Source organism: Pantoea sp. AS142 (assembly GCF_037152305.1).
GTDB lineage: Bacteria > Pseudomonadota > Gammaproteobacteria > Enterobacterales > Enterobacteriaceae > Pantoea.
The window spans coordinates 1-57223 of the sequence record NZ_JBBCMO010000006.1; the positions used below are offsets into that span (position 1 = coordinate 1).

Here is a 57223-nt window from a genome sequence, read left to right on the forward strand (position 1 = left end):
TCAGCAAGTGGCTGATGCCGTGAAAGAACCGGTGGAGCGGTAGTTCAGTTGGTTAGAATACCTGCCTGTCACGCAGGGGGTCGCGGGTTCGAGCCCCGTCCGTTCCGCCACCCTATTAGGGGCGTAGTTCAATTGGTAGAGCACCGGTCTCCAAAACCGGGTGTTGGGGGTTCGAGTCCCTCCGCCCCTGCCAGAAAACGATCCTTTGCTTCGGCAAAGGATTTTTTTTGTCTTTAAAAAAGCAAAAAAGAAAACCAGCTAAATCTAACTGGCCTCTGATCTTCCCTGCTTACCTCTTTGCCTGCAAATTCAGCTATTTTGCCTGACCAGAATCGGGAATTTAAGCAACTGGCGAATATGTGCCTGCTGATCGCTGTTCTGCAACCAGACAGCATAGAGCGGACGAACGGCGACAGGCGTATCCGGGATCACCATTAACTCACTGTATACGCTCTGCCAGAAGTCCGGTAGAAATGCGCACGCTCCGGTCGTATGCAGCAGTTCACGGGTGACATGTGCCGACGTGGTGGTCAGTACCGGCACATCATCAGCTCCGGAGAGGTAGCTCTGATGCTGATGAAAATCTGCTCCCCATTCTAGCTTAATGTAATCGTAATTTTCCCGCTTCTCGCTCTGCCGGGCGCAGAAAAGGGCCAGTGAAATATGACCAATCTGCTGACTGGTTAACTCATCCATTTTAGGCGCTTCCGTAGTGATCAACAGATCCAGCTGGCGTTCATGGAGCTGCTTAACCAGCAGATGTCGCTGTGCTATCCGCGCTTCTAAATGTAGACTCTCCCGATTCTCATATAGCGTCTGTAGCCATGGCGTCAGATAAGCCTCCCATAGCGATGCACTGGCACCGATTGAAAGCTCATGGTGCTGCTGAGTGTGAGAGACCTCCTTCTTCGCCATCATCCAGGTGCTCATCAGGCTTTCAGCATAGGGAAGCAGCCGCTCTCCGGCGGCCGTAAGGCGTATGTTATTACGATGTCGGGTAAAAAGATTAACGCCAAGCTGATTCTCTAACTGACGGATGCGAAAACTGACAGCAGATTGCGTGAGGTAAAGTGCTTCTGCAGCACGGCCGAAATGGCGTGTTCTGCTCACTTCCAGGAAAGTTTTCAGTAATTCCGTATCCACAGCGTTCTCCCAAAAAATGTTTGTCGTATAGATTTAAATCTTTTGTTTTACACTCTGTCAAGCCTATCTAATACTCCGCGCCATTAACAGCACGGCATTAGAAAATCAGGAGCGTGTAACATGGCGGAAAGCTTCTCAACAGAGAATCGTTTCTTTGATAACAAACATTACCCGCGTGGTTTCTCACGCCACGGTGACTTTACTATTAAAGAAGCTCAGCTTCTTGAACGCCACGGTTTCGCCTTTAATGAGCTGGATTTATCAAAGCGTGAGCCTGCAACAGAAGAAGAACGTTTGTTTATTGAAGTGTGTCGTGGTGTGCGTGAGCCGCAAACAGAAGCTGAACGTGTATGGTCTAAATATATGACCCGCATTAAGCGTCCTAAACGTTTTCATACGCTGTCTGGCGGTAAACCGCAGATGGACACCGTTGAAGACTTTACCGACAGCGACGATTAACAGAGAAGGGGCGAAAGCCCCTTTTTTATTGCAGGCTGTTATGCAGATGAATCATTAATCGATCAATAGTGCGATAGCTGACTGCTTCCTGCAGATGGTGCCGTGTGATGTCTCCATCCCCAGCCAGATCGGCCACGGTACGTGCCACTTTTAAAATCCGCTGCCAGGCTCGGACAGATAGCCCCAGCTTCTCCAGCACTGATTCCAGCCACTCCGCATCCTTTTTAGCAGGCTGGCACCAGCGCATAATCTCTGCGTTGTTTAAATGCGCATTAATTTTGCCTGCGCGAGCCAGCTGAAGCTCACGCGCGGCGACCACCCGATGACGAACCTGCTCAGAAGCTTCTGCTGTGGGACGTTGACCGCTGAGCATGCCACTGGGCAATAGCGGTACCTCTAGCGAAAGATCAAAACGATCAAGAAAAGGGCCCGATAGCTTACTGAGATAACGCAGCACCTGTTGGGGCGAGCAGCGGTTATGCTGTCCCTGATAATGCCCGGTTGGACTTGGATTCATCGCAGCAATCAGCTGAAATCGTGCCGGATAGGTGACTTTTGCCCGGGCACGTGAAATGGCGATGACGCCCGACTCTAATGGCTCACGCAAAGAGTCCAGCACCTTGCGATCAAATTCCGGTAGTTCATCCAGAAAAAGCACGCCGTTATGTGCCAGGGAGATCTCTCCGGGCCGTGGCAGTGAGCCGCCACCAATCAAAGCATAGAGAGAGGCGCTGTGGTGAGGCGACCTGAAAGGCCGGGTGCGCCACTGTCGGTGCAGGGTACTGCTGTTCACCAGGCTAGCGATTGCTGCACACTCCAGTGCTTCCTGATCGCTTAAAGCAGGCATGATGCCGGGAAGTCGGGTTGCGAGCATGGTTTTACCGGTGCCAGGGGGCCCAATCAGCAGCAGGTTATGCCCGCCAGCCGCAGTGATCTCCAGTGCTCTGCGTCCCTGTTCCTGACCAATGATATCAGCGAGATCGTCAGCAGACACCTCACTCAGATGCTCAGGGTACTGGGACATCGGTAATGTGAGTTCATTGCGCAGAAAAGCGCACACTTCGCTGAGGTGAGAGGCAACCAGCGACGATCCCTGACGGATAAGTCCGGCATCACACTGATTATCAGTAGAGAGAACCAGCTGCCGTCCAGCCTGAATGGCCACCATAGCTGCTGGAATCGCGCCCTGTACACTGCATAGGGCTCCGTCGAGTGCCAGTTCACCCAGAAACTCATAGTGCATCAGCTTGTCGGCCGGAAGCTGCTCAGAGGCGACCAGGATGGCGATCGCCATGGGTAAGTCATACCGGCCGCCCTCTTTGGGTAAATCCGCCGGTGCCAGATTAATGGTAACGCGCTTTGCCGGGAAGGTAAAACCGCTGTTGATAATGGCGCTGCGTACCCGCTCACGCGCCTCTTTCACCGTAGTTTCAGGCAGACCGACTAGCGTTAATGCAGGCAGCCCGTTACTGATGTGTGCCTCGATGGTCACCAGCGGGGCTTCCACTCCCAATGCTGCCCGAGTCAGTACTTTTGACAATGACATACTCGCTCCTTGTTGCCGTCAGTCTGGTGACAGTGTTAACGGAAAGCGAGAGCATGATCGGCAACGTTCGGGTTAATGCACAACTCATCAGAAGGTTTTTCACGGCGCCTTAAAATGTTGCGAGACTGTACGCAAATTCACCAAGATATTATTACGTCACTAAAGTGATGAATAATTATCATCATGTAATTATTTCTTTTATTACAGATTGATAAGCCGTGATTAAGCGCCTCGCACTAAAAAAAACCTGCAAAAAAAGTTGTGTCATGCCCCCTGACTATGATAACTCTGTAGGCATTACTTCGAACACTACAAAGAATTGAATAACACATGAAAGCCCTTCTACAAGTGATTAGCCTGGTCGTGATTAGCGTGGTGGTGGTTATTAACCTACCGTGCGGGGCAACGCTTGGAGAAAGAAAGGCTTAAAAATCAAGCCTCGAATCCGAAAAAACCCCCGCACCGAAAGGTCCGGGGGTTTTTTTTCGACCCGAGGAAATATCAGTAAATCCACAAGGAACAAACAATGAACAGTAGCATAAAATTCTGTTGTTCCGGTCAGGACACAGGAGAATAGCGATGACAGGTGCACAGTGGGTAGTTCAGGCTTTACGCGCACAGGGTGTTGATACCGTTTTTGGTTACCCTGGTGGCGCAATCATGCCGGTATACGATGCGCTATACGATGGCGGCGTGGAACACCTGTTGTGTCGTCACGAGCAGGGCGCTGTAATGGCAGCGATTGGTTATGCACGTTCAACCGGCAAAACCGGCGTCTGTATTGCCACCTCCGGTCCTGGCGCGACAAACCTGATCACTGGCCTGGCTGATGCCATGATGGATTCGGTTCCGGTCGTTGCGGTTACCGGTCAGGTCTCCTCTGCCTTCATCGGCACCGATGCATTTCAGGAGATCGACGTACTGGGACTCTCACTAGCCTGCACCAAACACAGCTTCCTGGTGGCGTCGCTGGATGAGCTGCCCGCCATCATGGCAGAAGCCTTTGCGCTGGCGCGGTCGGGCCGCCCCGGTCCGGTACTGGTTGATATCCCGAAAGATATTCAGGTTGCACAGGGTGAACCCGCACCGCATCTGGTCACGGTGGAAGAGAGAAACGCGCTACCGCATCAGGCCATTCACGAAGCACGCGCCCTGATGGTGCAGGCCAGGAAGCCAATGCTCTACGTCGGCGGCGGTGTCGGTCTGGCACAGGCTGTTCCGGCACTGCGGGCACTGGCAAAAGAGACCGGCATCCCGGCTGTGGCTACCCTGAAGGGGCTGGGCAGTGTGGACCCCCACAATGACGTCTATCTTGGTATGCTGGGGATGCACGGTACCAAAGCCGCCAACTTTGCCGTACAGGCGTGTGACCTGCTAATTGCAGTCGGCGCCCGTTTTGACGACCGTGTGACCGGCAAATTGGACACCTTTGCACCGCACGCCAGCGTGATTCATCTCGACATCGATCCCGCCGAGTTAAACAAATTACGTCGCGCGCACGTCTCTTTACAGGGTGATCTCAACGAACTACTGCCTGCCCTGAGCCAGCCTTTGCCTATCGACGCCTGGCGTGAAGAGGTGAAAGCGCTTAAAGCCAGTCACCCATGGCGCTACGACCATCCGGGCGACGCAATCTATGCACCGCTGCTGCTTAAGCAGCTTTCCGATCGCAAACCGGCCAAGGCCGTGATAACTACCGACGTCGGTCAGCACCAGATGTGGACAGCACAACACATGGCATTCAACGCGCCGGAGAACTTCATCACCTCCAGCGGTTTAGGCACCATGGGCTTTGGTTTACCTGCCGCTATCGGTGCACAGGTTGCGCGCCCGGAAGACACGGTTATTTGTGTCTCTGGCGATGGCTCCATCATGATGAATATCCAGGAGCTGGGCACTATCAAGCGCGGCAAGCTGCCGGTCAAAATCGTGCTGCTGGATAACCAGCGTCTGGGCATGGTGCGCCAGTGGCAACAGCTCTTTTTCGACGGTCGCTTCAGTGAAACCAATCTGTCTGACAACCCCGACTTCCTCACGCTGGCCAGCGCTTTCAATATTCCCGGCCAGCGCATTACCCGTAAAGATCAGGTCGACGCCGCCCTTGATGCTCTGCTGAACAGCGAAGGTCCTTACTTCCTGCATGTTGCAATTGATGAGCATGAAAACGTCTGGCCACTGGTACCGCCGGGTGCCAGTAATGCAAACATGATGGAGAAAACCGTATGAACCAGCATCAATTGTCTATCGAAGCCCGTTTCCGCCCTGAAATATTGGAGCGCATTTTACGCGTCGTGCGTCACCGCGGTTTTCAGGTCTGTTCTATGAACATGGCCTCAGTCGCCGACGCCGAAAACATTAATATTGAATTGACCGTTGCCAGTCAGCGCCCCGTCGATTTACTGTCTTCGCAGTTAAGCAAATTGATCGACGTCGCATGCGTTCAGATTCAACAACAGACAACACAACAAATCCGCGCTTAGCCGCGAGAGGAAATAACAATGAGCACGAAGAAAGCAGACTTTATTTGGTTCAATGGCGAGATGGTTAAGTGGGAAGAGGCGAAGGTCAGCGTCATGTCCCACGCATTGCACTATGGTACGTCGGTGTTTGAAGGCGTGCGCTGCTACGACTCTCACAAAGGACCGGTTGTGTTCCGCCATCGCGAACACATGCAACGTCTGCACGACTCCGCCAAAATTTACCGCTTCCCGATTAAAAGCAGCGTTGATGAGCTGATGGAAGCGTGCCGCGAAGTCATCCGCGTGAACAAACTGAAAAGTGCTTATATCCGTCCGCTGGCCTTTGTCGGCGATGTGGGTCTGGGCGTAAATCCGCCAGACGGCTTCACCACCGACGTAATCATCGCTGCATTCCCGTGGGGCGCTTATTTGGGCGCTGAAGCCCTGGAGAATGGCATCGATGCCATGGTCTCCTCATGGAACCGCGTAGCACCGAATACCCTGCCAACAGCCGCTAAAGCGGGCGGTAACTACCTCTCCTCACTGCTGGTGGGCAGCGAAGCCCGTCGTCATGGCTATCAGGAAGGCATCGCGCTGGATACCAATGGCCTGATCTCAGAAGGTGCAGGCGAAAACCTGTTTGAAGTCAAAGATGGCGTGCTCTTTACCCCGCCATTTACCTCTTCAGCGCTGCCGGGCATCACCCGCGATGCCATCATCACGCTGGCGCGTGATATGGGCATTGACGTGCGTGAGCAGACCCTGTCGCGTGAATCGCTTTACCTGGCAGACGAAGTCTTTATGTCTGGCACCGCCGCAGAAATTACACCGGTGCGCAGCGTTGATCGCATTCAGGTTGGCGAAGGCAAACGTGGCCTGGTGACCAAACGCATCCAGGAGGCCTTCTTTGGCTTGTTCACCGGCGAAACCGAAGACAAATGGGGCTGGTTAGATCCGGTTAACCCATAATCAGATACAGCGCGGGCGTCATCTGACGTCCGCGAGCTTATTCTTACTGGAGTAAATAGAGCATGCCTAAGTACCGTTCCGCCACTACCACCCACGGCCGTAATATGGCGGGTGCCCGTGCCTTATGGCGCGCGACAGGAATGACCGACGACGATTTCGGCAAGCCGATTATCGCTGTGGTTAACTCATTCACCCAATTTGTACCGGGCCACGTTCACCTCCGCGACCTGGGTAAACTCGTTGCCGAGCAGATTGAAGCGGCAGGCGGTGTGGCTAAAGAGTTCAACACCATCGCGGTGGATGACGGTATTGCCATGGGGCATGGCGGCATGCTGTATTCACTGCCTTCGCGCGAGCTGATTGCTGACTCGGTCGAATACATGGTCAACGCGCACTGTGCCGACGCCATGGTCTGTATTTCTAACTGCGACAAAATCACTCCTGGTATGCTGATGGCGTCATTGCGCCTCAATATCCCGGTGATCTTCGTTTCAGGCGGCCCGATGGAAGCGGGTAAAACCAAGCTTTCTGATCAGATCATCAAGCTGGACCTGGTGGATGCGATGATTCAGGGTGCCAACCCGAACGTCAGCGATGCCGACAGTGAGCAGATCGAACGCTCTGCCTGTCCGACCTGCGGCTCCTGTTCCGGTATGTTCACCGCTAACTCGATGAACTGCCTGACCGAAGCACTCGGCCTGTCGCAGCCAGGCAACGGTTCACTGCTGGCCACGCACGCCGATCGCAAAGAGCTGTTCATCAATGCCGGTAAGCGCATCGTCAGTCTGACCAAGCGCTACTACGAGCAGGATGACGTCAACATGCTGCCGCGTAACATCGCGAACAAGGCCGCTTTCGAGAACGCCATGATGCTGGATATCGCCATGGGCGGCTCCACCAACACTGTGCTGCACCTGCTGGCGGCGGCACAGGAAGGCGACATCGACTTCAACATCTCCGACATCGATCGCCTGTCACGTAAAGTGCCTCAGCTTTGTAAAGTCGCGCCAAGTACCCCGAAATACCACATGGAAGACGTGCATCGCGCCGGTGGCGTTTTCGCGATTCTGGGCGAGCTGGATCGCGCAGGTCTGTTCGACAGCAGCGCGCGCAACATCCTGCAGCAGACGATGCGTGAAACGCTGGATCAGTACGACATCATGCTGACCAAAGATCAGGCAGTAAAAGATATGTTCCGCGCGGGCCCGGCGGGCATCCGTACTACCCAGGCATTCTCGCAGAACTGCCGCTGGGAAACGCTGGATGATGACCGTGCCGAGGGCTGTATTCGCACACGCGAAAACGCTTACTCACAGGATGGCGGTCTGGCCGTGCTCTACGGCAACATCGCGGAAGATGGCTGTATCGTAAAAACTGCGGGCGTAGACAAAGAGATCCTGACCTTCACCGGCCCGGCCAAAGTCTATGAAAGCCAGGATGACGCTGTTGAAGCAATTCTGGGCGGTAAAGTGGTTGCGGGAGACGTGGTGGTGATCCGCTACGAAGGACCAAAAGGCGGGCCAGGCATGCAGGAGATGCTCTATCCGACCACTTATCTGAAATCGATGGGGCTGGGCAAAAGCTGCGCACTGATCACCGACGGTCGTTTCTCGGGCGGCACATCGGGCCTCTCTATCGGTCACGCCTCGCCTGAAGCAGCCAACGGCGGCACCATTGCGCTGGTCAAAGATGGCGACACCATCGAAATCGATATCCCTAACCGCGGTATCAAACTCGCCGTGCCGGATAACGAACTGCACGCCCGTCGTGAAGAGCAGCAGGCACGTGGCGATGCGGCGTATACGCCGGTCAATCGTCAGCGTGAAGTCTCCTTTGCGCTGCGTGCCTACGCATTACTCGCGACCAGTGCTGACAAAGGTGCCGTCCGCGATAAGAGCAAGCTGGGAGGCTAACAATGGCCGAGTCTCAACCGCTACCCGAGGCGCCTTGTGGCGCCGAGTATTTGCGCGCAGTGTTGCGTTCACCGGTGTATGAAGTGGCACAGGTGACGCCGCTGCAGGTTATGGAAAAAATCTCATCGCGTCTCGGCAACACCATTCTGGTGAAGCGGGAAGATCGTCAGCCGGTGCACAGTTTCAAGCTGCGCGGTGCCTACGCGATGATTGCCGGTCTGAACGAAGAGCAGAAAGCGCGCGGCGTGGTGACGGCGTCAGCCGGTAACCATGCGCAGGGCGTGGCGCTCTCCGCCACTAAGCTGGGCATCAAATCACTGATTGTGATGCCGCTGGCGACGGCAGACATCAAGGTTGATGCGGTGCGCGCATTTGGCGGTGAGGCTTTCCTGTTTGGGGCCAACTTTGATGAGGCAAAAGCCAAAGCGATAGAACTCGCTGAACAGCGTGGCTACACCTTTGTGCCGCCATTTGACCATCCGGCCGTAATTGCCGGACAGGGCACGCTGGCGATGGAGTTGCTGCAGCAGGATGCGCATCTCGACCGGGTCTTTGTCCCGGTTGGCGGTGGCGGGCTGGCAGCCGGCGTCGCGGTGCTGATCAAGCAGCTGATGCCACAAATCAAAGTGATTGCGGTAGAGTCAGAAGATTCAGCCTGCCTGAAAGCGGCGCTGGAAGCGGGTCATCCGGTCGATTTGCTGCGTGTGGGCCTGTTTGCCGAAGGGGTGGCGGTAAAACGGATTGGCAGCGAAACCTTCCGGCTCTGTCAGGCTTACATTGATGACATCATCACCGTCGACAGCGATGCCATTTGTGCCGCGATGAAAGATCTGTTTGAAGATGTTCGCGCCGTGGCGGAGCCGTCTGGCGCGCTGGCGCTGGCGGGTATGAAAAAGTATATCCAGCAGCACGAGATCAAAGGCGAGCGGCTGGCGCATGTGTTATCCGGGGCCAACGTCAATTTCCACGGCCTGCGCTACGTCTCTGAGCGCTGTGAGCTGGGCGAACAGCGTGAAGCGCTGCTGGCCGTGACAATCCCGGAACAGCAGGGCAGCTTCTTGCGCTTCTGCCAGACGCTGGGCGGACGTTCTATCACTGAGTTCAACTACCGCTACGCCGATGCGGACAAAGCCTGCATCTTTGTTGGCGTGCGTCTGACCCGCGGCGTGGAAGAGCGCAGCGAAATCATCAGCGAGCTCACCAGCGGCGGTTATCAGGTGGTCGATCTTTCAGATGATGAGATGGCGAAACTGCACGTGCGCTATATGGTAGGCGGACGTCCCTCCAAGCCGCTGCGTGAACGACTTTTCAGCTTTGAATTCCCGGAGGCACCTGGTGCGTTGCTGAAGTTTCTGCAAACGCTGGGCACCCACTGGAATATCTCGCTGTTTCATTATCGCAGTCACGGCACCGATTATGGTCGTGTACTGGCAGCTTTTGAACTCGGCAGCGATGAGCCGCGCTTCGAAGAGCATCTCACCGATCTGGGTTATGACTTTCATGACGAAAGTCATAACCCGGCGTTTCGCTTCTTCCTGTCAGGCAACTGATTAAAGCTGGCTCCAGAAGGCACTGATCAGCGGCTCCCCGAGCCGCTTTTTTTGCACGCAGATGCCCAGTTCGAACGGCGCGACGGATTCAACATTTTCCAGCATCAGCACGCGGTTACGCACCGGTTCCGGGCTGTTTTCCAGCACCACATCCGGTAACAACGCAATTCCGCATCCCAGCGCCACCATCGAGACAATCGCCTCGTGGCCCGACACCGTGGCGTAAATCACCGGATTCGGGATGCGCTGGCGGCGGAACCAGAGATCGATACGCCGCCGTGCCGGTCCCTGCACCGGCAGGATAAACGGAATCTTTGACCAGTCGGGCTGCGGCTGTGTAGCCTGGGTGCGAACGGCACAGGGCAGTGCGGGCGCGATCAGTACCAGCGGGATCAGCCCCAGTGGCATAAAATCAATGCTGGCGGGCAGGGTTTCAGGACGTCCGGCAATCGCCAGATCGGCATCGCCAGAGTGCACTTTTTCCACCGCATCCGCTGCATCGCCGGTATCCAGTTTGATTTCCACCTGCGGATGTTCAGCGCGAAAGCGGTCGAGGATGGGTGGCAGATGGCTATAGGCCGCCGTTACCGAACAGAACAGGCGTAACTCGCCGCTGAGCGACGGACCATTAAGATCCATCACATGGCGCAGTTGCTGATACTGCAACAGCGTCTGCTGGGCAAACTGACGCAGGCGCTCGCCCGCTTCCGTCAGCGTCACGGTGCGGTTATCACGCAGAAACAGCGCATGGCCGACATCGTCTTCAAGCCGCTGGATCTGGCGTGACAGCGTGGAAGGGCTGACGTGCATCGCACGCGCGCTGCGCCCGAAGTGGCAGCTTTCAGCCAGATGAAGAAACAGTTTCAGATCCCGTAAATCCATGTGCGCGTCGCCTCTGGGTGGTGTTGCATTTATTGCAATGTGACGTTGTTAATATATCAATTTAAGCAACAGAATTCCTGTCATATGATGGGGTCATTCGCGGCGCTGCATGATACGCCGTTCCTGAACAAAAAAAGCAAACACAACCTTACCGGAGTACCCATGGCTAACTATTTCAACACATTGAACCTGCGCAACCAGCTGGCACAATTAGGCAAATGTCGTTTCATGGCGCGTGATGAATTCGCGGACGGTGCCAGCTTCCTGAAGGGCAAAAAAGTCGTTATCGTTGGCTGTGGCGCGCAGGGCCTGAATCAGGGTCTGAACATGCGTGATTCCGGTCTGGATGTCGCCTATGCACTGCGTGCCGAAGCGATTGCGGAGAAACGCCCTTCATGGCGCAAAGCGACCGATAACGGTTTCAAAGTGGGTACCTACGAAGATCTGATCCCGCAGGCGGACCTGGTCGTTAACCTGACGCCAGACAAGCAGCACTCTGCAGTGGTTCAGGCTGTTCAGCCGCTGATGAAAGATGGCGCTGCGCTGGGTTACTCGCACGGTTTCAACATCGTTGAAGTGGGCGAAAGCATCCGTAAAGACATCACCGTGGTGATGGTGGCACCGAAGTGCCCAGGTACGGAAGTGCGGGAAGAGTACAAACGTGGCTTTGGTGTCCCAACGCTGATCGCGGTTCACCCTGAAAACGATCCAAAAGGCGAAGGTATGGCGATTGCTAAAGCCTGGGCAGCAGCGACCGGCGGCGATCGTGCTGGCGTGCTGGAGTCCTCCTTCGTTGCAGAAGTGAAATCTGACCTGATGGGTGAGCAGACTATTCTGTGCGGCATGCTGCAGGCCGGTTCACTGCTCTGCTTCGATAAGCTGGTGGCTGAAGGTACCGAACCCGCTTACGCAGAAAAACTGATCCAGTTCGGCTGGGAGACCATCACCGAGTCACTGAAGTTTGGGGGTATCACCCTGATGATGGATCGCCTCTCTAACCCGGCAAAACTGCGCGCCTATGCGCTGTCAGAGCAGCTGAAAACCATCATGGCACCGCTGTTCCAGAAACATATGGATGACATCATTTCCGGCGAATTCTCTTCCGGCATGATGGCTGACTGGGCCAACGATGATAAAAACCTGCTGACCTGGCGTGAAGAGACCGGCCGGACCGCTTTCGAAACCGCCTCACAGTACGAAGGCAAAATCGAAGAGCAGGAGTACTACGACAAAGGTGTAGTGATGGTTGCGATGGTTAAAGCGGGCGTTGAGCTGGCGTTTGAAACGATGGTCGACGCCGGCATCATTGAAGAGTCTGCTTACTACGAATCACTGCATGAGCTGCCGCTGATCGCGAACACCATTGCCCGTAAGCGCCTGTATGAAATGAACGTGGTCATCTCTGATACCGCCGAATATGGTAACTACCTGTTCTCCTTCGCCGCGGTGCCGCTGCTGAAAGAGTTCATGACCACACTGCAACCGGGCGATCTGGGCAAAGCGGTTGAAGGCACGCAGGTTGACAATGCGCAGCTGCGTGATGTTAACGAAGCCGTTCGCCAGCATCCGATTGAAACTGTTGGCCGCAAACTGCGTGGCTACATGACCGATATGAAGCGTATCGCTGTCGCGGGCTAATAGTTTTCTTCACAGTTTTCAGCAAAATAAACCCCGGCTTGCCGGGGTTTATTGTTTGGGAACAATGCCTGAGAAGTTCGCTGGTGGAACGGTGCCTGCCTGCACTGCCTGCCTCGCTGTGAGAACGAGCCTGCACAGGCAACACGGTCAGATCGGAAAGGCGCTTAAGCCAATCCCTGGCCGCTCGTCCCGCGCCGTCCCTGGCGCGGGACGCTTTCCTCTTCTGCCCGTGTTGCCAGTGCCCTCTGACTTCTTAATTGCTGTAAGAATTACCCTGCCTCAGTTTTTATACATTTAAATGCGATTCAGTTTTTTAGACCAGACAACATTCTACTTAAAGCGATGGGAGCATACGCCTGTAGCAAAGCATAGCGGGCCAGGGATGGCGGGTTTTGCGTCTTTGCGAAGGGCGTATGCTCCCTGAGCCTGGCACCTGAACATAAGGCGATGCTTTGTTTAGCCCTTCAGAGCGGTTGTACTCTGTAAGCCTGCGCCATAAAAAAACCCGGCGGCTGCCGGGTTTCACTGACTTTCATCCAACAGGATTAAACATCATATAATGTCTGGTGACGCGTCTCTTTACAGGCCAGCAACGCAATCAGCGTCAGCACTGCCATCGACGCCAGATACAGCCCCACTGCCTGCAGACCATAATTGGCATTCAGCCAGGTCGCGATATAAGGCGCAACAGAGGCACCCAGAATCGAAGAGAGGTTATAGGAAAACGATGCGCCGGTATAACGCACTTCCGTCGGGAACAGCTCTGGCAGCAGCGCGCCCATCGGGCCAAACGTCAGCCCCATAATACTCAGGCCCAGCAGCAGAAACGCCATCACCAGCGCCTGTGAACCGGAACCGAGCATCGCCGGGAACAGGAACGAAAACCCGATAATCATCAATGTAATGGTAATCATTGTCTTGCGGCGACCAAAACGGTCGGCCAGCAAACCGGCAATCGGCACCATCACCCCAAAGCCAATCACCGCCAGCATCAGCATCCACAGCATACTGTTACGCGGAATGCCCAGACCCGCTGGTGCTGGCGTGGTGCCATAGCTCATCGAATAGACGGTCATGATATAGAACAGCGTATAGGTCGCCAGCATGATAAAGGTGCCGAGAATGGTGGCAGTCAGATGCTTGCCCAGCAGCGCCGCAATCGGCACGCGAACCTGCTTCTTCTCTTTCTGCACTTTGGCAAACACCGGACTCTCATGCAGCGACACGCGCACATACAGGCCAATCAGCACCAGTACAGCGGAGAGAATAAACGGCACGCGCCAGCCCCACTGCATAAACTGCTCGTCGGTCAGCAGCCAGGAGAGCAACAGAAAAGTGCCGTTAGCAAAGAAAAAGCCAATTGGCGCGCCCAGCTGAGGGAAGGAGCCGTAGAGCGCACGCTTCTTCGCCGGGGCATTTTCAGTTGCCAGCAGCGCCGCGCCGCCCCATTCACCGCCCAGTCCCAGTCCCTGACCAAAACGCGCCAGCGCCAGCAATAGCGGGGCCATCACGCCAATCGTTTCATAGCCGGGCAGCAGGCCGATCACCACGGTGGAGATACCCATGGTCAGCAACGAGGCAACCAGCGTGGCTTTACGCCCCACGCGATCACCGAAGTGACCGAATACGGCAGAGCCAATCGGACGCGCAATAAAGGCGATAGCGAAAGTGGCCAGCGACTGGAGTGTGGCAACGGTCGCATCACCCTGCGGGAAGAAAATGTGCGGGAAAACAATGACCGCGGCAGTGGCATAAATATAAAAGTCGAAGAACTCGATGGCCGTACCGACCAGTGAAGCAATCACCACTTTACTGCGTGAGTTAACCGGTGTGGGATCCTGCTGTTTGTCGAGTGTGTCTGTGAGGGAGGCTTGCATGACTGTTTCTTATTTGTAAATACAGACAAAGAATCTTACGCATCTGCCAGAGCGCATTCAATGATGAAAACCCGCGCCGCGTCTGGCTTTGGCGGGTAAAAAGAGGATAATTTCTGTGGTGCGATGAATGCCGGGTGATACCGGGGTAAACCGGACGATATCTGGCGGGATACTCTAAGAAAGGGCTAAATAAAAGTGACCCCTCAGCTATTCATCCTGTTATCTGATTAAAAAATAGCCGAGGGGAGACATTTTCCGCTGTTGTTAACGGATTACTATGATTTGTGTCGTGATGCGCTGCCCGCTTCACGCATCTGCGGATCGTCTTTATATTTGGCCGTGGCGATCCATGCCGCACAGAACAGCGTCAGACGGGCGAAGAAGTAGAAAAACGCCATCAGGCCGAGCACGGAACCAAATGCCGCACCTGAAGGTGAGGTCGCCAGCTTGGGCAGCGTCAGCGTCATTACAAACTTGATCACCTCAAAGCCAATTGCTGCCAACAGGGTACCGCGGAACAGCGCTTTCTTACGCGGTTTATGACGCGGCAGGATCCAGAAAATCCACAGGAAAAGTAGATAGTTAGCCATAACGGAAATCGAGGTGGCGATAATGGTCATGGCTGGACGTAACCACTCGATGCCATCCAGCCCCAGCGCACTCACGATAGTGGCCTGCGCAGAACCGGCCACCGACGTCAGCGAAAGCGTAATCACCAGCGCCAGCATCAAACCAGCCAGCGACAGCAGATCGCGGATATAGCGTTTCCAGATCTTTTCCTTGTCATCCGGTTTCCGTTCCCACACGTCGCGCGACTGGGCGCGAATCGCTTCACGCAGGTTACCCATCCAGTTAAGACCGGAGTAAAGCGCCAGCAGTAAACCCGTGATACCTACAGTGGCACGCTGCTGAATGGCGGTATTCACCGTATTCTTCAGCGTGGTCGCCAGGGTCGGGTCACTGATGCTGCTGACGATTTTGTTGATGATATCGGTCAACAGATCCTGATTCGATGCCAGCACAAAACCCACGGCGGCAAACGACACCATCAGAATGGGGATCAGCGATAAAAAAGAGAAATAGGTAATGGCCGCGCCAAACTGGCTGCCGAGCCGATCGTTAAAGCGGTCAAGGGCGCGAATAAAATGCGCCACCGCCGGAATAGCCTGAAACCAGGCGGCAAAACGTGACACGCGTACAATCGATTGATCAACGGTTTCGTTGCCAGTTTTAATATCGATAAGCGGCTTTTGCGGCTGCCTATCCTGCGGGTTTTCCTGCTTGTCTGTCATAGACCTTCACTGTCCTGTTTATCATTAAAATCAAAGTATAGCCGTTCAGGTGACGTACTCCTGTAACACCTGACTCAGCCACTCCATAAATACCCGCACGCGACGCGCCACATTGCGCCGGTGCGGGTAGAGCAGATGGATCGGCATCGGTCTGGCGGGAAAGCGATGCAGCACTTCCACCAGTTCACCCCTTTCCAGGAGTGTCTGAATCCCGGCGGCAGGCACCTGGATAATCCCTAATCCCGCCAGACAGGCGGCGCGATAGGTTTCGGTGCTGTTCACCGTTACTACGCCGCCGGTATGAACATAGTGGCACTGCCTGCCATCAAAATATTCAAAACCCGGTGATGCCTGACCGAGTTGCTGGCTGTAATGCACCATCGCATGCTGCGACAGCTCTTCCAGCCTTATAGGCATGCCGAACCGCGAAAGGTAGCCAGGACTGGCGCAGTTAATCAAGGTATGGGTGCCAATTTTTCGCGCAATCAGGCCAGAATCTTTGAGTTCACCGACCCGGATGACGCAGTCAAACCCTTCGCGGATCACATCTACCTGACGGTCGCTGCTGCTCAGTTCAATCTCGACGCCGGGATAGTGCTGCAAAAATTCAGGCAGCCGTGGCAGGATGAAACCGGTAGCCATCGCCACCGACATATCAACCCGCAGTTTACCGCTGAGCGAGGCGGGCTCGTGCTGGAACAGGCTATCCATATCATCAATCATCGACAATAAATCCAGACAGCGATCGTAATAGACTAATCCATCCTGGGTGAGTTGCACCCGGCGCGTGGTGCGATGCAGCAAACGTGTTGCCATTTGATTTTCAAGCGCCTGTATCTGTCGCGATACGCTGCCTTTTGGCACGCCTAAACTCTCTGCCGCGCGGGTAAAACTGCCCATTTCGGCCACCCGCACAAACACCTGCATTGCGTGAATTTTGTCCATGTTGTTCACCGATTGTTGTTTTTATTGAAACAGTGATGCGCGTTTAACACTGTTTATAGATCAATAGTTGGCGAATATCCTTAACAGGTGTTCAATTTTTCAACAGGTGCGAGCAATGAATCAGAAAGTGGCGTTAATTACCGGTGCAAACCGAGGTCTGGGCCGGAATAGCGCGTTGAAACTGGCTGCCAGAGGCACTGATATTATCCTGACTTACCGCAGCCATGCCGATGAGGCGCAGGCGGTCGTCAGGGAAATTGAGGCTCTGGGGCGACGTGCAGTAGCGCTGGCGCTGGATGTTGGCGAAACCAGTCAGTTCGATCGCTTTATCGGCCAGGTGAAAGAGGCATTGCAACAGCAGTGGCAGCGTGAGTGTTTTGACTATTTAGTGAACAATGCCGGACACGGACACTACAAGCCGTTTACCGACACCACCGAGGCGGAATTCGATGCGCTGGTGAATGTACATTTCAAAGGGCCTTACTTCCTGACCCAGAAGCTGCTGCCGCTGATCAACGACAATGGTCGCATCCTGAATATCTCCAGCGGTCTTACCCGGCTGGTCTATCCGGGATCTTCGACTTATGCATCGATGAAAGGGGCGATGGAGGTATTGACGCGCTACCAGGCGAAAGAGCTGGGCGAACGGCGCATTCGCGTCAATATCCTGGCACCCGGCGCGATAGAGACCGACTTTGGGGGTGGCCGGGTGCGCGATACCCGCGAAATTAACGATCAGATTGCCGGACTGACGGCGCTGGGCCGGGTTGGACTGCCCGATGATATCGGCGACGCTATCAGCGCGATCCTCAGTGACGAAACCGGCTGGATCACCGCGCAGCGTATCGAAGCTTCAGGCGGGCAGGGAATTTAACCGCTGGCGGCGTCGCGGCCAGCCTGTCCGCTGACGCCGCCGCCTTTCACAGCGTAATGGTACCGTCGATCACGGTGACGGTATTGCCGCCAATCCAGATGGTCTCACCGGCAAAGGTCACGTTCACCCGACCAGCACGCTGCAGGGCGGTACCCTGGCGTACGCGATAGGAGGTAGTCTGCCCCTCCATGGCAAAGTAACGTGCCAGACAGGCGTTAGCGCTGCCGGTTACCGGATCTTCTGTCAGGCTGCCATTCTCGACCAGCAGGCCACGCACTTCATACTGTTCGCTCTCACCCGAGGGTAAACGACCAAACGGCATCACACCTGTCACACCCGCGTGCTTAATCAGACGCTGCAAATCGCTGACGCTGGGCTGCAGTGCCAGTACTGCCTCGGCGTTGATCATCGGTACCAGCAGCCAGCGAATCCCCATATCCACGACCGTCGGGCTTTGCGTTAAATCGAAAGCATCGCTGTTCAGGGCGTTACCCATCAGCGCATCCTGCCATGGCATCAGGGTGGCAGCAGGCGCGGCAAATGCCAGGCCCGCCTCATTAATCTTCACCGTCACGTTACCGACGCCGCACTCCTGCACGATTTCACCCGGCGTACGCGTCGGCCAGCCCGCCTCCAGCAGCGCGTGCGCGGTGCCCAGCGTCGGATGACCGGCAAACGGCAGTTCGCCTTCCACGGTAAAAATACGCACCCGATAGTCCGCCTCTTCGTGCTGGGGGGGCAGAACAAAGGTGGTTTCTGACAGGTTAGTCCAGCGGGCAATCGCCGCCAGCTGGCTGTCGCTTAACCCCTGAGCATCCATAATCACCGCCAGCGGATTGCCATTAAAGGCTGATGAGGTAAACACATCGACTTGTTTAAACGCGACCTTCATTGTGACTCCTTGCTGATTGGGTTCAGTGTGGCCTTTTCTCTGCCGGATGATTGCTTATAACAGCTAACAGCGTTATCAATAAGTTAAAAATTTTACCGGAGACTGTGAATGCTAACGATCCTTGGACGCGCCTCCTCAATCAACGTGCGTAAAGTATTATGGCTGTGTGACGAGCTTGACCTTGATTACCAGCGCGAAGAGTGGGGCGACGGTTTCCGCTCAACGCATCTGCCCGAATTTATGGCACTTAATCCGAATGCGATGGTGCCGGTGCTGAAAGATGATGACTTTGTGATGTGGGAATCCAATGCCATCCTGCGCTATCTGGCGAGCGCCTACGGCGGCGAATGGCTCTATCCTTACCATCCGCAAACGCGTGCGTCTGTCGATCAGTGGATGGACTGGCAATCCACCGAACTCAACACCTCATGGCGCTACGCATTTATGTCGCTGGTGCGAAACTCACCGGCTCATCAGGATCCGCGTCTGCTGGCCGCGGCCAGCAAAGGCTGGGCGCATACCATGAGCATCCTTAATCAGCAGCTGGAAAAAACCGGCCGCTACGTTGCCGGACGTAATTTCACCCTGGCCGACATTCCGATAGGTCTGGCAGTCAACCGCTGGTTTGAAACCCCGCTCGATCACCCCGACTATCCGGCGGTACGCACCTATTACGAGCGCCTGACGGAACGTCACGGCTATACCGTCTGGGGCCGCAACGGCACACCCTGAGCCTCACCGCACGGCACGCCCGCTAGTTCACAGGCGATTTCGCCCGTGCGTTGAATCGCCCGGGTGTAGTGTGCATCAAACGGATAGCAGCAGGAGAGGCGCAGCGCATGGTTGTAGCGCTCGCTCAGTGAATAGAGCGCACCGGGCGTGACGCAAATCTGCTCCTGCAGCAGGCGATCAAACATTTCGGTGGTATTTACGCCGCCCGGTAACTCGACCCAGAAGACAAAGCCACCACGCGGCAGCGTGGCGCGGGTACCCCGTGGGAAGTAACGGGCAATAAGACCACGCGCCTCATCCAGATTGGCTGCATAGCGGCGGCGCAGGGTACGCAGATGATGGTCGTAACCACCGGAAGCGAGAAACTCCGCCAGCGTTTCGGACAGCAGGGCGGATTCGGCCATCGACGACACCGCTTTCAGTCGGGCAATCGCATCATGAAAACGTCCGGCGGCGGTCCAGCCAATACGAAAATCGGGTGCCACGGTTTTAGTGAAGCTGGTGCAGTAGATCACCCAGCCATCGCGATCAAAAGCTTTTACGGCGGGCGAGAGCGGCCAGTCGAACTGCAACTCGTCATACAGCCCATCTTCTATTAGCGGGACGTGGTAAGTATTCACTAACTTTGCCAGCCGCTTCTTATTCGCCAGCGACATGCCGCAGCCCAGCGGGTTCTGCGCGCTCGGCATGGCAATCAGCGCCTTAATACGCTGCTCCTGAAGCAACATCTCCAGCGCATCCAGCGACAGACCATTCTGTGGATCGGTAGGAATTTCCAGCGCTCTAAGACCCAGCGAAGCCAGCAGCGGAAAGAGGAAGAAGTAGGTCGGCGACTCCAGCCCGACACAATCGCCGGGCTGCGTCACCGCACGCAGCGCCAGCTGCAGCGCCTCCATGCAGCCATGAGTCAGGGTTATCTCATCGGCTGTGAGCGTCTGTCCGGCGTGAAGTGCCCGTCGCGCAATCTCCTCCCGTAAGCGCTCACTACCGGGCGGAAGCGCATAGCGCCCAATCATGCTGGGATAGCGGCGCAGCAGTGAGGCAGTAATTCGGGCGATGCGCGCCGCAGGAAACAGCTCGCTATCCTGTGGACAGGCCAGGGAGATATTGATGTAGTCGGGATGATTCTGCGCTGCAAATACCTTATCGATCAGGTCGAGCTTGCTGCTGCTGGGGTCGCGTACCCGGGTTTTATGCTGACCGTGACGGGTCACGGCGGGCAACACGCCGCGCACGTAATAGCCCGATTGCGGACGCGCCTCAATCAGCCCGCGATCTTCCAGCAGCTGCCAGGCATTCAGCACCGTATTGACACTGACCTGATGTGACTGGGCGACGCGGCGGATCGCTGGCAGGCGTTTACCGGGTTTCAGCGTGCCCTGATGGATTGCCTCAGCGAAGCTTTCTGCCAGCTGCTGATAGAGCGGCTGATCGGAAGTGGGAGTAAGGGACACAGTCGCCTCCGGATTAGATGGATACAATTGCTGCTAACAAAAATTGTAACCATAACAATAGTGATTTTGTGTGACTGTTACCATCTCTTTCTCCGCCGTAGCATAGAACTCTGTTCACTCTCAGGAGAGCCACGATGCTCGATCCCTCTTTCTTCAGTTATGTCACCGTGATGTCGATTACGCCTGGCCCGAACAATCTGTTGCTGGCGACCTCCGGGGTTAATTTTGGCATACGGCGGACGTTGCCGATGGTGTTCGGCATTTTAGTTGGCTGTGCGGTACAGACGGTGATTGCCGGCATGGCGCTGGAAGTGCTGCTGCACTGGATGGCGGCGATACGCCTGCCGCTGACGCTGGCAGGCTGTACGTATTTATTGTGGCTGTCCTGGAAAATTTTTCGTGCCACCGCGCCCGAAGCCCGTACCCGACCACAGCCGATGACGCTGGTGGGCGGCGCCTGCTTCCAGGCGATCAATCCTAAAGCCTGGCTGATGGCAACCAACGTTGCGCTGCTCTACAGCGGCAGCAGCGGCGTCCTGACGGTCATGGTCGGCTTTATGCTGCTCAACCTGCCCTGCATCCTGATCTGGGCTGCGCTGGGCGATCGCCTGCGCAGCCATCTGCAGGTTGCCTGGAAGCGCCAGCTGTTCAACAGCCTGATGGCGCTGTCGTTGGTGGCGACCACCGTCTGGATGCTGACCGATGCGTTGCTGGTCGCTTAATCGGGCGCACCTGGCGCGGTGGCCGACGGCCATTTCCAGTTCTGCACTTCCGGCACATCTTCGCCATGTTCACGGACATAGCGATGATGTTCAGCCAGACGCTGCTGTAAGTCCTCCAGCAACCTGGGGTGCGCATCGGCCAGCCCCGGCACGCGAAGAATCGCCTCCTGCGCCAGATGATAGCGGTCAAGCTCGTTCAGTACTGTCATATCAAATGGCGTGGTGGTGGTTCCCTCTTCGTTAAAGCCGCGCACATGGAAGTTGCGGTGATTGGTGCGTGAATAGGTCAGGCGATGCACCAGTGCCGGATAGCCGTGGAAGGCAAAAATCACCGGTTTATCCTGGGTAAACAGCGCATCAAACTCCGCATCGGATTTTCCATGCGGATGCTGATCCTGCGGTTGCAGCGCCAGCAAATCGACCACGTTCACCACGCGGATGCGCAGTTCGGGCAGCCTGTCGCGCAGCAGATCCACCGCCGCCATCGTCTCCATGGTCGGTACATCCCCGGCACAGGCCATCACCACATCCGGCTGCGTATTCTCCGGCGTGGTGCCCGCCCAGTGCCACTCGCCCATGCCCGCTTCACAATGGGCCACGGCGCTGGCTATATCCAGCCACTGCGGCGCAGGCTGCTTGCCCGCCACAATCACATTGATCCGATCCCAGGTGCGCAGGCAGTGATCACCAACCCACAACAGCGTATTGGCATCGGGCGGCAGATAAATGCGCACGATGTCCGCTTTTTTATTGGCAACGTGGTCGATAAAGCCCGGGTCCTGATGGCTGTAGCCATTGTGATCCTGTCGCCAGACATGTGAAGAGAGCAGATAGTTCAGCGACGATATCGGCTTACGCCACCCCAGTTTACGCGACACTTTCAGCCACTTAGCATGCTGGTTAAACATCGAATCGACGATGTGGATAAAGGCTTCATAGCAGTTGAACAGTCCGTGGCGGCCGGTCAGCAGATAGCCTTCAAGCCAGCCCTGACACTGATGCTCGCTGAGAATTTCCATCACCCGGCCATCCCGTGCCAGCTGCTCGTCGTAAGGCTCTGTTCTTTCCAGCCAGGTGCGGCTGGTCACGTCGAAGACCGGCGTCAGGCGGTTTGAGGCCGTTTCATCCGGGCCGAACAGACGGAAATTATCGCGGTTGCGCTGGAACAGTACGCTGAGATAGCGGCCCAGATGCTCCGTGGCCTGCGCCATCTGCGTACCTGGCTCGCTGACATCGCAGGCAAACTCCGCGAGTTCAGGCGTATCCAGCTCACGGCGCAGCAGGCCGCCATTGGCATAAGGCGATGCACCCATGCGTTTATCGCCTTCCGGTGCCAGCGCCTGCAGTTCCGGTTTTAAGCGACCCTGTTCATCAAACAGGTCATCGGGCTGGTAGCTGCGCATCCACGTCTCAAGGATCTGACGATGACCGTCATCTTCACGACAGGCCGCGACCGGCACCTGATGCGCCCGCCAGAAATCCTCCACTTTCTTGCCGTCGACCGTTTTGGGGCCGGTCCAGCCTTTGGGACTGCGCAGAATAATCATCGGCCAGCGCGGCACGTCGGTGCTGGCGGAGCCGGTACGGGCTTCTCGCTGATAAGTGGCGATTTTAGTGAAGGCACTATCCAGCGCCTCCGCCATCAGCGGATGCATTTTTTCCGGCTCATGCCCGCTGACAAACAGCGGCTCATAGCCGTAGCCGCTGAACAGCTGGTGGAGATCGTCATCGCTGCTGCGACCCAGCAGCGTCGGGTTGGCAATCTTGTAGCCGTTAAGATGCAGAATCGGCAGCACCGCACCGTCACGTTCAGGATTGAGGAATTTAATGCCATGCCAGCTGGACGCCAGCGGCCCGGTCTCCGCTTCGCCGTCGCCTATCACGCAGGGCACAACCAACTCGGGGTGATCGAAGGCCGCACCAAATGCATGAGAGAGCGAGTAGCCCAACTCCCCCCCTTCATTAATCGAGCCGGGCGTTTCCGGTGCCGCGTGGCTGGGAATGCCACCCGGAAAGGAGAACTGCTTAAACAGATGCTGCATGCCCGCTGCATTCTGAGAGATGTGCGGATAGATTTCGCTGTAGCTGCCCTCCAGCCAGGTATTCGCCACCATACCGGGGCCGCCATGCCCTGGCCCACAGATGTAGATCATATTCAGGTTTTGCTTTCGGATAACACGGTTGAGGTGGGCATAGATAAAATTCAGGCCTGGCGTGGTGCCCCAGTGGCCCAGCAGGCGGGGTTTGATGTGTTCCGGCCTGAGTGGCTCACGCAACAGCGGGTTACCCATCAGGTAAATTTGTCCGACGGAGAGGTAATTCGCTGCCCGCCAGTAGCGGTCGAGCAGCGTGAATTCCGGTGACGCAGGGGAGTAAGCCATGCCGTTTCCTCTTGAGCGTTCAGCTAAAAGATGCCTTAACCCTAATAGAGAATACGCGGCACAACCAGGTCACGGGCCAATAAAAAAGGCCCCGCCGTGCGGAGCCTCTTTATCAATGGCGCTGAATTACTTGCCGACGACGAACGCGGTTTCCCGTCCTTCATCGTTTGCCGCCATCGGTGTGACTGGCGCATAGTCGAGCTGCAAAATACGGCTGGTTTCGGCTAATACTTTCTCTGTCAGCGCTACGTCACCGTTCAGCTTGCGCCCCCATGAAGGGATCACCGCACGGATTTTGTTCTGCCATTCCGGCGAAGCCATCTGCTCAGGGCAGACCTTGTGCAGCAGCTCCAGCATAATCGGTGCCGCAGTGGACGCGCCAGGTGAGGCACCCAGCAGTGCTGAAATCGAGCCATCCTGTGAGGCGACCACTTCGGTGCCCAGACGCAACACCGCGCCCTCTTTCTCATCTTTCTTGATGATCTGTACACGCTGACCGGCAGTGACTAAGCGCCAGTCCTCCTGCCTGGCCTGCGGCACATAGGCGCGGAGTGCGTCCATCCGGTCGCTGTCGCTTTGAAGCACCTGATCCATCAGGTATTTCACCAGATCAAAACTTTTCAGCCCCACTTTGACCATCGGCAGCATATTACTGCTGTTCAGCGAGGTGAACATATCCATCAGCGACCCTTGCTTCAGGAACCTGGTCGAGAAGGTGGCGAACGGGCCAAACAGCAGCACCTGCTTGCCATCCAGCACGCGCGTGTCGACGTGCGGCACTGACATCGGCGGCGCGCCAACGCTGGCTTTGCCATAGACCTTGGCCATGTGCTGTGCGACCACTTGCGGATTTTCTGTCACCAGGAAGGAACCACCCACCGGGAAACCAGCGTAACCGTTGGCTTCCGGGATGCCGGCCTTCTGCAGCAGTGGTAACGCCGCGCCGCCTGCACCGATAAATATCCTGCCCGCCGTCAGCGTGCGACGCGTGCCGCTGTTCAGACACTGCAGCGTCACCTGCCAGCGACCATCGGCAAGCTGCTTTAGCTCACGCACTTCCTGACGCAGACGCAGCTGGAAATTCGCTTTCTTCTCTAACGAGGCGATCAGCTGACGGGTGATTTCACCGAAGTTCACATCGGTTCCCATCTCCGTCCATGTGGCCGCCACTTTCTGGCGGCGGTCACGGCCATTCATCACCAGCGGGATCCAGCGGGCGATCTGCTGTGGATCTTCGGAGTAGGCCATGCCACGGAACAGGGTGCTTTTCTGCATCGCTTTGAAGCGTTTGCGCAGGAAGTCAACATTGTCGTCACCCCAGACAAAGCTCATGTGTGGCGTACTGTGAATAAAGCTTTCGGGGTTGCGCAGATTGCCTTTCTGAACCTGATAAGCCCAGAACTGGCGGGAAATCTGGAACGATTCGTTGATCGTTACCGCTTTAGAGATGTCAATGCTGCCATCCGCCTGCTGAGGCGTATAGTTCAGCTCCGCCAGCGCCGCATGACCGGTGCCCGCGTTATTCCAGCCGTTGGACGACTCTTCGGCCACGCTATCCAGCCGCTCCACCATTTCGATCGACCAGTCCGGTTCTAAATCCTGCAGCCATGCACCGAGGGTAGCGCTCATCACACCTGCGCCAATCAGCAGCACGTCAACGTCTTTGCGCTCCTGCGCGGTAGCATTAGTGGTGTCCTTTGCCATGGCACTCATCGCGAGCGCAAGGTTTACAGCTGAATTGCACATGAGGCGACATCTCCTCTTCTGTTGACCTGAAGCCCAACAGTTTCGCAGGCGAAATAGTCACGCTTCTTACGAGCGCGTTGCGCTATTTCTCAAAGGTTAAGTCTCAGGTATAGGGTTAAAGCGGTGATAACGCGTTAACTGCACGTTATGCTTTGTCATTCGAATATAACATTCTCGCATCTGAATTAAACATTTGTTTATTTTTTAAATGCAGAAATGATTCAGCATAAGAATTAATCATCACGGGCAGTGGCGTATTAGCGATTTTTTATTTTCAACTCAGTGAGTTAACTAAAATATCATGTTGCGGAAAAGCCCTATGCTGGTGCAGCGGCGGAATGGGTGAGAAGAGTGCGGAATTATTTAATTCATTGAATTTTAGCGATTTATTATGCAGTAAGGAATAAGCGAAATCAGGGCCAGAAAAGCTGATTGGCCGCTTGTGTAAAAATAATGTTACATTTTTGTGAGTCTGAAAATGCGCGCACACCGGCGCACGCATCGGATTCACTTATGACTGATTCGCACTGGCGGGCAACTTTTTCAGACTTATCGCCATGCGGTTATAGGTGTTCATCAGGCCAATTGCGATGTTCAGATCAACAATCTCTTTTTCGCTAAACTGCGCTTTTAATGTGTTATAGCAGGCATCCGGCGCGCCCTGCTGAGCAATCAGCGTCAGGCATTCAGCCCAGTGCAGGGCCGCCTTCTCTTTATCACTGAACAGCGTGCCGGATTCGTGCCAGACCTGGGTCAATACAATCTTATCCCAGCCCATACCCGATTTATTCAGCGCTTTAGTATGTAAATCAATGCAGTAAGCGCAGCCGTTAATCTGTGATATGCGCAGGAACAGCAGTTCCAGTAAAGTGAGCGGCAGATCGGTTTGCGCCAGATAACTGTATACGCCGCCCAGCGCTTTCATGCCTGCCGGTGCCGCACTGTGAAAATCGATACGTTCGCTCATCTTGTTGTCTCCTGGGATTGATGAGGCGATTTTCGGCCTTTCAATGGAGCAGATAAAGTGCCAAAAAATGAGAGTCTGACTGGTCCATCGCCGCTTTCGACGTTGACGCTCCAGCGCGGCACGTTACGTGGCCTCAGTGAACAGCTACGCCAGCTGATTGAGCAGGCGATTGGGGAAGGGCGCTTGCCGCCCGGTGCGCGTCTGCCCTCCTGTCGCGATCTGGCGGCACAGCTCGGCGTAGCGCGCGGCACCGTTCGCGCCAGCTATGACATGCTGGTCGATGGTCAGTTTCTGCAGGCCAGAGGCGCGGCGGGCACCTTCGTCAGCGCACTACCGCCGTTAAAACCGGCCATTGCCAGTGCGGAACGCCAGCTGCTGGCGGGCACAGAAGAGGCTGAAGCGCCTCCGCTGACCTTTCAGATGGGCATTCCGGCCAGTGATGCGTTCCCGGTTAAAGTCTGGCTGCGCATTCTGCAGCGTCAGGCGCGCATGCAGGTCAGCAGACCGGCCTGTTATCCCGATCCACGCGGCAGCTTAGCGCTGCGCCAGGCGCTGGTGGCCTATCTGGCCGTGGCACGCGGCCTGCGCTGTCAGGCGGACCAGATCATTATTACCAGCGGCTATGCGGGTGCGATGGGCCTGATTGGCCTGGCGATGGATTTTCAGGGCAAAACGGCCTGGCTGGAAGATCCAGGGTTCTGGGTGGCGCGTCGCGCGGTTGACGCGCTGCGCATTACGCCCGTTGCCGTGCCGGTGGATGATGAAGGGTTACAGGTGCAGGCCGGGATGGCCCGCGCGCCGGATGCCGCTTTCGCGCTGGTCACGCCGGGACAGCAGGCGCCGCTTGGCATGACGATGAGCCTGGCGCGCCGCCATGCATTACTGAACTGGGCCAGCCGCGAGCAGCGCTGGATTATCGAAGATGACTATCTTGGCGAGCTTCAGCCTGGTAATCGCGCGGCACCGGCACTGGCCGCGCTCGACAGCGAAGGGCGGGTATTGCACATCGGCACCTTCAGCAAGACGCTGACGCCGCAACTGCGGCTCGGTTTTATCGTGGTTCCGCCAGCGCTGACGACCCGGTTCGGCGAAGTGTGCGCTTTGCTTGCACCAGCCTCTTCGGGATTGCTGCACAATGCGGTAGCGGAGTTTCTGCGTGAAGGTCACTTTATGCGGCATCTGCGGCGCATGAAGCGCGTCTATCAGGAGCGACTGGAACAGATGATCGCGGCGCTTCATTCTTACTTTCCCGACCTGCAACGCGCCGGGCTGGCGGTGATTGTCCGCTTACCCGCCGGTACGCCGGATGAGGTGATTGCGCAGCAGGCAGCAGAGTGGGGCATGGCACCGTCGCCGCTGTCGATCTGGTATCAGCAGGCCGATCAGTGCGGTGCGGGCCTGATACTGGGTGCGGCACATCTGCCGCGTGAGGGTTATGCGCGTAGCGCCGAACGGCTAAAAGCGCTGGTCGATGCGCAGGCGGTCAGCTCCTGAACCAGCGACGCCAGACAAAGCGGATAACAAAAAACTCCAGTGCGCCCAGCACTAAAAACCAGACGCAAAACACCACGGTGTAGAGCTGATTCAGATCCTGCAAATGAAACATCTGCAACAGATGCTGCGCTACCGTCACGCTAAAAGCGGGCGCGGGCAGCAGCAGCGCCGACAGAAAGCCCAGCAGCAAAATGCCACCCGGCACGATCAACGTCTCAAAAGGGTTATTCATAACCGGTTTCCCATATTTATCAGCCCGGCATTTTCCGGTAATCGGCGACAGGGTTCAATGGTGGCATGCGTCAAAGCGCTATCCCAGCCCGAACCGGCCAGGTCAGCACACAGAAAATGCTTTGCCACCATCGACTTAGCGCCATTCATAGCGAATGATAAGAGTTATAGCCTTTGCTATACTTAAATCCCTGATTTTACTGTCTTTTTATCTTGTGGTTTGCGTGATAGACTGCGCCCACTTTTTCATAACTGAACACTTTGTGTGGTGAATTCAGCGTGAATTGCCGCTTTTTCGCCCCAGGTGAATAAATCATGACCTTTATTGCCACTTTAATTCTAGCACTGGGTATGTCGATGGACGCGTTTGCTGCTGCGCTGGGCAAAGGTGCCACGCTGCATCGTCCCGGTTTTAAAGAAGCGCTGCGTACCGGTCTGATCTTTGGCTCTATTGAAGCGCTGACCCCGCTGATTGGCTGGGCGCTTGGCCTGGTCGCCAGCCGTTACATCATGGCCTGGGATCACTGGGTGGCCTTTGGGCTATTGGCATTTCTGGGCGGCCGTATGATGCTGGAAGGTTTGCGTCAGACTGCCGTCGCCGAACCCTGCGAAGCCCCGCAAAGTCACGGCTTTATGGTTCTGGCGACCACCGCGGTGGCAACCAGTCTGGATGCGATGGCGGTCGGTGTGGGTCTGGCTTTCCTGCAGGTAAACATCATCACGACTGCGCTGACGATTGGAGCAGCGACTACTGTTATGGCGACGACCGGTGTAATGGTCGGGCGTTTCATCGGCCCGGTTCTGGGTAAGTGGGCGGAAGTGCTGGGCGGCGTCGTTCTGATTGCCATAGGCTCCACCATCCTGTTAGAGCATCTCGGCTACATCGCTTAGGGCCTTTGCACATAAAAGCGGCAATTTTGTGATCGGGTTCAAATTTATTTGCTGTTAAAACGCACAGCAGCTATACTTTTTCGGTATATGTTCAACAAAATTTGAATCAGGTATTCTATGAAACGCATGCTTAAATATGTGTTCCGCGCTTACGTGGAGACGTTCAAACACGTCCCGCCAGGTGCTATGTACTAAGCACCCCGCAAGAAACCCTCGATAATCGCGGTCAGGGATCGACCTGTGATTATCACTTTTTGCTTCTGCTTCCGGTTCAGTCAATTCAAATCCGCGCTTTCATACTTTCAGGGCATCCTCGTTGCTGCCTTTCTCCTTCTGAACTTCCTGTTGTGCATAGCTTTTTACGATGAAACCTTCTCTAGAGTATCCGCGCGTTTTACAGTGCTTTTTCGTTCACTTTCATCGATCTTTATCTTTAAAAATTACCTATGCAGCTTAAATAAGTTTACCCAAAAATGGCACTACAAATCCCGCAAAGTGCAGGCTTTCTGTCAGCGGGTTTTCAGGACTGATCTCTGGCCGTAAAGCGGGTGACAGTCGTAACCAAGGTTATGAGGCAGTACGCTGTTCGTCATTCATTAGGTAGCGCACCCTACGGGCATGAACTTGTCTGCGAAACAGCATCGGGCATTATCCAGCTAATTTTGGCATGTGCTCAGAAATGACCTCTTCTGATAATAATCCCCAACACACCATTAACCCGCCACCCGCCCGATCCCGTCCTACACTCAATTATTCTCCCCAAATCAGGAGCAGCGGATGATCCAGAAGCATCGACGAAAACAAGCAGCGATTGTGGCAGGCGTGGGATTAGGTGTGGCGGCCACGCTTTGGGGTATGAAACGCTGGCAGGCGCTGAAGCAGACACCGCCAGTGTCGCCGCGCAGTCATCACGCCGGGCTGGCGGGTTACTTCCAGCAGGTGGGCGACTGGCGCATGTTTACCCGCGTCACGCCCAATGAAGATCAGGGTTTGCCGGTGGTACTGGTTCACGGGTTGGTGATGTCGGGTCGGGCGATGGAGCCGCTGGCGCTGGCGCTGGGACGCGACTATCACGTGCTGGTGCCGGATCTGCCCGGTTTTGGTGCCAGCACGCTGCCATCCTCTGCACCAGTGATGACGGTGGATCAGCAGGCGGATGCACTCTGGCTCTGGCTACAACACAACGGTTTTCAGCGTGCCATCTGGGTGGGCAACGCTTTTGGCTGCCAGATTCTGGCCGCACTGGCAGTGAAATATCCGCAGGCGGTGGCGGGTCTGGTGTTACAGGGGCCAACGGTCGACCGCCATGCGCGCAGCCTGACACGTCAGCTGTGGCGCAGCTGGCGTAATCACGGACTGGAGGCGCATCGCTCGTCGGGATCGCTGGCCCGTATCGACTATGCCAAAGCGGGGCTGTGGCGCGCGTTTGGTACGCTGCGTGTCATGATGCGCGACCACATTGAGCATCGCCTCACTTACATCAACGCGCCCACGCTGCTGCTGCGTGGCTCGCGTGATCCTATCTGTCCGGCGCGCTGGCTGGATGAGCTCGCCGCGCTGATGCCGCGCAGTGAACGCCTGACGCTGCGCGACGGTACCCATACGCTGCACTACGTCTATCCGTGGAGTTTCTGCAACGCTATCCGCCCCTTCCTGGCGCGTATTCAGCAGGAGAATCAGCATGAGTAAACCGCCCAAGGGCATCGCCCGTTTTGACTCTGCCGCCGCCATGCTGCTGGCGCTGGCGAATGCGCTACACGATCGCCCCTTCGCCAGTCCGAGCCAATCACCGACACTGGACCGCCTGCTGCCTTCGCTGAACCGGCTGCCCACCGGGCTGAGAGAATGGGGCTACGCGCTGGGGGGCATGGCAGAGGGCATCAGTTTACGCCAGGCGGGTGAACTGGATGTGGAAGGCATCGCAGAATGGATGGTCAGTGAGTACCCACAGCAGGATTATCCGGCGGCCTTTATCGGCTCGTCGAACGGTGCGCTGGTGCATCTGGCGTCGGCGATGAGCGTGCCCTGGCTACCACAAACCTTCCTCTGTCCGGTGCGTGCCGCCAGCAACGATCCTGATGATGCCCAGACGAGTTTTGAGCAGGGAAAAGAGATTGCCGCCGCACTGCTGGCGGCCTGGCCACGGCTGGCGGTTCACCATATGCACGACCCGAATCAGGATCGCCTGATGCTCGACCAGATGCGCTATTTCCGACTGAAACTGCGCGAACTGCCTCTGGCCTTCAACGAATTTCTGATGGGGAGTCTGCCTGCGGGTTCCACGCTGTTTATCAATCACTGCACCCAACAGTGGCCGGTGACGCGCACCAGCGAGCGTTCGTTCTTTCAGTTTGGCGCACCAGGCGGGGCCAGCGAAAAAGAGTTCATGCAGGGCGGCCCGCGCGTGGCGGAATATCTGGCACGCTATGGTGTCGATCGTGAGCGCTGGACACCGCCGGCGATTACCGACCGGGTGCCGGAAGCGGAGTGGGGACTGGATGGCTATCTGATCCCGCCGCTGAAAAAGCTGGCCGCGGCGCAGAACTGGAAGCTGATGGACATTCGCTACGAAGACCCGGAAGCGATGAGTTATGTGGTGGCGGAAATCTACCGTGACTGGTATCTGGCCGCGGGCATTTTACCGACCCGGCTGACGGTGGACAGTTTCCTGCTGATGGATCCGTGGTGCACCCAGCAGCAGCAGGCGATTCCGTTCTGGCTGAGCTTCAGTAGCGAATCTTCGGCTGCGGCACTGCAACGCTTCCTCGAAAAACAGCCGCCGTTCCGTAACATCGACATGATGCTCTTTTCTCACGGCACCGACAGTATCGGGCTGGCAGAGATTGATCGCTGGCGGGCGCTGCTCTCCCATGCCCGTGATGAGGGTGTATTCATGGGGGTGGATGAAGAACGGTTCCCGCGCGATTTCGCCACTTTTGCCCGCTTCGACTCGGCGCTGCGTGAGCGTACGCCGTTGTTGCCGCCCCCACCCGCGCTGAGCGCGGAGAAGGTCATGGCGGGTATTCAGCGTTACGGTGCGAAACACGGTGTCACTCTGACGGCGCTGACGTAGCCGCCATACCCGTCAGCGTTGATTATTCGTCGTCGGTGATCGGCTGGCGCACCAACTGCGGGTAGCCGAGTGCGCCAGCCAGCGTCACGCAGGCACACTTCATCAGCGGCAGGCTGAAGGATTGGGTGGTGTCGAGCGCCCAGCCGGTCATGACTGGCGCAAACGAGGCGAAGATAACGCGGGCGAAGTTCGGGATGCTGCCGACCGACGCGGCCAGATAGCGTGGTTCAGGGCGCGGTGAGGGCCTGGAAGAAGTGCGCCCGCACCGCGTCAGCATCCACGCCAAGCGCAATGCGCTGTGTGGACAGACCGGAAAAGGGATCCTGGCGTGATGCCAGCGCGCTCAGCCTGCGCACCGTCTGACCGCAGGCGATCCCTTCAGTGATCACCCGCAAGGGGCTTTTGATCAGGGTAAACGCCTGTGGCAAGGTGAGCCACGCTACCGCCAGGGTGTCGTGCAGCGCCATACCGTCGAATCCCTCTTTCGCCAGGCTGTAAGCCAGGTATGGGCGACAGATGGCGCTCAGCACCGGCTGATTCAGACGCTGAACTTCATCGCCGCTGATCAGTACCTTGTGTGTCACATCCAGCGGGATCACTACCACGTTCAGCGCCGAGGCGAGAACCTGATCAGCGGCGTGCGGATCTTTCCAGATATTAAATTCGCTGAATGGCGTCACGTTACCACTGTGGCCATCGGTGCCAAATGCACCGCCCATGATCACCAGTTCTTTCAGCAGCGGAATAATATCCGGCGCCTGATTAATGGCACTGGCGATATTGGTCAGCGGACCCATTGCCACCAGGGTGATTTGATGCGGCTGCGCCCGCACGCTGTCGATAATAAACTGCACCGCGCCCGGTGCCTGATCGCTGCAGGCATTATCAAACGCATCGCCCAGTCCATCTTCACCGTGCAGCCTGGCAGGCGCAGACGGTGCCAGCGCCAGCGGCCGTGAACAGCCGCTATAGACCTCAGCGCTTATCGCCATTTTCTCACAAAACAGCCGGGCATTTTTTACCGCCTGACCCACCGCCACGTTGCCAAAAACCGTGGTAATCCCCAGCAGATGCTGCGTCCGTGCCGCATAAGCCAGCGCAAAGGCGTCATCCACGCCAATATCAGTATCAAAAATCAGAGTACGCATAGGATCTCCGCAACAGACTGTAAACCATCAGCATTACCCCGCCAGCCGCAGGGGCGTCAAGCTGTTCAGCCGCCACATGCGCACTATTGCCAGCCTGAAACGGGCATCGTATTATCACTGGCTCAAGGTGATGGCGTGCCACCTTTCCCAACCGCCGGTGGGTTTAACACCGGCTGATGACGCCTGACACTCAATCCTTTCGCGGGATCCAGGGCGTCAGGCGCAGTTTATCTCTGCCTTTCCCCCCTCAGCCCGGCATTACTCTGTAATCAGGAGCAAGAGATGTTTAAACCGTTACTGGCTGTGATGATCGGCGGCTCTGCCGGCTGTGTACTGCGCTGGCTCTTCGCGATGCGCTTTAATGCGCTCTTTCCCAATCTGCCGCCAGGCACGCTGCTGGTGAATCTGATCGGCGGTCTGGTAATCGGCGGTGCGATGGCCTGGTTTGTCCGCCATCCCGACATCGACCCGATCTGGAAACTGCTGATCGTCACCGGACTGTGTGGCGGCCTGACCACGTTCTCCTCTTTCACGGCGGAATTAATGGTGTTGCTACAATCAGGGAAGTACCTCTGGGCGATGGTCAGCGCGCTGGTGCATGTGATCGGCTCGCTGCTGATGGCGTTTGCTGGTTTCGCGCTGGTTACGCTGCTGGGCTGACCGGCGCCTGTCGTCACCCTAATGAGGGAAATACTGTTCCAGCTTTTACGCCCGCAGATTCCGCATCTGCGGGCAGCGAAGCTGAACGTCACCGATTATTCCGGACGATTAAGGAGCCGAACAATGCGAACCAACCCCACATTCCTTAACCTGGTGTTGTTAAACGGTGAACCCGGCCAGAAGCTCCAGGCGGCGCGCGACGCCGGTTTCGGGCAGGTGGAAATCTGGCGCGAGGATGTCGAGGCGTGCGAGGGCGGTGCGGCGGCGCTCGCTGAGATTGCCGCCCGGCAGGGGTCCGGCTTTACCAATCTCCAGGTGCTGCGCGATTTCACCGGCGCCCCCAGCGCGCTGCGCGGACAGAAGCGCGAAGAGCTGCGTCAGTTTATTCAGATAGCTCAGGCTCTGGGCTGCGACACCATTCAGGCGCCGGCCAGCACCCGTGAGGATTGCTGCGCTGACCAGATTGATGATGACCTGCGCTGGATGGCGTCTGAAGCCGCGCGCTACAATATGCGCATTATGTATGAGCCGATGGCCTGGTGCAGCGTGGACAACACACTGCCGCTGGCGTGGCAGCGATTGCAGCGGCTCGACCAGCCCAATATCGGGCTGGTGGTCGATCTTTTCCATATCTGCGCGCTGGGGGGCGACGCCTCGCAGCTGGACGGCATTCCCGCCGATCGCATCTATGAAGTGCAGCTGTGTGATATGGCCGCCATTCCCGGGCAGGATAAGCAAAGCCTGATGGCGATGGCGAAGCACCAGCGTCTGCTGCCCGGCGATGGCATTATCGACATTAAACGCTTTGTCGATAAGCTCAAAAGCGCGGGCTATCAGGGGCCGGTGGGAATCGAAGTCTTTAATGATGCGCTGAAACGCCTGCCGCCCGATGTAGCAGCCCATCGTGCCTGGCAGGCATTAAACCGCTACTGGGGTTAATCCTGTAAGCACTGCGCGATAAACGCGGCGGCGTGCATGGCGCCCTGGGCGGAGATAGTATGGCCGGTGGCGGGTTCAAATCGCGCCTCGACCGGCACCGCCGCGGCTCTGAGCCGTGCCGCAGCAGAGTCGCTCTCCTGCCACGGGATCACCTCATCGGCCTGGCCGTGGATCAGCAGCGCGGGCAGATGGGGTTGCGGTGTCAGTTCACCGTCAATCGCCAGACGACCGGAAAAGGCGACCACGCCTGCCAGCGGATAACGGCCAGACGCCAGCGCATCCAGCGCCATGATCGACCCCTGTGAAAAGCCGACCAGCACCACATCCTGCCAGCGGTCGCCGAAGCCGTGCCGGGCGACGATTTCGCTCAGGGTCGCGTCAAACGCGGCCCGTGCCGCCCGCACCCGACCTGGCCGGTTCTCTGGCGTCACCTCTGTCAGGCTGAACCACTGATAGCCAAAGCCTGCGGCAAAACGTTCGGGCGCATTGGGTGAGGCAAAAATCACATCCGGCAACAGCGTCGCCCAGTGACGGCCAATCGGTGCCAGATCGTCGCCGTTACTGCCCACGCCATGCAGAAAAATTACCAGTGCTTTTGCCATCATTGCTCCTTTAGCTTATGCCCTTAAAAACCGTACTCACTCAGATCCGGGCCAGCCGGAACGATCCCGTTCGGGTTTAGCGCCTTGATCGAGTAGTAACCCTGTTTGATATGATCGATGCTGACCGCCTCCCGCACGCCGGAAACGGACAACATGCTTTTAAGATAGCGATTCAGCAACGTATAGTCGCGTATCCGGCGCAGATTGCATGTGAACAGGCCATGATAGGCGACGTCAAAGCGAATCAGGGGCACGAACAGGCGAATATCCGTTTCAGTCAGCCGTTCCCCCAGCAGGAAGGTGCGACCATCGCTGAGCAGGGCTTCCAGTTCGTCGAGCTGGCTGAAGACATCATTAAATGCCTGCTGATAGCTGATCGATGTAGTCGCGAACCCGGCGCGATAGACACCGTTATTCAAACGCGGATAGAGGCTCTCATTCAGCGCGGCAATCTCGGTGCGCAGCGTGGCGGGGTAGAGGTCGATGCAGTTATCGGCCAGATCGCCAAAGCCGTTGTTAAACATGCGCACAATATCAGCGGACTCGTTGCTGACGATAGTGCTGGTTTTCTTGTCCCACAATACTGGCACGGTGGCCCGGCCCGTATAATCGGGCGCGGCGCGGGTATAGATTTCATGGAGGTATTGCGCATTATTCAGCGGATCCTGCTGTGCGCCTGGGAAATTGCCGAAGCGCCAGCCCTGGGCACCGGGTTGTGGTTCAACGACCGTCACACCAATCAGCGATTCCAGCTCTTTGAGTTTACGAGCGATCAACGCACGTGATGCCCACGGGCAGATCAGCGCCACATAGAGATGGTAGCGATCAGGTTCGCCAGCAAATTCAGTGGAGCCATCGCTGCTGATAACGTGTCGAAAACCGGATGTCTGGCGGACAAAGCCGCCCTGTTTATCCGTAGCCTGTACAGGATGCCAGTCACTACTCCACTTGCCTTCAATTAACAGCGCGGCACTCCTCTTTTAATTTCATGAGGAGCTTAACTGATGACTAAACGGCTGATAATGCGGTCAGAAAGATAATCTTTTCTTCCATTATGGAAGAAATTACAGGGGCGGAAAGCGGGTAAAGTGGGTCACCAGAAAGTCGATGAGCAGGCGCGCCCGGTGTGCCCAATGGCGGGCGGGCGAATAAACCGCAAGCAGGCCAAGCGGTGGTGTGTCAAAGGTTTCCAGCACCGTGACAAACATCCGGTCACAATCGAGTCGACCCATGGCGAAGTCCTGTGGGGATAACGTCGCAGTAGAGAAACTGAGGCCAGGCGATGCAGCCTTCACTTTGCGTGCCTTTACCCTTTCGCTGGCACGTAAAACCTGCTTGACTGAATCTCAGCCCGACGTTGCCTGGAGTATTTCATGTCACTGATTCACCTGACGTCACTGGCGGCGATCCCGGCCGCCGAGTGGGATGCGCTGTTGCCTGATGACCAGCCATTTTTGCGCCACGCCTTTCTTCTCACCTTAGAGGAGAGCGGCAGCGTGCGGCCCCAATCGGGCTGGCAGCCTGATCATCTGCTGTGGCGAGAAAATGGCGTGACCCGCGCTGCGCTGCCGGGCTACCAGAAATATCATTCTCAGGGCGAGTATGTCTTTGATCACGCCTGGGCGGATGCCAGCCAGCGTGCCGGGATCCGCTACTACCCGAAATGGCTGGGGGCGATTCCCTTCAGTCCGGTCAGCGGCGCGCGCCTGCTGGGGGAAACCGCTGCTGCCGCGCAGTTGCTGTCGGCCCTGCCGGATAGCCTGTTGCAGCAGGGCTTAAGCGGCGCGCACATCAACTTTACCGATGCGCAGGCAAACCAGCTGCTGGCCGCTCAGCCTGACTGGCTCTCACGGCTTGGTTGTCAGTATCACTGGCATAACCGTGGCTACCGCGATTTTCAGGATTTCCTGGAGTCGCTGATGTCGCGCAAACGCAAACAGCTGCGTAAAGAGCGAGAGCAGGTGGCGCAGAGTGGCTTTGTGTTTGACCGCTATCGCGGTGATCAGCTGCGCGAAGATCAGTGGGATTTTGTCTACACCTGCTATGCCAACACCTATGCGGTACGCGGTCAGCGGCCTTATCTGACGCGCGATTTCTTCAGTCTGCTGGCGGAACGCATGCCGCAGAATATTGTGGTGGTGATCGCCCGCCTGCAGCAGCAACCGGCGGCGATGGCCTTTTATCTGCGGGACAGCCACTCGCTCTATGGTCGCTACTGGGGCTGTCTGGCGGAGTTTGACCGGCTGCACTTCGAAACCTGTTTCTATCAGGGGATGGATTTCGCCCTCGATGAAGGGCTGACGCGGTTTGATGCGGGGGCGCAGGGCGAGCACAAGCTGGTGCGCGGCTTTGAGCCGCAGATTACTCACTCCTGGCACTACCTGCTGCATCCTGGCTTGCGCGATGCGGTGGCCGATTTTCTGGTGCAGGAGCGGGAGGGCGTACGCGGCTGGGCGGAAGAAGCGCGCGACGCCTTACCCTATCGGCGTGGCGATTAATCGATGCCGACAAACCCGCCGGTCTGATGCTGCCACAACCGGGCATAGAGACCGTTTTTCGTCAGCAGCTCGTGATGACTGCCCATCTCAGCAATACCGCCTTTATCCAGCACCACCAGTCGATCCATCTTCGCGATGGTCGACAGGCGGTGTGCAATAGCGATAACGGTTTTACCCTGCATCAGTGACTCCAGGCTCTCCTGAATGGCGGCTTCCACTTCAGAGTCGAGTGCCGAGGTGGCCTCATCCATGATCAGAATCGGCGCATCCTTCAGCAGCACGCGGGCAATCGCCACACGCTGACGCTGACCGCCCGACAGTTTCACGCCGCGCTCGCCCACGTGCGCGTCCAGCCCGGTGCGGCCCAGCGAGTCGGAGAGCAGCGGAATAAATTCATCGGCCCGGGCGCGGTGAATGGCAAGCGCCAGCTCTTCCTCGCTGGCATTGGGGCGACCATAAAGCAGGTTTTCACGGATTGAGCGGTGCAGCAGCGAGGTATCCTGGGTAATCATGCCAATCTGGCTGCGCAGGCTCTCCTGCGTCACGGCGGCGATATCCTGATCGTCGATCACAATCCGCCCACCGTTCAGGTCATAAAGGCGCAGCAGCAGGTTCACCAGCGTGGATTTACCCGCACCCGAAGGACCAATCAGACCAATCTTCTCGCCGGGCTTAATGTCGAGGTTAAAGCCGTTGATCACCTGACGGCCACCGCCATAATCGAAGCGCACATCTTCAAAACGGATGTTGCCGCGCGCCACCTTAAGCTGCTTCGCCTGCGGTGCATCCTGCACGCTCAGCGGTTGCGCAATGGTATTCAGGCCATCCTGCACCATGCCGATATTTTCAAAGATGCCGTTGACCACCCACATGATCCAGCCAGACATATTCACCAGGCGGATCACCAGACCGGTCGCCAGCGCAATCGCCCCGACGCTTATCAGCGACTGACTCCACAACCATAATGCCAGGCCGGAGGTTGAGACAATCAGCAGACCGTTCAGCGCCGATAGCGTCAGATCCATGCTGGTGACCATGCGGCTGGCATGCTGGGTTTTATCGGTCTGCTCCTGAATCGCCTCGCGGGCGTACTGACGTTCCAGATCGCTGTGGGCGAACAGCTTGATGGTGGCGATGTTGGTGTAGCCGTCAACAATGGTTCCCATCAGCTTTGAGCGCGCTTCCGAGGAGACCACTGAGCGCGCCTTGACGCGCGGCACAAAGAAACGCAGCGAGGCGCTGTAGGCCACCATCCACAGAATCAGCGGGATCATCAGCCGCCAGTCGGCACCGGCAAACAGCACCAGCGAGGTCACGGCGTAGATCAGCACATGCCAGATGGCATCCACCAGTTGTACGGCGGAATCACGCAGTGAATTGCCGGTCTGCATAATGCGCTGGGCGATGCGACCGGCGAAATCGCTCTGAAAGAAGTTGAGGCTCTGGCGCAGCACGTAGTTGTGATTCTGCCAGCGAATCATGCTGGTCATACTCGGGCTGATGCTCTGATGCACCAGCATGTCGTGCAGGGCGATAAAAATCGGTCGCAGAATCAGCGCCACCGCCCCCATCCACAGCAGGATGGGCCAGTTATCCCGGAACAGGGTGGCGGGTGTGGAGTGATTGACCATATCGATAATGCGGCTCAGGTAGCTGAACAGCGATACTTCGATCAGGGCTGAAGCCAGCCCCACCACCAGTAGCGCGGCAAAACTGGGCCAGACCTGACGCAGATAATAGAGGTAAAACGACCAGACCGTTGAGGGTGGCGAATCGGTGGGCGCGTCATGAAAAATATTGATAAAACGCTCAAAACGACGATACAACATAGCGATACTCTTTCCGTCCGGTAAAGAGCTACAGCTTAGTGCATGAATCCCGTTCGGCTAAAAGGAGAAAATATGGAAATCATTATCCGGGCACGAGAACCGCAGGACGCTGCCGCCTATCAGCGGCTCTACAGTCATCCCGACGTCTATCCCTGGACCCTGCAGTTGCCGTTTCCCAGCGTTGCCACCTGGGAGAAAAAATTCGCCAGAATGGATGCCGAAGGGTTTATCGCCTTTGTGGCGGAAATTGATGGTGCGCTGGCCGGTGAGCTAACGTTGTTTGTGGATAACAAACCGCGCACCCGCCACTGCATCAGTTTTGGGCTGGGCGTCAATCCCGATTTTGCCGGTCGCGGCGTTGGCGAACGATTGATCCGCACCGCGCTCGACTACTCACGTAACTGGCTGGGGATCACCCGTATGCAGCTTGAGGTGTTTCACGACAACGAACGTGCGCTGCGGCTCTATGCGCGGCTGGGCTTTGAGCGGGAAGGGGTGATGCAGCAGGCCGCACTCCGCGACGGTCAGCTATGTGATGTGGTGATCATGGCGAAGCTGCTGCACGAGAAGTGATAACCGGAGCGGCAGCACTGCCGCTCCGCCTTGCCTTACGGATTTTTAGTGCTGGATTGCTGCATGTTCTGCTGCGTCACCCGTTCAAACGGGATCCACTGGTGGGAATCGACTTTTTCCCCTTTGCTCATCTGCTGCGCCACCCCGACCAATTTTTTGTCCTGACCCACGGCAGCCTGGAACACGGTGACGGCCAGTTTGCCGCTTGACCGTGCTTTCCGGCCATCCGGCGTGGCATCAAAGCCGCCCCCCATAAGGGTTTTCTTCGGTTTCGCCTGGGCAATCGCCATTTTGTCGTTGTTGGCGGACTGTTACGTGATCGCTTCGGAGCTAAAAAGATGTATGGCCTCACGCCGGCCCTCTGGTCACGCCTGACGGATATGTGAAAAGCCGTCATCTTTCATGAATGATGACGGCTTTTTTGTACTGCTCAGTCTGGACCTGCACGCTGTTCTGACGCTTTCTCTGAAGGAGTTCACCTCTCCTCTGACCACTCACCAGACCGTCGCCTCCGCACAAAACAGCCTGAAGAATATTTGTCCAGCTGCCGATATCACCTTATCACCCGCTGATATTAAGGAGTAATAGCGTGATAAAGCTGATTACCATTGATGAATTGCGGCCAGGGATGTTTATCCACAAGCTGGAGGTCTGGTGGATTAAAGACCAGCGCATGCATAATCAGATGCTGATCACCGATCCACGGCAAATCGCCACGTTACGCAGTGAAGGGATCCGCCAGCTCTGGATCGACCTTGCTCGATCCGTACAGGCGCCGATCGCCTCCTCGGTCGCGAAAAGAACCATTGGGCGGACCCCGTTTTTTCAGGAACTGGATCAGGCACAGCTGATCTTTCAGCAGGGCAAACCCAAACTGCTGGCGATGTTCAACGAGGCGCGATTGGGTAACGGCCTGAAGCTGGACTACATGATGGAGCTGGTGGATGAAATCGCCGGCTCAATCACGCGTGAACCCTCAGCGATGCTGAGCGTGGCGCGGCTGAAAAATCATGATGACTATACCTACCTGCACTCAATGGCGGTCTGCGGGCTGATGATCGCGCTGGGCAAAAAGCTCGGGCTGGATGAGCAGCAGCTGCGCCGGGTGGGCATGGGGGGGTTACTGCATGATGTCGGTAAAGCAGCCGTCCCGCTGGCGATCCTGAACAAAGCGGGCAAGCTGACCGAAGAGGAGTTCAGGGTGATGCGTGAGCATCCGGTGGTCGGCACGCAGATGCTGATAGAAGCCAACGCCGATGACGATCTGCTCGATATCGCCCTGCATCATCATGAGAAATATGATGGCAGCGGCTATCCGCACCGCCTGAAAGGCGAGGCGATTTCGTTCTACGCCCGCATGGCGGCGGTGTGTGATGTCTATGATGCCGTAACCTCGACCCGTTCCTATCGCAACGGCTGGACACCCGCGGAGGCGATGCACCAGATGCTAAGCTGGCGCGGCCATTTCGATCCTGGCGTGCTGCACACTTTCGTGCGGACTATCGGCATCTATCCGGTGGGATCGCTGGTGCGTCTGGCTTCCGGCCGGGTGGCGCTGGTGGTAAAAGCGGGTGAAAAATCGCTGATGCGTCCCTGTGTTCATGTCTTCTGGTCGCTGCACGCCCAGCGTGAAGTAAAACCGGAAGAGCTTGACCTCGGCGACAGCTTCTGCACCGACAGCATTGTGGGCGCAGAAGACAGCACGCTGTGGGGTAATGTCGATCTCAATCGTATCTGGGCGTTGGAAGTCGCCTGATTCTTCGCCATTTTTACACTATTTTTATGCCCGCCCGCTGCATTTTAACCCCTTCTTTATACTTCTCCGCGCAAGCTAAGCCACAAATCCAATCCTCTGGAGGTTCCTGTGAGCGTGGGCGTAATAACCGGCATTGTGCTGGTGGTGTTGTTACTGGGCTATCTGATCTATGCCCTGTTAAATGCGGAGGCGTTCTGATGGCGGCCAATGCTTTTTTGCTCATCGCATTTTATCTGGTGCTGCTGATGGTGCTGGCGCAGCCGCTCGGACGGCGTCTGGCGTCGTTAGTGGCTGACAAGCCAGTGTTTGCCTGCCTGGAAGCGCCGCTGTGGCGACTGCTGGGCGCGCAACAGTCGGACATGCGCTGGCCGCACTACCTGCTGGCCATCCTGCTCTTTAATGCGCTGGGTTTCGTGGTGCTGCTGGCCATATTGCTGTTGCAGGGCGCGCTGCCGCTGAATCCACAGCAGATGCCAGGACTGAGCTGGCATCTGGCGCTAAACACCGCCGTGAGCTTCGTGACCAATACCAACTGGCAGTCCTACAGCGGCGAAAGCACCCTGAGCTATTTCAGTCAGATGGTGGGCCTGACGGTGCAGAACTTCCTCTCTGCCGCGACCGGTATCGCCGTGGCGTTTGCGCTAATCCGTGGCTTCGCCAGTCGCAGCAGCGCGACGCTGGGTAACGCCTGGCGCGACCTGACGCGCATCACGCTCTATGTCTTACTGCCCATCAGCCTGCTGATCGCGCTGTTCTTTGTCAGTCAGGGCAGCATTCAGAACGTTGCGCCTTATCACAGCGTCTCTACGCTGGAAGGTGTGCAGCAGACCCTGTCGATGGGGCCGGTGGCGTCGCAGGAAGCGATCAAAATGCTGGGCACCAACGGTGGCGGCTTCTTTAACGCCAACTCCGCCCATCCGTTTGAAAACCCGACCGTGCTGACTAACCTGGTGCAGATGCTGAGTATCTTCCTGATCCCGGCAGCGCTCTGTTTTGCGTTTGGCGAAAGCGTGCGTGACCGTCGTCAGGGTCACATGCTGCTGTGGGCAATGACGCTGATATTTGTGGCGGCGGTGGCGGTCGTGATGTGGGCCGAACTGCAGGGCAACCCGCATTTCCTTCCGTTGGGGGCCGACAGCGCCGTCAACATGGAAGGTAAAGAAACACGCTTTGGCATGCTTAACAGCAGCCTGTTCGCGGTCATCACCACCGCGGCTTCCTGCGGTGCGGTCAATGCCATGCACGACTCCTTTACCGCGCTGGGCGGCATGGTGCCGATGTGGCTGATGCAGCTAGGCGAGGTCGTGTTTGGCGGCGTCGGTGCCGGTCTCTACGGCATGCTGCTGTTTGTGCTGCTGGCGGTGTTTATCGCCGGACTGATGATTGGCCGTACCCCGGAGTTCCTGGGCAAAAAAGTCGATGTGTGGGAGATGAAAATGACCGCGCTGGCGATTCTGGTTACCCCGGCGCTGGTGCTGATCGGCACCGCACTGGCGATGATGACTGACGCCGGACGCAGTGCCATGGCGAACCCAGGAATTCACGGCTTCAGCGAAGTGCTCTACGCGGTCTCCTCGGCGTCCAACAACAACGGCAGCGCCTTTGCCGGACTAAGTGCCAACACGCCGTTCTGGAACCTGTTACTGGCGGTCTGCATGCTGCTGGGACGCTTTGGCATCATCATTCCGGTAATGGCGATTGCTGGTGCGATGGCGGTGAAAAAAGTGCAGCCGGTGGGTAATGGCACGCTGCCCACCCACGGTCCGCTGTTTATTGCCCTGCTAATCGGCACAGTGCTGCTGGTGGGTGCACTGACCTTTATTCCTGCTCTGGCGCTGGGCCCGGTGGCTGAGCATCTGCAACTTGTTCAGGGACAATCCTCATGAGTCGTCAACAACTGGCGTTATTTGACGCAGCGCTGCTGCGTACCTCGGCCTGGGATGCGGTGAAAAAGCTCGATCCTCGGGTGCAGTTCCGTAACCCGGTGATGTTTGTGGTCTGGCTCGGCAGCATTCTGACCACGCTGCTGGCGCTGGCGATGCTGACCGGCCGCCTCAGCGGCAGCGCCAGCTTTACCGGGGCGATTGCGCTCTGGCTCTGGTTTACCGTGCTGTTCGCCAATCTGGCGGAGGCGCTGGCAGAAGGACGCAGTAAAGCCCAGGCCAGCAGCCTGAAAAAGGTGAAAAAGACCCACTTTGCCAAAAAACTGTCAGCGGCGCGCTATGGCGCCGAATGGCAGCAGGTGGGCGCCGATCAGCTGCGCAAAGGCGACGCGGTACTGGTAGAAGCGGGCGACATCATTCCCTGCGACGGTGAAGTGATGGAGGGCGGAGCCTCGGTGGATGAGAGCGCCATTACCGGTGAGTCCGCACCCGTGATCCGCGAATCGGGCGGTGACTTTGCCTCTGTCACCGGCGGTACCCGCATTCTCTCTGACTGGCTGGTGATCACCTGTAGTGCCAACCCCGGCGAAACCTTCCTTGACCGGATGATCGCCATGGTGGAAGGCGCGAAACGCCGCAAAACCCCGAATGAGATCGCCCTGACCATCCTGCTGGTGTCACTGACCATCGTGTTCCTGCTGGCGACCGTCACGCTCTGGCCGTTCTCGGCGTGGAGCGGAACGCCGGTCAGCATCACCGTGCTGGTGGCGCTGCTGGTCTGTCTGATCCCAACCACTATCGGCGGCTTGCTGTCGGCGATTGGCGTAGCGGGGATGAGCCGGATGCTGGGTGCTAACGTGATCGCCACCAGCGGTCGGGCGGTCGAAGCGGCAGGCGATGTGGATGTGCTGATGCTGGACAAAACCGGCACCATCACGCTGGGTAACCGTCAGGCAACGCAGTTTCTGCCCGCGCCGGGCATGAGCGAAGAGCAACTGGCGGACGCTGCACAGCTCGCCTCGCTGGCCGATGAGACACCAGAAGGCCGCAGCATCGTGGTGCTGGCGAAACAGCGATTTAATCTGCGTGAACGCGATCTCAGCAGCATGGGCGCGAGCTTTATTCCGTTCTCAGCGCAGACCCGCATGAGTGGCGTGAACGTGCAGGACCGACTGATCCGCAAAGGCGCGGTCGATGCGGTGCGCCGCCATATCGAAGCGAGTCATGGCCGTTTCCCTGCCGGGGTTAATGCGCAGGTGGAAGAGGTGGCACGCAGCGGCGGTACGCCGCTGGTGGTGGCCGAGGGCGCGACCGTGCTGGGCGTGGTGGCGCTGAAAGATATCGTGAAAGGCGGCATCAAAGAGCGCTTTGCCGAGCTGCGCAAAATGGGCATTAAAACGGTGATGATCACCGGCGATAATCCGCTGACCGCCGCGGCGATTGCAGCGGAAGCGGGCGTGGATGACTTTCTCTCCGAGGCGACGCCGGAAGCCAAGCTGGCGCTGATCCGCCAGTATCAGGCGGAAGGGCGGTTAGTGGCGATGACCGGCGACGGCACCAACGATGCGCCTGCACTGGCGCAGGCGGATGTGGCGGTGGCGATGAACTCCGGTACGCAGGCGGCGAAAGAGGCGGGCAACATGGTCGATCTCGACTCAAACCCGACCAAGCTGCTGGAAGTGGTGCACATCGGTAAACAGATGCTGATGACGCGCGGATCGCTGACCACCTTCAGTATCGCCAACGACGTGGCGAAATATTTCGCCATTATTCCGGCGGCATTTGCGGCGACCTGGCCACAGCTCAACATGCTTAACGTAATGCACCTGCACTCGCCCGCCAGCGCCATTCTGTCGGCGGTGATTTTTAACGCCCTGGTGATTATTTTCCTGATCCCGCTGGCTCTGAAAGGCGTCAGCTATCGCCCACTGAGTGCGGCTGCACTGCTGCGCCGCAATCTGCTGATTTATGGTCTGGGTGGCCTGTTGGTGCCGTTTGTCGGCATCAAAGCGATCGATCTGCTGTTAGTGTTTTCAGGCATGGCCTGAGGAGAAAAAAATGAGTCAGTTACGTCCGGCAATTTTACTGTTGTTGCTGCTTACGCTTGTCACTGGCGTGGTTTATCCTTTGCTCACCACCGGTCTGGCGCAGTGGCTGTTTCCGGCCCAGGCCAGTGGCTCGCTGCTGAAGAAGGATGGCGTGGCGTACGGGTCCGCGCTGATTGGCCAGCACTTTACCCAGCCCAACTATTTCTGGGGCCGCCCTTCAGCCACCAGGGATAAACCGTATAACCCGCTCTCATCAGGGGGCAGCAATCTGGCCGCCAGCAACCCGGCGCTGGACAAAACGGTAGCAGAACGCGTCGCTGCGCTACGGGCCGCGAATCCGCAGGCTCCTGCCGCCGTGCCGGTTGAGCTGGTCACCGCCTCTGCCAGCGGGCTGGACCCGGATATTTCGCCACACGCTGCCCTTTGGCAGGCACCGCGTATCGCCGCCAGCCGTCAGCTGCCGGTGGCGCAGGTCGAGGCGCTGATCGAAAAGATGACGCATCGTCCGCTGCTGCCCTTCCTCGGCACGCCGACCCTCAACGTGTTGCAGCTGAATAGGGCGCTCAACGAACTGTAATGGTGTTAAGAGCCTATCCCATTAGGCTATTTTATTTGTCAGTCTGAACCTGGGCAGTGCTCACACAGGCTGCGTTAGCAACCTGAGCGCCCGTCAGGGCGGCCCTGAAGGGGCGAGCGCATCGAGTAATCCTCACGTACTACGTGTACGCTCCGGTTGTTCCGCGCTGTCCGTGTCCAGACTGTCTGCAACAATTACGCCTACTGGCATAGGCTCTAAGGAAGCGATGAACCACGAACCCCAGCGTCCCGATCCCGACGCGCTGCTGCAGGCGAACCGCGAAACGCATCGCGGGCAGCTGAAGATTTACTTTGGCGCCTGTGCTGGCGTGGGCAAAACCTACGCCATGCTGCAGGAGGCGCAACGGCTGCGTGCGCAGGGTCTGGATGTGTTGATCGGCGTGGTGGAGACGCATGACCGGCCGGAAACCGCGCAGCTGTTGACAGGGTTAACCCTGCTGCCGCGTCGCGCGACCGGTCGCTCACGTCATGCGGAGTTTGATCTCGATGCCGCGCTGGCTCGCCATCCAGCGGTAATCCTGATGGATGAGCTGGCGCACACCAACGTGCAGGGTTCACGCCATCCCAAGCGCTGGCAGGATATCGAGGAGCTGCTGGAAGCGGGCATTGACGTCCTGACCACCGTCAACGTGCAGCATCTTGAAAGCCTCAACGATGTGGTAGGCGGCGTGACCGGCATTCAGGTGCGCGAAACCGTACCCGATCCCTTTTTCGACAGTGCTGACGAGGTGGTGCTGGTCGATCTGCCGCCCGACGATCTGCGGCAGCGGCTGAAAGAGGGCAAAGTTTACATTGGCGATCGTGCGGAACGCGCCATCGAAAACTTTTTCCGCAAAGGTAATCTGTTCGCCCTGCGTGAGCTGGCCCTGCGCCGCACCGCCGATCGGGTGGATGATCAGATGCGCGCCTGGCGCGATCAGCAGGGGCGGGATCGCGTCTGGCATACCCGCGACGCCATTCTGCTGTGCATTGGCGACGACAGCGGCAGTGAAAAGCTGGTGCGTACCGCCGCCCGACTGGCGGCGCGGCTCGGCAGTGAATGGCACGCGGTCTATGTCGAAACGCCCCGGCTTAACCGGCTACCGGAAGCGCGGCGACGGGCGATTCTGCGCACGTTACAGCTGGCGCAGGAGCTGGGCGCAGAAACCGCCACGCTCTCTGAGCCGGATGAAGCCGAAGCGGTACTGCGTTACGCACGCGAACATAATCTGGGCAAAATTGTTACCGGCCGTCGCCCGCTGCGGCGCTGGCGGCGTGACAGTTTTGCCGAACGGCTGGGCCAGCTCGGCCCTGATCTCGACCTGCTGGTGGTGGCGCTGGATGAGCCGCTGAAGGATGCGCCACATCCGCTGCCGGAGGGGGGCGTCACCAGCGAAAAATGGCGTATTCAGCTGCGCGGCGTAATCATGGCGCTGGTGCTCTGTATTCTTGTCACCGTGGCCGGACAGTCGGTGCTGATCAGTTTCGATCCCGCCAACTGCGTAATGATCTACCTGCTGGCGGTGGTGATCGTGGCGCTGCGTTATGGCCGCTGGCCGTCGGTTATCGCCACGGTGATGAATATCGTCGCCTTTGACCTGTTCTTTGTTGCGCCTACCGGCACGGTGGCGGTCTCTGACCTGCAATATCTGGTGACCTTTGGCGTGATGCTGGCGGTGGGCGTGATCGTCGGCAATCTCACGGCCGGCGTGCGCTATCAGGCGCGGGTGGCGCGCTACCGTGAGCAACGGGCGCGCCAGCTCTATGAGATGGCGAAATCGCTGGGCACTGCGTTAACGCCGCAGGATATCGCCGCCGCCAGCCAGCGGGTACTCGACGCCACGTTACAGGCGCGTTGCCTGCTGTTGCTGCCGGATGAGCAGGGCGAACTGCAACCGGTGGGCGATGCGTTACCGGCCAGCGAGCCGGATCGCGCGATTGCCAAATGGAGTTACAGCAAAGGCCAGCCAGCGGGCGCGGGCACCGATACCTTACCGGCGGTGCCTTATCAGATTCTGCCACTGAAAAGCGGCGCGCACTGCCGTGGTCTGCTGGTGGTGGAGCCGCAGAACCTGCGTCAGCTGATGATCCCCGAGCAGCAGCGGTTGGTGGAGACCTTTACGGTGCTGATTGCTAACGCGCTGGAGCGCATGGCGCTGTCGCACAGCGAGGCGGCGTCCCGGCTCTCGGCGGAGCGTGAACAGCTGCGCAATGCGCTGCTGTCAGCGCTGTCGCACGACCTGCGCACCCCGCTGACCGTGCTGTTTGGTCAGGCGGAAATGCTGATGCTCGACCTGGCCAGCGACAACTCAAAATATGTGCCGCAGGCCAGTCAGATCCGTGAGCAGACGCTGAGCACCATCCGGCTGGTGAGCAACATGCTGGATATGGCGCGCATTCAGTCTGGCGGCCTCAATCTGCGTGAAGAGTGGCTGGCGCTGGAAGAGGTGGTTGGCGGGGCACTGAGCAGCATGGGGCCGTCGCTGAAAGGGCATGAGGTTCAGCTCGATCTGCCGGACGATATCGTGCTGATCAAAGGCGACAGCACGCTGCTGGAGCGGGTCTTCACGAACCTGATTGAGAACAGCCTGAAGTATGCCGGTAATTGTGCACCGCGCGGCATTCGCGCCTGGCGTGCAGCAACACGGCTGGAAATTGCGGTCTGGGATGGCGGGCCGGGTATTGCCGAAGGGGAGTTAAGCCGGATATTCGATAAATTCTCACGGGGTGATAAAGAGTCGGCAGTGCCGGGCGTCGGGCTGGGTCTGGCGATCTGTAAAACCATTATCGAGAGCCACGGCGGCCAGATCTGGGCAGAGAACCGGCCCGAAGGCGGCGCGGCATTTCGTCTGTCGCTGCTATTGCCGCCGGTCCCGGAAATTTCTGACGAAGGGCTGAAATAACTTCACAGTTGATCGGTTATACTCCCGAACCTGTTTGATAACTTGTGGGATTGTATGGAACGTTTTACCGAAAACCTGATGTATGCATCGCGCTGGTTGCTGGCCCCGGTTTACATTGGACTTTCGCTGGGATTACTGGCGCTGACCATTAAATTTTTCCAGGAAATTTTCCACCTGCTGCCCAACATTTTCAGCATTGCGGAAAATGATTTGATCCTGCTGCTGCTGTCGCTGGTGGATATGACGCTGGTTGGCGGCCTGCTGGTGATGGTGATGCTGTCGGGTTATGAGAACTTTATCTCTAAGCTCGATATCGACGAAGACAAAGAGAAGCTGAGCTGGCTGGGCAAAATGGACTCCGGCTCGCTGAAGAATAAAGTTGCCGCCTCTATCGTCGCCATCTCTTCGATTCACCTGCTGCGGGTGTTTATGGAAGCGCGTAACGTCGAAAACGACAAGCTGATGTGGTACGTGATTATCCACCTGACCTTTGTGCTCTCCGCCTTTGTGATGGGCTGGCTGGATCAGATGTCGCGCAGCGACAAAAAAGCGAAGTAACCTCGCTGGCGACCCGCTGACGCGGGCGCCTGCTCTCTCCTTTCTGCTCCCCTCCCCTGAACGTCCTGCTGGCTTAGCTGGCTGCAATGCCGGGCGCGTGCCCGACAGTTGCGGCATCACCTCTTTGATCATGGCAAAAAAATGTTGCAGCCTGGCCGGGTAATAACTCGCTCAGGGATAGGTCAGCCACACCGACAGCGGCGGGGCCTGCCACGCGGGCATCAACCCGTTCAACGGGCGGCTGCTGCGCCATCAGGTGCGGGGCGGCCACCACAATGCGTGACACTACTGCGAAACATTAGAGCATCTTTCACGCGTTATAATGACTTCCCCCGCATAATACGCTTGAAGATCACTATACGAGGGGCGTTCCGGCAACCGCAGGTTCATTGATTAAAGCTATAAATCCAAAAGAAATTGTTGGCCAACATCGTTTCCTGCATTTTCAGTAACAAGTCTGAGACACTACGTCTTCGCAGATAATCCCTGAACGAGTAGATAGTATTTGACCCGATCCTGGCAATAGCATCACTCATTAGTAACTAACTTCGTTATGCAAAATAATGCGCAATACTGATAATAAAGTGAAAAATTTAAAAATGACCATTCGATTCAGCTAACTTCGCCTGCCATTTTCGATCTAAAGAATAATGGCTAGCGAAGTATGTAAAAATGCATAATTTTTTAATAATCTAATTTAATGCAATGGATATCGTTAATTTAAATTCCTATAGGTTGATAACCTTGCCATTCCGGGATGTTGCGACTTCCGGTATTACACAGAGAAAGATGTATATATAGGTCACCAACTTTCTCAAGTAGTAAACAATCATCAACATCTTTCAAATTATCTTTATGCTGATGATCGGTGCCGCAAAGAAGCATTTTTAATGCTTTCTTTTTGGCATCTTGAGCATTTTCAGCAACAAATAAGTCGAACTCATGTAGTTCTGCTAATGTTTCAGGCCGATATCCTCCCGCATTCACGAAGAATAGCTTTTTATGATATCGTGATGGTTCTGAAGAAAGTGAAATAGAATATCCATCAGCCCAGGTAACCCTGATATAACCATCGATATGAATTTTGTCACTATCGCCAAACCAAGCTTCCCTTAACGCAGGCCAGGCATCTCTTGGTTTCTCAGCAGCAACGAACTGAATATCATGTACTTCAATATTAGACTTCCCAGCGTTTCCACCAATATAGAACATAAATAAGTTCATGAGAATCTTCTCCAAATCTCGTGATCGTAAAAATAAATTATATAGAATCAGGAGTAAATATAAATTAATAAAATTTGCTTCAGCCGTGGGAGGATTCCATAGCTTCTTACTTTGTTTCATCTCTGCTATAGGCGCTGGAAATCAGGAGAACATTTTTTGAACCCTTAGGCACATATGGGCGCTCGTAATACACTCCAGTCTACCTGCCATTCGGCGGTTGATGAATTGAGTTTTATTGACATCAAACACAACTGCACGCCCGTCAAAAAATGTGCCAGGCTTATTCATAAACCCGAAATAATCTGGAGTGTTATGAACTTTTTAGCCTGGACAGCCGCGACGGGCGGCCTTCTGCTGCTGATGTCGCTGGCTTCTGGTTGGATTCACCGGGGGCCAGTCACCTCATTTGGTCTGTTCCTTATCGCCGGTATTCTGTGTGGCCCCTGGGGATTTAATGTTATCCACGTTGATATCGTCACCCATTCCGAAGTCGTGGCCCATATCACGGAAATCACCATGGCCGCCTCGCTGTTTATCACCGGCCTGAAGCTGCGTCTGCCGCTGCAGAACAACTGCTGGCACACCGGGTTGAAACTGGCTTTTCCCGCCATGCTGCTTACCGTGGCCGCGATGACCCTGCTGGCGCACTTCCTGGTGGGATTAGACTGGCCGATTGCGCTGGCGTTTGGTGCCATTGTCGCGCCGACCGATCCGGTGCTGGCGAGCTTGATCTCGGTCAACGATGCACAGGATGATGATTCGCTGCGCGTGGCGATCTCCAGCGAAGCGGGCATGAACGATGGCTCCGCGCTGCCCCTGCTGATGCTGGCGCTGCTGCTGTTTAATGGCGAGAGCCTGAGCGGGGCGATGCTGGCGCACTGGGGGGCGGTAGAGGTGCTCTGGGCGATTGGCGGCGGTCTGGTCATCGGTTTTGTTCTTGGGCAGTTGATCGGTCTGCTGGCGACCCGACTGCGCAATGCCAATGGCGATGTCGCGCCCAATGATTTCCTGGCGCTGGCGCTGATTGCGCTGAGTTATTCGCTGGTACAGTGGATGGGTGCCTCCGGCTTCCTGGCCGCCTTTGCCGCCGGACTGGGGTTACGCCGCGCCGAGCTTGGCGTGTTCCGTCGCCATCAGCCGGAAGGTCTTTCTGACGCTGAGCGCGTATTGCCCTCTGAGGCGCTGGTGAATCCCAACAAACGTCTGGCGCATCAGGGCGATAATAATATGGTGAAGTCGATTGGATTTGTGGTAGGCGACGCACTCTCTTTTGGCGATACTATTGAACGTTTACTGGCGGCTGGCATGATGGTGGTGCTGGGCGTCACACTGGCGCAGCACTGGAACATTTACGGCGTGCTGCTCGGGCTGGTGCTGTTTGTGGTGGTGCGACCGCTGGCCGTCTGGCTGGTCACGCTACGCGCCGGACTGCCGCTGGGACAGCGTCTGCTGATTGGCTGGCTGGGTATCCGGGGAATTGGCAGCCTCAACTACATCGCCTATGCCTGGACGCATGGCATGGAAGGCCCGCAGATGGAAATTATGACGAATATGGCGTTAACGCTGGTGGTCTGCAGCGTGGTGGTCCACGGTATCACCGTGTCGCCGCTGCTGAACTGGCGTCAGAAGCGCCTTGAAGCCCTTCAGCGCAAGGTTTAACCCGAACTCACAGGAGTTAAGAATGAAAGTCACTCAGATAGTGCTGCTGAGCATCCTCGCCTCCGGCAGCGCGCTGGCGGCGGACGACACTGACACGGAGCAGAATGTCTACGCCAGCCAGTTATGCCACATTGTCAGCGGCGAAAAAAAAGTCGCCAGTGCGGATGACTATGTCGAACAGATGAAATCGACCGTGGCACGCAGTCAGTCGCCATCGGCGATGAATCAGCCCGAGTTTGATGAAGAGTCTGCGCGTGAAGTGGCCAGTGCCTGGCTGCAGCTGGGTGACGATGAGCGTGCCAAACTGCGCGTCAACGAACAGCAGTGTGAGCAGGCCGTGATGGCACAGTTCCAGCAGGAAGATTAACTGCACGGGATAAGATAAAAACGCGCCTGCCGGGCGCGTTTTTTTATGGCTTTTCAGGGGCTATTGCGTACATAATCGCCAGCCATGGCACCAGACTTGCATCTGTTGATTCTTCTGAAGCATGCCGCAACGGTTTGCTCACTCTTCTGGCATCACATAACAGGCATTATGATTACGCGTCGACGCTTTATTCTCGGCACGGGAGCGCTCGGGCTCTCCATGACCACCGGCAAATTATTTGCCCGCGATGACATTATTCCCCTCTGGCCGGACGATCCGCCCGGCGGTGGCGGCCCATCGGGTCAGTTGCATATCACCAGCAACGGTTCCTGGTCCAATGTCGTCAGCCCGGCGATTCAGCGGTTTAAACCGGAAAATCCCAATGGCGAAGCGGTATTGATCGCCGCAGGCGGCGGTTATCGCTGGATCGGCATGGGACGCGAAGCCTGGCCAGTAGCGCACTGGCTTAATGCCAATGGCTATACCGCCTATGTGCTCAGCTATCGGCTGCCGCACGAGAAGTGGCAGGCGGGTCGGCTGGCACCACTTCAGGATGCACAGCGCGCCATCCGGCTGGTGCGTTCTTTTGAGCGCAAGGTGCATGTGCTGGGCTTCTCAGCGGGTGGGCATCTGCTGGGGATGGCGGCGGCGCGACCGGACTTTGAATCCTATCCGGCCATCGACCCGCTGGATGAAGTGGTGCCCAAAGTCGACAGCGTGGGCCTGATCTATCCGGTCATCACCCTGGAAGCGCCTTATCAACACACTAACACGCATCTGATGATGGTCGGCAAAAATGCCACGCCACAGGATGAGGCGAACTGGTCTGTGCAGAACTACGTGACCCGGCAATATCCGCCAACATTTCTGGCACAGGCCGAAGACGATCACACCTCAAATCCGTTTAATACCGAGCTGATGCGCGACACCTGTCGCCGTAACCGCGTGCCGGTTGAGCTGATTCAGATCAGCAAAGGCGGGCATGGATTTGGTCTTGGCAAAGCCGGAACGCCAGCAGCGTTATGGGATCAGGCTTATGTACGTTGGTTGGATCGCGTGAGCTGAGTTGCACTGGTGCGGTGCGTCGCTGCACTGCGGGATCGGTAAGCAGGGAGGGATTGATGGCAGCACAAAAAAGCAGGCGACCCGAGTCGCCTGTTCTGTTTCTGAAGCCCGCAGCGGCTTAACGCATCGTCACGAACTCTTCCGCTGCCGTCGGGTGGATCGCCACGGTGTTATCGAAGTCCTTTTTGGTGGCACCCATTTTCAGCGCCACGGCGAAGCCCTGCAGCATTTCATCCATGCCGAATCCGATACCGTGAATACCAACAATCTTCTCATCTGCACCCACACAGACCAGCTTCATGCGGCACGGCTGACGATGCTGAGTCACGGCAGTGTACATGGCGGTGAACGACGATTTGTAGACCTTCACCTGATCGTCGCCATACTGTTCGCGCGCCTGCGGCTCAGTGAGTCCCACGGTGCCAATCGGCGGATGGCTGAACACCACGGTCGGGATATTGCTGTAATCCAGATGCTCATCTGGCTTATTGTTAAACAGACGCTCAGAGAGACGACGGCCTGCGGCGACCGCGACCGGCGTCAGCTCAACCGCACCGGTGTTATCGCCCACGGCGTAGACGCCTGACACATTGGTGTTCTGGAATTTATCGACCTTGATGTAGCCTTTGTCATCCAGCGCCACGCCAGCGGCTTCGATATTGAGGTTGTCGTTGGCGGGCTCTCGGCCAATCGCCCACACCAGACAATCCACGGTATATTCACTGCCGTTTTCCAGCTGTAGCGTCAGACTGCCATCGCTGTTTTTAATTACCGCTTTAGGAACGGCTTCGGTGTGTAACGCCGGACCATCACTGTTCATCACTTCAACCAGCGTCTCGGTGAGCAGCGGATCGAAGCTGCGCAGCGGCGCGTGTTTACGGACGAACAGATGGGTTTCCGATCCCAGCGCGTTAACCACGCCCGCCAGCTCAACTGCGATGTAGCCCGCGCCGATCACCGCGGTGCGTTTTGGCAGCGCGTCCAGCTCGAAGAAGCCATCGGAATCAATGCCGTACTCCGCACCCGGAATAGAAGGGTGAACCGGACGACCGCCAGTGGCGATCAGAATATGGTTGGCCGTGATTATCTCGCCGTTGACTTCGACGCTGTGCGCATCAACAAACCGCGCAAAGCCCTTAATCACTTCAACATTGTTTTTACCCAGCACGTTGTCATAGGCGGTGTGGATGCGATCGATATAGGCGCTGCGGTTTTTCACCAGCGTGGCCCAGTCAAAGCGATTCACGGTGGTGTCGAAGCCATAATCCGGCCCATAGAGATGGATCGCTTCGGCGATTTGCGCCGCATGCCACATGATTTTCTTCGGCACGCAGCCCACGTTCACGCAGGTGCCGCCCAGCTCTTTCTCTTCAATCAGGGCACATTTCTGGCCATACATAGCCGCACGGTTAATTGAGGCGATGCCGCCGCTGCCGCCGCCAATGGCGAGATAGTCGAAATGTCGGGTCATTGAAGTATCCATCCGGTTGCATAAAAAATTGGGGTTGAGTGTAACGTTGCGGGTCGAAATGACGCAAAGTTTACGCCTATGATTGTAATAGGGTTCGGTTTTTTCACTTGCTTACAGGGAAGCATACTATGCACCTTACTTTTCTCGGCACCGGCGGCGGTGCGCCCAGCCTGCAACGCAACGTGACTTCGATTGCGTTTACCCGCGCGCTGAGTGGTGAAACCTGGCTGTTCGACTGTGGGGAAGGCACACAATTACAGTTTATGCGCTCCAGCCTGAAACCAGGCAAGCTGGATAAAATTTTCATCACCCATCTGCATGGCGATCATATTTTCGGGCTGCCGGGATTACTCACCAGCCGGTCAATGGCCGGGCTGACCACACCGTTGACGGTCTATGGCCCCAGGGGATTAAAAACCTTTGTTGAGACGGCGCTGTCGATCAGCGGTTCCTACACCGACTACCCGCTGAACATCATTGAAATTGAGGCGGGCTGGACGCTGGACGACGGTGAGTTTCGTATCAGTGCCTGGCCGCTGAGCCATCCGGTGGAGTGTTTTGGTTATCGCATTGAACAGCATGATAAACCCGGCCTGCTGGATGCCGCGCGTCTGAAAGCGGAAGGGGTGCCGCGCGGCCCGTGGTTTCAGCAACTGAAGCAGGGGGAATGTGTGACGCTGGAAAATGGGCGGGTAATCAACGGTGCTGACTACCTTGGCCCGGCGACACCCGGCAAAACGCTGGCGATATTTGGCGATACAGCGCCCACCGAGGTCGCGCTACAACTGGCGGCCAGCGTGGATCTCATGGTGCATGAAACCACGCTGGAGGCGGCGATGGTGGAAAAAGCCAACGGGCGCGGGCACTCCACCACCCTTCAGGCTGCCGAAGTGGCAAAACGCGCCGGGGCAAAAAGGCTGATCGCCACCCATTTCAGCTCCCGCTATCTGGCCAAAGATATGAGTCGCCTGCTGGCGGAGTGCCAGACGATTTTTCCCTGCACCGAGCTGGCCTCGGATCTGGCGGTATTCAATATTTAGTGATGCAGTACCGGATAGGTAAACAACAGCAGATGGGTGATATTAAGGGCAAAATGCAGGGCGGTCGCCAGCCATAAACGGCCGCTCCAGTGCCACGCCAGCCCGTAAAGTAGCCCGGCCAGGGTAGCGAAAATCACCAGCAGCACGCCGCCGCTCAGATGCACCAGACCAAACAGCAGCGAGCTCAGTAACAGCGCCGGTATGCCGCCCACTACCTGCTTTAATCGCTGCTGCAGATAGCCCCGGAACAGCGCCTCTTCCGCCAGCGCGACAAAGAACAGATTCGCCAGCATG

At 57.0% G+C, this 57223-nt stretch carries 53 protein-coding genes, 2 tRNA genes, 2 pseudogenes and 1 riboswitch (1 of these 58 cut by a window edge); of the genes and pseudogenes, 34 read left to right on the forward strand and 23 right to left on the reverse strand.

The features are described 5' to 3' along the window. Positions 1-33 precede the first annotated feature (33 nt). Together WFO64_RS12345 and WFO64_RS12350 are read left to right on the forward strand one after the other, a co-directional pair. Positions 34-110: transfer RNA gene (locus WFO64_RS12345), tRNA-Asp, on the forward strand. A 7-nt stretch (positions 111-117) separates the two neighbouring features. Beyond that, a tRNA-Trp gene (locus WFO64_RS12350) sits at positions 118-193 on the forward strand. A 116-nt stretch (positions 194-309) separates the two neighbouring features. Here WFO64_RS12350 and hdfR read toward each other — a convergent pair. Then, positions 310-1143, reverse strand: a complete 834-nt coding sequence (gene hdfR / locus WFO64_RS12355; RefSeq protein WP_337012078.1) for an HTH-type transcriptional regulator HdfR — start codon at positions 1141-1143, stop codon at positions 310-312. A 120-nt stretch (positions 1144-1263) separates the two neighbouring features. Between hdfR and WFO64_RS12360 the strand changes: the two genes are divergently transcribed. After that, entirely contained in the window at positions 1264-1602 is a 339-nt protein-coding gene (locus tag WFO64_RS12360; protein ID WP_010253568.1) for a DUF413 domain-containing protein, read from the forward strand. A gap of 25 nt (positions 1603-1627) precedes the next feature. Here WFO64_RS12360 and WFO64_RS12365 read toward each other — a convergent pair whose 3' ends face one another. Next, the gene (locus WFO64_RS12365; protein WP_337012080.1) at positions 1628-3148 is read right to left on the reverse strand and encodes a YifB family Mg chelatase-like AAA ATPase; all 1521 of its coding nucleotides are present in this window, start codon (positions 3146-3148) and stop codon (positions 1628-1630) included. A 330-nt stretch (positions 3149-3478) separates the two neighbouring features. Between WFO64_RS12365 and ilvL the strand changes: the two genes are divergently transcribed. From ilvL to ilvA, 6 genes are all read left to right on the forward strand, one after another. Further along, on the forward strand, positions 3479-3577 hold the full coding sequence (gene ilvL / locus WFO64_RS12370) for an ilv operon leader peptide (protein ID WP_072101316.1): 99 nt from the start codon (positions 3479-3481) through the stop codon (positions 3575-3577). 150 nt (positions 3578-3727) lie between these two features. Then, positions 3728-5374: an acetolactate synthase 2 catalytic subunit gene (ilvG, locus tag WFO64_RS12375; RefSeq protein WP_337012082.1), complete on the forward strand. Its 1647-nt coding sequence runs from the start codon at positions 3728-3730 to the stop codon at positions 5372-5374. Beyond that, on the forward strand, positions 5371-5628 hold the full coding sequence (ilvM, locus tag WFO64_RS12380; protein WP_337012084.1) for an acetolactate synthase 2 small subunit: 258 nt from the start codon (positions 5371-5373) through the stop codon (positions 5626-5628). Before ilvG ends, ilvM begins: the two co-directional genes overlap by 4 nt. Before the next feature lie 18 nt (positions 5629-5646). Further along, a complete protein-coding gene (locus WFO64_RS12385) occupies positions 5647-6576 on the forward strand; it encodes a branched-chain amino acid transaminase (protein ID WP_337012086.1) in 930 nt (309 codons plus the stop codon). 62 nt (positions 6577-6638) lie between these two features. Next, the gene (gene ilvD, locus WFO64_RS12390) at positions 6639-8489 is read left to right on the forward strand and encodes a dihydroxy-acid dehydratase (protein ID WP_337012088.1); all 1851 of its coding nucleotides are present in this window, start codon (positions 6639-6641) and stop codon (positions 8487-8489) included. A 2-nt stretch (positions 8490-8491) separates the two neighbouring features. Beyond that, a complete protein-coding gene (gene ilvA / locus WFO64_RS12395; RefSeq protein ID WP_337012090.1) occupies positions 8492-10039 on the forward strand; it encodes a threonine ammonia-lyase, biosynthetic in 1548 nt (515 codons plus the stop codon). Here the strand turns inward: ilvA and ilvY are convergent, their stop codons facing one another. After that, the gene (gene ilvY / locus WFO64_RS12400; RefSeq protein WP_337012092.1) at positions 10040-10921 is read right to left on the reverse strand and encodes an HTH-type transcriptional activator IlvY; all 882 of its coding nucleotides are present in this window, start codon (positions 10919-10921) and stop codon (positions 10040-10042) included. It lies immediately after the preceding gene. Positions 10922-11083: 162 nt separating this feature from the next. Between ilvY and ilvC the strand changes: the two genes are divergently transcribed. Then, positions 11084-12559, forward strand: coding sequence for a ketol-acid reductoisomerase (gene ilvC, locus WFO64_RS12405; RefSeq protein ID WP_337012094.1), 1476 nt, complete (start codon positions 11084-11086; stop codon positions 12557-12559). 545 nt (positions 12560-13104) lie between these two features. Here ilvC and WFO64_RS12410 read toward each other — a convergent pair. The 3 genes from WFO64_RS12410 to WFO64_RS12420 form a co-directional block, all read right to left on the reverse strand. Then, positions 13105-14436 carry an MFS transporter gene (locus WFO64_RS12410; RefSeq protein WP_337012096.1) on the reverse strand — a complete coding sequence of 444 codons (1332 nt, stop codon included), beginning with the start codon at positions 14434-14436 and terminating at the stop codon, positions 13105-13107. Positions 14437-14711: 275 nt separating this feature from the next. After that, a complete protein-coding gene (gene yhjD, locus WFO64_RS12415; RefSeq protein WP_337012098.1) occupies positions 14712-15728 on the reverse strand; it encodes an inner membrane protein YhjD in 1017 nt (338 codons plus the stop codon). A 45-nt stretch (positions 15729-15773) separates the two neighbouring features. Beyond that, positions 15774-16673, reverse strand: a complete 900-nt coding sequence (locus tag WFO64_RS12420) for a LysR family transcriptional regulator (RefSeq protein ID WP_279771831.1) — start codon at positions 16671-16673, stop codon at positions 15774-15776. 115 nt (positions 16674-16788) lie between these two features. Here WFO64_RS12420 and WFO64_RS12425 point away from each other — a divergent pair, with 115 nt between their 5' ends. Then, positions 16789-17547 carry an SDR family NAD(P)-dependent oxidoreductase gene (locus WFO64_RS12425; RefSeq protein ID WP_337012101.1) on the forward strand — a complete coding sequence of 253 codons (759 nt, stop codon included), beginning with the start codon at positions 16789-16791 and terminating at the stop codon, positions 17545-17547. A gap of 46 nt (positions 17548-17593) precedes the next feature. Here WFO64_RS12425 and WFO64_RS12430 read toward each other — a convergent pair whose 3' ends face one another. Then, complete coding sequence (locus WFO64_RS12430) at positions 17594-18439, reverse strand: PhzF family phenazine biosynthesis protein (RefSeq protein WP_337012103.1); 846 nt, start codon at positions 18437-18439, stop codon at positions 17594-17596. A 108-nt stretch (positions 18440-18547) separates the two neighbouring features. Here WFO64_RS12430 and WFO64_RS12435 point away from each other — a divergent pair, with 108 nt between their 5' ends. Further along, positions 18548-19171, forward strand: coding sequence for a glutathione S-transferase family protein (locus WFO64_RS12435; RefSeq protein ID WP_337012106.1), 624 nt, complete (start codon positions 18548-18550; stop codon positions 19169-19171). On the opposite strand, the gene WFO64_RS12440 is transcribed toward WFO64_RS12435, so the two are convergent. Next, complete coding sequence (locus WFO64_RS12440; protein ID WP_337012108.1) at positions 19138-20625, reverse strand: aminotransferase-like domain-containing protein; 1488 nt, start codon at positions 20623-20625, stop codon at positions 19138-19140. The two genes, WFO64_RS12435 and WFO64_RS12440, sit on opposite strands and share 34 nt — an antisense overlap. A gap of 134 nt (positions 20626-20759) precedes the next feature. Here WFO64_RS12440 and WFO64_RS12445 point away from each other — a divergent pair, with 134 nt between their 5' ends. Further along, a complete protein-coding gene (locus WFO64_RS12445; protein WP_337012110.1) occupies positions 20760-21347 on the forward strand; it encodes a LysE family translocator in 588 nt (195 codons plus the stop codon). Here WFO64_RS12445 and WFO64_RS12450 read toward each other — a convergent pair. The 3 genes from WFO64_RS12450 to WFO64_RS12460 form a co-directional block, all read right to left on the reverse strand. Then, complete coding sequence (locus WFO64_RS12450) at positions 21344-23728, reverse strand: phosphoketolase family protein (RefSeq protein WP_337012112.1); 2385 nt, start codon at positions 23726-23728, stop codon at positions 21344-21346. The genes WFO64_RS12445 and WFO64_RS12450 overlap by 4 nt on opposite strands. 126 nt (positions 23729-23854) lie before the next feature. Further along, on the reverse strand, positions 23855-25474 hold the full coding sequence (gene mqo, locus WFO64_RS12455) for a malate dehydrogenase (quinone) (protein WP_337012114.1): 1620 nt from the start codon (positions 25472-25474) through the stop codon (positions 23855-23857). Between the two features lie 511 nt (positions 25475-25985). Further along, the gene (locus WFO64_RS12460) at positions 25986-26441 is read right to left on the reverse strand and encodes a carboxymuconolactone decarboxylase family protein (protein ID WP_337012116.1); all 456 of its coding nucleotides are present in this window, start codon (positions 26439-26441) and stop codon (positions 25986-25988) included. Between the two features lie 57 nt (positions 26442-26498). On the opposite strand from WFO64_RS12460, the gene pdxR reads away from it, so the two are divergent. Next, a complete protein-coding gene (gene pdxR, locus WFO64_RS12465; protein WP_337012118.1) occupies positions 26499-27935 on the forward strand; it encodes a MocR-like pyridoxine biosynthesis transcription factor PdxR in 1437 nt (478 codons plus the stop codon). Here pdxR and WFO64_RS12470 read toward each other — a convergent pair. Continuing rightward, positions 27925-28167: a DUF1158 domain-containing protein gene (locus tag WFO64_RS12470; protein ID WP_013359425.1), complete on the reverse strand. Its 243-nt coding sequence runs from the start codon at positions 28165-28167 to the stop codon at positions 27925-27927. The two genes, pdxR and WFO64_RS12470, sit on opposite strands and share 11 nt — an antisense overlap. Positions 28168-28481: 314 nt before the next feature. Between WFO64_RS12470 and mntP the strand changes: the two genes are divergently transcribed. From mntP to WFO64_RS12485, 4 genes are all read left to right on the forward strand, one after another. Continuing rightward, positions 28482-29057, forward strand: a complete 576-nt coding sequence (gene mntP, locus WFO64_RS12475) for a manganese efflux pump MntP (RefSeq protein WP_337012120.1) — start codon at positions 28482-28484, stop codon at positions 29055-29057. 126 nt (positions 29058-29183) lie between these two features. Then, positions 29184-29252, forward strand: a complete 69-nt coding sequence (azuC, locus tag WFO64_RS22585) for a stress response protein AzuC (RefSeq protein WP_442956152.1) — start codon at positions 29184-29186, stop codon at positions 29250-29252. 582 nt (positions 29253-29834) lie between these two features. Further along, positions 29835-30746: an alpha/beta fold hydrolase gene (locus WFO64_RS12480; RefSeq protein WP_337012122.1), complete on the forward strand. Its 912-nt coding sequence runs from the start codon at positions 29835-29837 to the stop codon at positions 30744-30746. Beyond that, the gene (locus WFO64_RS12485) at positions 30739-32130 is read left to right on the forward strand and encodes a hypothetical protein (RefSeq protein ID WP_337012124.1); all 1392 of its coding nucleotides are present in this window, start codon (positions 30739-30741) and stop codon (positions 32128-32130) included. The genes WFO64_RS12480 and WFO64_RS12485 overlap by 8 nt, the downstream gene beginning before the upstream one ends. Positions 32131-32152: 22 nt before the next feature. Here the strand turns inward: WFO64_RS12485 and WFO64_RS12490 are convergent, their stop codons facing one another. Both WFO64_RS12490 and WFO64_RS12495 read right to left on the reverse strand, forming a co-directional pair. After that, positions 32153-32407, reverse strand: coding sequence for a hypothetical protein (locus WFO64_RS12490; RefSeq protein WP_442956150.1), 255 nt, complete (start codon positions 32405-32407; stop codon positions 32153-32155). Beyond that, positions 32358-33278, reverse strand: coding sequence for a nucleoside hydrolase (locus tag WFO64_RS12495; RefSeq protein WP_337012126.1), 921 nt, complete (start codon positions 33276-33278; stop codon positions 32358-32360). The genes WFO64_RS12490 and WFO64_RS12495 overlap by 50 nt, the downstream gene beginning before the upstream one ends. A 117-nt stretch (positions 33279-33395) precedes the next feature. Further along, positions 33396-33471: riboswitch (Fluoride riboswitch) on the forward strand. An 89-nt stretch (positions 33472-33560) separates the two neighbouring features. Here WFO64_RS12495 and crcB point away from each other — a divergent pair. Both crcB and WFO64_RS12505 read left to right on the forward strand, forming a co-directional pair. Continuing rightward, the gene (gene crcB / locus WFO64_RS12500; protein WP_337012128.1) at positions 33561-33938 is read left to right on the forward strand and encodes a fluoride efflux transporter CrcB; all 378 of its coding nucleotides are present in this window, start codon (positions 33561-33563) and stop codon (positions 33936-33938) included. A 123-nt stretch (positions 33939-34061) separates the two neighbouring features. Then, positions 34062-34877 carry a sugar phosphate isomerase/epimerase family protein gene (locus WFO64_RS12505; RefSeq protein ID WP_337012130.1) on the forward strand — a complete coding sequence of 272 codons (816 nt, stop codon included), beginning with the start codon at positions 34062-34064 and terminating at the stop codon, positions 34875-34877. On the opposite strand, the gene WFO64_RS12510 is transcribed toward WFO64_RS12505, so the two are convergent. The 3 genes from WFO64_RS12510 to WFO64_RS12520 all read right to left on the reverse strand — a co-directional run bounded on the left by WFO64_RS12510 (position 34874) and on the right by WFO64_RS12520 (position 36711). Beyond that, on the reverse strand, positions 34874-35479 hold the full coding sequence (locus WFO64_RS12510) for an alpha/beta hydrolase (protein WP_337012132.1): 606 nt from the start codon (positions 35477-35479) through the stop codon (positions 34874-34876). The two genes, WFO64_RS12505 and WFO64_RS12510, sit on opposite strands and share 4 nt — an antisense overlap. A 23-nt stretch (positions 35480-35502) precedes the next feature. Further along, on the reverse strand, positions 35503-36444 hold the full coding sequence (locus WFO64_RS12515; protein WP_337012487.1) for a glutathione S-transferase family protein: 942 nt from the start codon (positions 36442-36444) through the stop codon (positions 35503-35505). A 99-nt stretch (positions 36445-36543) separates the two neighbouring features. Then, positions 36544-36711, reverse strand: a complete 168-nt coding sequence (locus tag WFO64_RS12520; RefSeq protein ID WP_442956151.1) for a hypothetical protein — start codon at positions 36709-36711, stop codon at positions 36544-36546. A 141-nt stretch (positions 36712-36852) separates the two neighbouring features. On the opposite strand from WFO64_RS12520, the gene WFO64_RS12525 reads away from it, so the two are divergent. Beyond that, positions 36853-37977, forward strand: coding sequence for a GNAT family N-acetyltransferase (locus WFO64_RS12525; RefSeq protein ID WP_337012134.1), 1125 nt, complete (start codon positions 36853-36855; stop codon positions 37975-37977). Here WFO64_RS12525 and WFO64_RS12530 read toward each other — a convergent pair. After that, positions 37974-39806, reverse strand: coding sequence for an ABC transporter ATP-binding protein (locus WFO64_RS12530; RefSeq protein ID WP_337012136.1), 1833 nt, complete (start codon positions 39804-39806; stop codon positions 37974-37976). The two genes, WFO64_RS12525 and WFO64_RS12530, sit on opposite strands and share 4 nt — an antisense overlap. 72 nt (positions 39807-39878) lie before the next feature. Here WFO64_RS12530 and WFO64_RS12535 point away from each other — a divergent pair, with 72 nt between their 5' ends. Beyond that, a complete protein-coding gene (locus tag WFO64_RS12535) occupies positions 39879-40379 on the forward strand; it encodes a GNAT family N-acetyltransferase (protein ID WP_337012138.1) in 501 nt (166 codons plus the stop codon). Between the two features lie 35 nt (positions 40380-40414). Here the strand turns inward: WFO64_RS12535 and WFO64_RS12540 are convergent. Continuing rightward, positions 40415-40687: pseudogene (locus WFO64_RS12540) on the reverse strand (rhizopine-binding protein); the annotation flags it as partial. A 94-nt stretch (positions 40688-40781) separates the two neighbouring features. Here WFO64_RS12540 and WFO64_RS12545 point away from each other — a divergent pair. From WFO64_RS12545 to WFO64_RS12580, 8 genes are all read left to right on the forward strand, one after another. Further along, entirely contained in the window at positions 40782-40964 is a 183-nt protein-coding gene (locus WFO64_RS12545; RefSeq protein WP_337012140.1) for a hypothetical protein, read from the forward strand. A gap of 4 nt (positions 40965-40968) precedes the next feature. After that, the gene (locus WFO64_RS12550; RefSeq protein WP_337012142.1) at positions 40969-42135 is read left to right on the forward strand and encodes an HD-GYP domain-containing protein; all 1167 of its coding nucleotides are present in this window, start codon (positions 40969-40971) and stop codon (positions 42133-42135) included. Between the two features lie 108 nt (positions 42136-42243). After that, entirely contained in the window at positions 42244-42333 is a 90-nt protein-coding gene (kdpF, locus tag WFO64_RS12555; protein WP_010253443.1) for a K(+)-transporting ATPase subunit F, read from the forward strand. Continuing rightward, entirely contained in the window at positions 42333-44021 is a 1689-nt protein-coding gene (gene kdpA, locus WFO64_RS12560) for a potassium-transporting ATPase subunit KdpA (RefSeq protein WP_337012144.1), read from the forward strand. Before kdpF ends, kdpA begins: the two co-directional genes overlap by 1 nt. Then, a complete protein-coding gene (gene kdpB, locus WFO64_RS12565) occupies positions 44018-46066 on the forward strand; it encodes a potassium-transporting ATPase subunit KdpB (RefSeq protein ID WP_337012146.1) in 2049 nt (682 codons plus the stop codon). Before kdpA ends, kdpB begins: the two co-directional genes overlap by 4 nt. A 10-nt stretch (positions 46067-46076) precedes the next feature. After that, positions 46077-46643 carry a potassium-transporting ATPase subunit KdpC gene (gene kdpC, locus WFO64_RS12570; RefSeq protein ID WP_337012148.1) on the forward strand — a complete coding sequence of 189 codons (567 nt, stop codon included), beginning with the start codon at positions 46077-46079 and terminating at the stop codon, positions 46641-46643. 226 nt (positions 46644-46869) lie between these two features. Then, complete coding sequence (kdpD, locus tag WFO64_RS12575; RefSeq protein ID WP_337012150.1) at positions 46870-49545, forward strand: two-component system sensor histidine kinase KdpD; 2676 nt, start codon at positions 46870-46872, stop codon at positions 49543-49545. 54 nt (positions 49546-49599) lie between these two features. Then, entirely contained in the window at positions 49600-50103 is a 504-nt protein-coding gene (locus tag WFO64_RS12580; protein ID WP_337012152.1) for a TIGR00645 family protein, read from the forward strand. An 87-nt stretch (positions 50104-50190) separates the two neighbouring features. On the opposite strand, the pseudogene WFO64_RS12585 reads toward WFO64_RS12580, so the two are convergent. Together WFO64_RS12585 and WFO64_RS12590 are read right to left on the reverse strand one after the other, a co-directional pair. Then, a pseudogene (locus WFO64_RS12585) lies at positions 50191-50328 on the reverse strand (LysR family transcriptional regulator); the annotation flags it as partial. 495 nt (positions 50329-50823) lie between these two features. Continuing rightward, positions 50824-51327 carry a DUF1543 domain-containing protein gene (locus WFO64_RS12590; protein ID WP_337012154.1) on the reverse strand — a complete coding sequence of 168 codons (504 nt, stop codon included), beginning with the start codon at positions 51325-51327 and terminating at the stop codon, positions 50824-50826. A 312-nt stretch (positions 51328-51639) separates the two neighbouring features. Between WFO64_RS12590 and WFO64_RS12595 the strand changes: the two genes are divergently transcribed. The 3 genes from WFO64_RS12595 to WFO64_RS12605 all read left to right on the forward strand — a co-directional run bounded on the left by WFO64_RS12595 (position 51640) and on the right by WFO64_RS12605 (position 54418). After that, positions 51640-52986 carry a cation:proton antiporter gene (locus WFO64_RS12595; RefSeq protein ID WP_337012156.1) on the forward strand — a complete coding sequence of 449 codons (1347 nt, stop codon included), beginning with the start codon at positions 51640-51642 and terminating at the stop codon, positions 52984-52986. A gap of 22 nt (positions 52987-53008) precedes the next feature. Further along, positions 53009-53353: a hypothetical protein gene (locus WFO64_RS12600; RefSeq protein ID WP_337012158.1), complete on the forward strand. Its 345-nt coding sequence runs from the start codon at positions 53009-53011 to the stop codon at positions 53351-53353. Positions 53354-53521: 168 nt separating this feature from the next. Beyond that, on the forward strand, positions 53522-54418 hold the full coding sequence (locus WFO64_RS12605; protein WP_337012160.1) for an alpha/beta hydrolase: 897 nt from the start codon (positions 53522-53524) through the stop codon (positions 54416-54418). 118 nt (positions 54419-54536) lie between these two features. Here WFO64_RS12605 and gorA read toward each other — a convergent pair whose 3' ends face one another. Next, positions 54537-55889 (reverse strand): glutathione-disulfide reductase, encoded by a 1353-nt coding sequence (gorA, locus tag WFO64_RS12610; RefSeq protein ID WP_337012162.1) that lies wholly within the window; start codon positions 55887-55889, stop codon positions 54537-54539. A gap of 128 nt (positions 55890-56017) precedes the next feature. On the opposite strand from gorA, the gene rnz reads away from it, so the two are divergent. Then, on the forward strand, positions 56018-56929 hold the full coding sequence (gene rnz, locus WFO64_RS12615; RefSeq protein ID WP_337012164.1) for a ribonuclease Z: 912 nt from the start codon (positions 56018-56020) through the stop codon (positions 56927-56929). Here the strand turns inward: rnz and WFO64_RS12620 are convergent. Next, on the reverse strand, positions 56926-57223 hold the end of the coding sequence (locus WFO64_RS12620; protein WP_337012166.1) for a CPBP family intramembrane glutamic endopeptidase. It continues 521 nt past the right edge of the window; 298 of the gene's 819 nt are visible here — the last part of the coding sequence; the start codon falls outside the window, past its right edge — the gene reads right to left on this strand; the stop codon is at positions 56926-56928. The two genes, rnz and WFO64_RS12620, sit on opposite strands and share 4 nt — an antisense overlap.

Excerpts from the sequence above, each read along its gene's own strand:
- mqo (WP_337012114.1), bottom strand. The coding sequence starts at position 25,474 with ATGTGCAATTCAGCTGTAAACCTTGCGCTCGCGATGAGTGCCATGGCA.
- kdpA (WP_337012144.1), top strand. The coding sequence starts at position 42,333 with ATGGCGGCCAATGCTTTTTTGCTCATCGCATTTTATCTGGTGCTGCTG.
- WFO64_RS12480 (WP_337012122.1), top strand. The coding sequence starts at position 29,835 with ATGATCCAGAAGCATCGACGAAAACAAGCAGCGATTGTGGCAGGCGTG.
- ilvA (WP_337012090.1), top strand. The coding sequence starts at position 8,492 with ATGGCCGAGTCTCAACCGCTACCCGAGGCGCCTTGTGGCGCCGAGTAT.
- rnz (WP_337012164.1), top strand. The coding sequence starts at position 56,018 with ATGCACCTTACTTTTCTCGGCACCGGCGGCGGTGCGCCCAGCCTGCAA.
- WFO64_RS12510 (WP_337012132.1), bottom strand. The coding sequence starts at position 35,479 with ATGGCAAAAGCACTGGTAATTTTTCTGCATGGCGTGGGCAGTAACGGC.
- WFO64_RS12420 (WP_279771831.1), bottom strand. The coding sequence starts at position 16,673 with ATGGACAAAATTCACGCAATGCAGGTGTTTGTGCGGGTGGCCGAAATG.
- ilvC (WP_337012094.1), top strand. The coding sequence starts at position 11,084 with ATGGCTAACTATTTCAACACATTGAACCTGCGCAACCAGCTGGCACAA.
- WFO64_RS12580 (WP_337012152.1), top strand. The coding sequence starts at position 49,600 with ATGGAACGTTTTACCGAAAACCTGATGTATGCATCGCGCTGGTTGCTG.
- kdpC (WP_337012148.1), top strand. The coding sequence starts at position 46,077 with ATGAGTCAGTTACGTCCGGCAATTTTACTGTTGTTGCTGCTTACGCTT.
- WFO64_RS12410 (WP_337012096.1), bottom strand. The coding sequence starts at position 14,436 with ATGCAAGCCTCCCTCACAGACACACTCGACAAACAGCAGGATCCCACA.
- ilvM (WP_337012084.1), top strand. The coding sequence starts at position 5,371 with ATGAACCAGCATCAATTGTCTATCGAAGCCCGTTTCCGCCCTGAAATA.
- ilvD (WP_337012088.1), top strand. The coding sequence starts at position 6,639 with ATGCCTAAGTACCGTTCCGCCACTACCACCCACGGCCGTAATATGGCG.
- WFO64_RS12460 (WP_337012116.1), bottom strand. The coding sequence starts at position 26,441 with ATGAGCGAACGTATCGATTTTCACAGTGCGGCACCGGCAGGCATGAAA.
- mntP (WP_337012120.1), top strand. The coding sequence starts at position 28,482 with ATGACCTTTATTGCCACTTTAATTCTAGCACTGGGTATGTCGATGGAC.
- WFO64_RS12430 (WP_337012103.1), bottom strand. The coding sequence starts at position 18,439 with ATGAAGGTCGCGTTTAAACAAGTCGATGTGTTTACCTCATCAGCCTTT.
- crcB (WP_337012128.1), top strand. The coding sequence starts at position 33,561 with ATGTTTAAACCGTTACTGGCTGTGATGATCGGCGGCTCTGCCGGCTGT.
- WFO64_RS12535 (WP_337012138.1), top strand. The coding sequence starts at position 39,879 with ATGGAAATCATTATCCGGGCACGAGAACCGCAGGACGCTGCCGCCTAT.
- gorA (WP_337012162.1), bottom strand. The coding sequence starts at position 55,889 with ATGACCCGACATTTCGACTATCTCGCCATTGGCGGCGGCAGCGGCGGC.
- WFO64_RS12360 (WP_010253568.1), top strand. The coding sequence starts at position 1,264 with ATGGCGGAAAGCTTCTCAACAGAGAATCGTTTCTTTGATAACAAACAT.
- WFO64_RS12590 (WP_337012154.1), bottom strand. The coding sequence starts at position 51,327 with ATGAACTTATTTATGTTCTATATTGGTGGAAACGCTGGGAAGTCTAAT.
- WFO64_RS12545 (WP_337012140.1), top strand. The coding sequence starts at position 40,782 with ATGAATGATGACGGCTTTTTTGTACTGCTCAGTCTGGACCTGCACGCT.
- WFO64_RS12605 (WP_337012160.1), top strand. The coding sequence starts at position 53,522 with ATGATTACGCGTCGACGCTTTATTCTCGGCACGGGAGCGCTCGGGCTC.
- WFO64_RS12365 (WP_337012080.1), bottom strand. The coding sequence starts at position 3,148 with ATGTCATTGTCAAAAGTACTGACTCGGGCAGCATTGGGAGTGGAAGCC.
- WFO64_RS12470 (WP_013359425.1), bottom strand. The coding sequence starts at position 28,167 with ATGAATAACCCTTTTGAGACGTTGATCGTGCCGGGTGGCATTTTGCTG.
- WFO64_RS12505 (WP_337012130.1), top strand. The coding sequence starts at position 34,062 with ATGCGAACCAACCCCACATTCCTTAACCTGGTGTTGTTAAACGGTGAA.
- yhjD (WP_337012098.1), bottom strand. The coding sequence starts at position 15,728 with ATGACAGACAAGCAGGAAAACCCGCAGGATAGGCAGCCGCAAAAGCCG.
- ilvL (WP_072101316.1), top strand. The coding sequence starts at position 3,479 with ATGAAAGCCCTTCTACAAGTGATTAGCCTGGTCGTGATTAGCGTGGTG.
- WFO64_RS12425 (WP_337012101.1), top strand. The coding sequence starts at position 16,789 with ATGAATCAGAAAGTGGCGTTAATTACCGGTGCAAACCGAGGTCTGGGC.
- WFO64_RS12600 (WP_337012158.1), top strand. The coding sequence starts at position 53,009 with ATGAAAGTCACTCAGATAGTGCTGCTGAGCATCCTCGCCTCCGGCAGC.
- WFO64_RS12385 (WP_337012086.1), top strand. The coding sequence starts at position 5,647 with ATGAGCACGAAGAAAGCAGACTTTATTTGGTTCAATGGCGAGATGGTT.
- WFO64_RS12530 (WP_337012136.1), bottom strand. The coding sequence starts at position 39,806 with ATGTTGTATCGTCGTTTTGAGCGTTTTATCAATATTTTTCATGACGCG.
- WFO64_RS12450 (WP_337012112.1), bottom strand. The coding sequence starts at position 23,728 with ATGGCTTACTCCCCTGCGTCACCGGAATTCACGCTGCTCGACCGCTAC.
- WFO64_RS12595 (WP_337012156.1), top strand. The coding sequence starts at position 51,640 with ATGAACTTTTTAGCCTGGACAGCCGCGACGGGCGGCCTTCTGCTGCTG.
- kdpB (WP_337012146.1), top strand. The coding sequence starts at position 44,018 with ATGAGTCGTCAACAACTGGCGTTATTTGACGCAGCGCTGCTGCGTACC.
- WFO64_RS12485 (WP_337012124.1), top strand. The coding sequence starts at position 30,739 with ATGAGTAAACCGCCCAAGGGCATCGCCCGTTTTGACTCTGCCGCCGCC.
- WFO64_RS12520 (WP_442956151.1), bottom strand. The coding sequence starts at position 36,711 with ATGGGTCGACTCGATTGTGACCGGATGTTTGTCACGGTGCTGGAAACC.
- WFO64_RS12435 (WP_337012106.1), top strand. The coding sequence starts at position 18,548 with ATGCTAACGATCCTTGGACGCGCCTCCTCAATCAACGTGCGTAAAGTA.
- WFO64_RS12445 (WP_337012110.1), top strand. The coding sequence starts at position 20,760 with ATGCTCGATCCCTCTTTCTTCAGTTATGTCACCGTGATGTCGATTACG.
- WFO64_RS12490 (WP_442956150.1), bottom strand. The coding sequence starts at position 32,407 with ATGCTGACGCGGTGCGGGCGCACTTCTTCCAGGCCCTCACCGCGCCCT.
- WFO64_RS12525 (WP_337012134.1), top strand. The coding sequence starts at position 36,853 with ATGTCACTGATTCACCTGACGTCACTGGCGGCGATCCCGGCCGCCGAG.
- ilvY (WP_337012092.1), bottom strand. The coding sequence starts at position 10,921 with ATGGATTTACGGGATCTGAAACTGTTTCTTCATCTGGCTGAAAGCTGC.
- ilvG (WP_337012082.1), top strand. The coding sequence starts at position 3,728 with ATGACAGGTGCACAGTGGGTAGTTCAGGCTTTACGCGCACAGGGTGTT.
- WFO64_RS12495 (WP_337012126.1), bottom strand. The coding sequence starts at position 33,278 with ATGCGTACTCTGATTTTTGATACTGATATTGGCGTGGATGACGCCTTT.
- kdpD (WP_337012150.1), top strand. The coding sequence starts at position 46,870 with ATGAACCACGAACCCCAGCGTCCCGATCCCGACGCGCTGCTGCAGGCG.